49 protein-coding genes and 1 pseudogene (2 of these 50 only partly in view) are annotated in these 56,874 nt (G+C 72.6%); 26 read left to right on the forward strand and 24 right to left on the reverse strand.

Annotated elements, in window-relative coordinates; genetic code table 11:
- From ACH4PY_RS16845 to ACH4PY_RS16855, 3 genes are all read left to right on the forward strand, one after another.
- Nucleotides 1-924: the 3' portion of a hypothetical protein gene (locus ACH4PY_RS16845; protein WP_398182312.1), read on the forward strand. It extends 102 nt beyond the left edge of the window; only the last 924 of its 1,026 coding nucleotides appear in the window; its start codon lies beyond the left edge, outside the window; the stop codon is at nt 922-924.
- A 2-nt stretch (nt 925-926) separates the two neighbouring features.
- Nucleotides 927-2,600, forward strand: a complete 1,674-nt coding sequence (locus ACH4PY_RS16850) for a DUF262 domain-containing protein (protein WP_398182315.1) — start codon at nt 927-929, stop codon at nt 2,598-2,600.
- A 221-nt stretch (nt 2,601-2,821) separates the two neighbouring features.
- The gene (locus ACH4PY_RS16855; protein ID WP_398182318.1) at nt 2,822-4,852 is read left to right on the forward strand and encodes a thioredoxin domain-containing protein; all 2,031 of its coding nucleotides are present in this window, start codon (nt 2,822-2,824) and stop codon (nt 4,850-4,852) included.
- 22 nt (nt 4,853-4,874) lie between these two features.
- On the opposite strand, the gene ACH4PY_RS16860 is transcribed toward ACH4PY_RS16855, so the two are convergent.
- The 4 genes from ACH4PY_RS16860 to ACH4PY_RS16875 form a co-directional block, all read right to left on the reverse strand.
- On the reverse strand, nt 4,875-5,540 hold the full coding sequence (locus ACH4PY_RS16860; protein ID WP_398182321.1) for a zinc ribbon domain-containing protein: 666 nt from the start codon (nt 5,538-5,540) through the stop codon (nt 4,875-4,877).
- A gap of 185 nt (nt 5,541-5,725) precedes the next feature.
- Complete coding sequence (locus ACH4PY_RS16865; protein ID WP_398182324.1) at nt 5,726-6,370, reverse strand: TetR/AcrR family transcriptional regulator; 645 nt, start codon at nt 6,368-6,370, stop codon at nt 5,726-5,728.
- A 4-nt stretch (nt 6,371-6,374) separates the two neighbouring features.
- Nucleotides 6,375-8,120 (reverse strand): MFS transporter, encoded by a 1,746-nt coding sequence (locus ACH4PY_RS16870; RefSeq protein WP_398182327.1) that lies wholly within the window; start codon nt 8,118-8,120, stop codon nt 6,375-6,377.
- A gap of 164 nt (nt 8,121-8,284) precedes the next feature.
- Entirely contained in the window at nt 8,285-8,983 is a 699-nt protein-coding gene (locus ACH4PY_RS16875; RefSeq protein ID WP_398182330.1) for a hemolysin III family protein, read from the reverse strand.
- A 301-nt stretch (nt 8,984-9,284) separates the two neighbouring features.
- Between ACH4PY_RS16875 and ACH4PY_RS16880 the strand changes: the two genes are divergently transcribed.
- A complete protein-coding gene (locus ACH4PY_RS16880) occupies nt 9,285-11,141 on the forward strand; it encodes a phosphoenolpyruvate carboxykinase (GTP) (protein ID WP_398182333.1) in 1,857 nt (618 codons plus the stop codon).
- An 82-nt stretch (nt 11,142-11,223) separates the two neighbouring features.
- Here ACH4PY_RS16880 and ACH4PY_RS16885 read toward each other — a convergent pair whose 3' ends face one another.
- From ACH4PY_RS16885 to ACH4PY_RS16895, 3 genes are all read right to left on the reverse strand, one after another.
- Complete coding sequence (locus ACH4PY_RS16885; protein WP_398182336.1) at nt 11,224-12,435, reverse strand: pyridoxal phosphate-dependent aminotransferase; 1,212 nt, start codon at nt 12,433-12,435, stop codon at nt 11,224-11,226.
- Nucleotides 12,436-12,456: 21 nt separating this feature from the next.
- A complete protein-coding gene (locus ACH4PY_RS16890) occupies nt 12,457-14,070 on the reverse strand; it encodes an amidohydrolase family protein (protein ID WP_398182340.1) in 1,614 nt (537 codons plus the stop codon).
- A 419-nt stretch (nt 14,071-14,489) separates the two neighbouring features.
- Nucleotides 14,490-15,776 (reverse strand): alanine racemase, encoded by a 1,287-nt coding sequence (locus tag ACH4PY_RS16895; RefSeq protein WP_398182343.1) that lies wholly within the window; start codon nt 15,774-15,776, stop codon nt 14,490-14,492.
- A 31-nt stretch (nt 15,777-15,807) separates the two neighbouring features.
- Between ACH4PY_RS16895 and ACH4PY_RS16900 the strand changes: the two genes are divergently transcribed.
- Genes ACH4PY_RS16900 through ACH4PY_RS16910 form a run of 3 tightly spaced genes read left to right on the forward strand, consistent with a single transcriptional unit; the run spans nt 15,808 to nt 18,157 of the window.
- Complete coding sequence (locus tag ACH4PY_RS16900; protein ID WP_398182346.1) at nt 15,808-16,947, forward strand: sugar kinase; 1,140 nt, start codon at nt 15,808-15,810, stop codon at nt 16,945-16,947.
- The gene (locus tag ACH4PY_RS16905; RefSeq protein ID WP_398182349.1) at nt 16,944-17,735 is read left to right on the forward strand and encodes an IclR family transcriptional regulator; all 792 of its coding nucleotides are present in this window, start codon (nt 16,944-16,946) and stop codon (nt 17,733-17,735) included. Before ACH4PY_RS16900 ends, ACH4PY_RS16905 begins: the two co-directional genes overlap by 4 nt.
- A complete protein-coding gene (locus ACH4PY_RS16910; protein WP_398182352.1) occupies nt 17,735-18,157 on the forward strand; it encodes a RidA family protein in 423 nt (140 codons plus the stop codon). Before ACH4PY_RS16905 ends, ACH4PY_RS16910 begins: the two co-directional genes overlap by 1 nt.
- A 200-nt stretch (nt 18,158-18,357) precedes the next feature.
- Here ACH4PY_RS16910 and ACH4PY_RS16915 read toward each other — a convergent pair whose 3' ends face one another.
- Nucleotides 18,358-19,908: a chitinase gene (locus ACH4PY_RS16915; RefSeq protein WP_398182355.1), complete on the reverse strand. Its 1,551-nt coding sequence runs from the start codon at nt 19,906-19,908 to the stop codon at nt 18,358-18,360.
- A 247-nt stretch (nt 19,909-20,155) separates the two neighbouring features.
- Here ACH4PY_RS16915 and ACH4PY_RS16920 point away from each other — a divergent pair, with 247 nt between their 5' ends.
- From ACH4PY_RS16920 to ACH4PY_RS16970, 11 genes are all read left to right on the forward strand, one after another.
- A complete protein-coding gene (locus ACH4PY_RS16920) occupies nt 20,156-21,004 on the forward strand; it encodes a hypothetical protein (protein ID WP_398182358.1) in 849 nt (282 codons plus the stop codon).
- 12 nt (nt 21,005-21,016) lie between these two features.
- Nucleotides 21,017-21,748: a Flp pilus assembly protein CpaB gene (cpaB, locus tag ACH4PY_RS16925; RefSeq protein WP_398182361.1), complete on the forward strand. Its 732-nt coding sequence runs from the start codon at nt 21,017-21,019 to the stop codon at nt 21,746-21,748.
- Nucleotides 21,745-23,370, forward strand: coding sequence for a CpaE family protein (locus ACH4PY_RS16930; RefSeq protein ID WP_398182366.1), 1,626 nt, complete (start codon nt 21,745-21,747; stop codon nt 23,368-23,370). Before cpaB ends, ACH4PY_RS16930 begins: the two co-directional genes overlap by 4 nt.
- 83 nt (nt 23,371-23,453) lie before the next feature.
- Complete coding sequence (locus ACH4PY_RS16935; protein WP_398182369.1) at nt 23,454-23,846, forward strand: TadE/TadG family type IV pilus assembly protein; 393 nt, start codon at nt 23,454-23,456, stop codon at nt 23,844-23,846.
- Complete coding sequence (locus ACH4PY_RS16940) at nt 23,843-25,177, forward strand: CpaF family protein (protein ID WP_398182372.1); 1,335 nt, start codon at nt 23,843-23,845, stop codon at nt 25,175-25,177. The genes ACH4PY_RS16935 and ACH4PY_RS16940 overlap by 4 nt, the downstream gene beginning before the upstream one ends.
- 113 nt (nt 25,178-25,290) lie before the next feature.
- On the forward strand, nt 25,291-26,220 hold the full coding sequence (locus tag ACH4PY_RS16945; protein WP_398183392.1) for a type II secretion system F family protein: 930 nt from the start codon (nt 25,291-25,293) through the stop codon (nt 26,218-26,220).
- Nucleotides 26,217-27,137, forward strand: a complete 921-nt coding sequence (locus ACH4PY_RS16950; protein ID WP_398182375.1) for a DUF5936 domain-containing protein — start codon at nt 26,217-26,219, stop codon at nt 27,135-27,137. The genes ACH4PY_RS16945 and ACH4PY_RS16950 overlap by 4 nt, the downstream gene beginning before the upstream one ends.
- Nucleotides 27,138-27,455: 318 nt before the next feature.
- Nucleotides 27,456-27,707: a hypothetical protein gene (locus ACH4PY_RS16955; RefSeq protein ID WP_398182378.1), complete on the forward strand. Its 252-nt coding sequence runs from the start codon at nt 27,456-27,458 to the stop codon at nt 27,705-27,707.
- 26 nt (nt 27,708-27,733) lie between these two features.
- On the forward strand, nt 27,734-28,294 hold the full coding sequence (locus tag ACH4PY_RS16960; protein WP_398182380.1) for a pilus assembly protein TadG-related protein: 561 nt from the start codon (nt 27,734-27,736) through the stop codon (nt 28,292-28,294).
- 30 nt (nt 28,295-28,324) lie between these two features.
- Nucleotides 28,325-28,912 (forward strand): hypothetical protein, encoded by a 588-nt coding sequence (locus tag ACH4PY_RS16965; protein ID WP_398182384.1) that lies wholly within the window; start codon nt 28,325-28,327, stop codon nt 28,910-28,912.
- Nucleotides 28,913-28,917: 5 nt separating this feature from the next.
- Nucleotides 28,918-29,598 carry an OmpA family protein gene (locus tag ACH4PY_RS16970; RefSeq protein WP_398182387.1) on the forward strand — a complete coding sequence of 227 codons (681 nt, stop codon included), beginning with the start codon at nt 28,918-28,920 and terminating at the stop codon, nt 29,596-29,598.
- A 136-nt stretch (nt 29,599-29,734) separates the two neighbouring features.
- Here the strand turns inward: ACH4PY_RS16970 and ACH4PY_RS16975 are convergent, their stop codons facing one another.
- Both ACH4PY_RS16975 and ACH4PY_RS16980 read right to left on the reverse strand, forming a co-directional pair.
- The gene (locus tag ACH4PY_RS16975) at nt 29,735-30,493 is read right to left on the reverse strand and encodes a GNAT family N-acetyltransferase (protein WP_398182390.1); all 759 of its coding nucleotides are present in this window, start codon (nt 30,491-30,493) and stop codon (nt 29,735-29,737) included.
- Nucleotides 30,494-30,563: 70 nt separating this feature from the next.
- Nucleotides 30,564-30,929 (reverse strand): DUF192 domain-containing protein, encoded by a 366-nt coding sequence (locus tag ACH4PY_RS16980; RefSeq protein ID WP_398182393.1) that lies wholly within the window; start codon nt 30,927-30,929, stop codon nt 30,564-30,566.
- A gap of 88 nt (nt 30,930-31,017) precedes the next feature.
- Here ACH4PY_RS16980 and ACH4PY_RS16985 point away from each other — a divergent pair, with 88 nt between their 5' ends.
- Nucleotides 31,018-31,746, forward strand: coding sequence for a prepilin peptidase (locus tag ACH4PY_RS16985; RefSeq protein WP_398182396.1), 729 nt, complete (start codon nt 31,018-31,020; stop codon nt 31,744-31,746).
- Between the two features lie 129 nt (nt 31,747-31,875).
- Here the strand turns inward: ACH4PY_RS16985 and mgrA are convergent, their stop codons facing one another.
- On the reverse strand, nt 31,876-32,907 hold the full coding sequence (gene mgrA / locus ACH4PY_RS16990; protein WP_398182400.1) for an L-glyceraldehyde 3-phosphate reductase: 1,032 nt from the start codon (nt 32,905-32,907) through the stop codon (nt 31,876-31,878).
- A 163-nt stretch (nt 32,908-33,070) separates the two neighbouring features.
- Here mgrA and ACH4PY_RS16995 point away from each other — a divergent pair, with 163 nt between their 5' ends.
- The 4 genes from ACH4PY_RS16995 to ACH4PY_RS17010 all read left to right on the forward strand — a co-directional run bounded on the left by ACH4PY_RS16995 (nt 33,071) and on the right by ACH4PY_RS17010 (nt 38,249).
- Nucleotides 33,071-33,832: an isoprenyl transferase gene (locus ACH4PY_RS16995; RefSeq protein WP_398183395.1), complete on the forward strand. Its 762-nt coding sequence runs from the start codon at nt 33,071-33,073 to the stop codon at nt 33,830-33,832.
- 259 nt (nt 33,833-34,091) lie between these two features.
- A complete protein-coding gene (locus tag ACH4PY_RS17000; RefSeq protein WP_398182403.1) occupies nt 34,092-35,411 on the forward strand; it encodes a PhoH family protein in 1,320 nt (439 codons plus the stop codon).
- Between the two features lie 431 nt (nt 35,412-35,842).
- Nucleotides 35,843-36,538, forward strand: a complete 696-nt coding sequence (locus tag ACH4PY_RS17005; RefSeq protein ID WP_398182406.1) for a transglycosylase SLT domain-containing protein — start codon at nt 35,843-35,845, stop codon at nt 36,536-36,538.
- 232 nt (nt 36,539-36,770) lie between these two features.
- On the forward strand, nt 36,771-38,249 hold the full coding sequence (locus tag ACH4PY_RS17010; RefSeq protein ID WP_398182409.1) for an AI-2E family transporter: 1,479 nt from the start codon (nt 36,771-36,773) through the stop codon (nt 38,247-38,249).
- A 29-nt stretch (nt 38,250-38,278) separates the two neighbouring features.
- Here ACH4PY_RS17010 and ACH4PY_RS17015 read toward each other — a convergent pair whose 3' ends face one another.
- The 12 genes and pseudogenes from ACH4PY_RS17015 to ACH4PY_RS17070 all read right to left on the reverse strand — a co-directional run bounded on the left by ACH4PY_RS17015 (nt 38,279) and on the right by ACH4PY_RS17070 (nt 53,514).
- A complete protein-coding gene (locus ACH4PY_RS17015) occupies nt 38,279-40,738 on the reverse strand; it encodes an FtsX-like permease family protein (RefSeq protein ID WP_398182412.1) in 2,460 nt (819 codons plus the stop codon).
- Nucleotides 40,735-41,454 carry an ABC transporter ATP-binding protein gene (locus ACH4PY_RS17020; RefSeq protein WP_398182415.1) on the reverse strand — a complete coding sequence of 240 codons (720 nt, stop codon included), beginning with the start codon at nt 41,452-41,454 and terminating at the stop codon, nt 40,735-40,737. Before ACH4PY_RS17020 ends, ACH4PY_RS17015 begins: the two co-directional genes overlap by 4 nt.
- The gene (locus ACH4PY_RS17025; RefSeq protein ID WP_031520413.1) at nt 41,451-41,975 is read right to left on the reverse strand and encodes a PadR family transcriptional regulator; all 525 of its coding nucleotides are present in this window, start codon (nt 41,973-41,975) and stop codon (nt 41,451-41,453) included. The genes ACH4PY_RS17020 and ACH4PY_RS17025 overlap by 4 nt, the downstream gene beginning before the upstream one ends.
- Before the next feature lie 78 nt (nt 41,976-42,053).
- Complete coding sequence (locus ACH4PY_RS17030; protein WP_398182419.1) at nt 42,054-42,377, reverse strand: hypothetical protein; 324 nt, start codon at nt 42,375-42,377, stop codon at nt 42,054-42,056.
- Nucleotides 42,378-42,390: 13 nt separating this feature from the next.
- The gene (locus ACH4PY_RS17035) at nt 42,391-43,365 is read right to left on the reverse strand and encodes an SPFH domain-containing protein (protein ID WP_398182422.1); all 975 of its coding nucleotides are present in this window, start codon (nt 43,363-43,365) and stop codon (nt 42,391-42,393) included.
- A gap of 170 nt (nt 43,366-43,535) precedes the next feature.
- Complete coding sequence (locus ACH4PY_RS17040) at nt 43,536-44,987, reverse strand: catalase (RefSeq protein WP_398182425.1); 1,452 nt, start codon at nt 44,985-44,987, stop codon at nt 43,536-43,538.
- A gap of 117 nt (nt 44,988-45,104) precedes the next feature.
- Nucleotides 45,105-47,216, reverse strand: a complete 2,112-nt coding sequence (locus ACH4PY_RS17045; protein ID WP_398182428.1) for a SpoIIE family protein phosphatase — start codon at nt 47,214-47,216, stop codon at nt 45,105-45,107.
- A gap of 112 nt (nt 47,217-47,328) precedes the next feature.
- Nucleotides 47,329-47,994, reverse strand: coding sequence for a class I SAM-dependent DNA methyltransferase (locus ACH4PY_RS17050; RefSeq protein ID WP_398183397.1), 666 nt, complete (start codon nt 47,992-47,994; stop codon nt 47,329-47,331).
- Nucleotides 47,995-48,552: 558 nt separating this feature from the next.
- Nucleotides 48,553-49,239 (reverse strand): annotated as a pseudogene (locus ACH4PY_RS17055) (DUF402 domain-containing protein); the annotation flags it as partial.
- Nucleotides 49,240-49,262: 23 nt separating this feature from the next.
- On the reverse strand, nt 49,263-50,675 hold the full coding sequence (locus ACH4PY_RS17060; RefSeq protein WP_398182431.1) for a class II fumarate hydratase: 1,413 nt from the start codon (nt 50,673-50,675) through the stop codon (nt 49,263-49,265).
- Between the two features lie 150 nt (nt 50,676-50,825).
- Nucleotides 50,826-51,719 carry a YhjD/YihY/BrkB family envelope integrity protein gene (locus tag ACH4PY_RS17065; RefSeq protein ID WP_398182434.1) on the reverse strand — a complete coding sequence of 298 codons (894 nt, stop codon included), beginning with the start codon at nt 51,717-51,719 and terminating at the stop codon, nt 50,826-50,828.
- 139 nt (nt 51,720-51,858) lie between these two features.
- Nucleotides 51,859-53,514: a fumarate hydratase gene (locus ACH4PY_RS17070; RefSeq protein ID WP_398182437.1), complete on the reverse strand. Its 1,656-nt coding sequence runs from the start codon at nt 53,512-53,514 to the stop codon at nt 51,859-51,861.
- Nucleotides 53,515-53,715: 201 nt separating this feature from the next.
- Between ACH4PY_RS17070 and ACH4PY_RS17075 the strand changes: the two genes are divergently transcribed.
- Nucleotides 53,716-54,513 (forward strand): DUF1707 domain-containing protein, encoded by a 798-nt coding sequence (locus tag ACH4PY_RS17075; RefSeq protein WP_398182440.1) that lies wholly within the window; start codon nt 53,716-53,718, stop codon nt 54,511-54,513.
- 253 nt (nt 54,514-54,766) lie between these two features.
- Nucleotides 54,767-55,120 carry a WhiB family transcriptional regulator gene (locus tag ACH4PY_RS17080; RefSeq protein WP_398182443.1) on the forward strand — a complete coding sequence of 118 codons (354 nt, stop codon included), beginning with the start codon at nt 54,767-54,769 and terminating at the stop codon, nt 55,118-55,120.
- Nucleotides 55,121-55,238: 118 nt separating this feature from the next.
- Here ACH4PY_RS17080 and glpX read toward each other — a convergent pair whose 3' ends face one another.
- Nucleotides 55,239-56,279 carry a class II fructose-bisphosphatase gene (gene glpX / locus ACH4PY_RS17085; protein WP_398182446.1) on the reverse strand — a complete coding sequence of 347 codons (1,041 nt, stop codon included), beginning with the start codon at nt 56,277-56,279 and terminating at the stop codon, nt 55,239-55,241.
- A gap of 196 nt (nt 56,280-56,475) precedes the next feature.
- On the opposite strand from glpX, the gene ACH4PY_RS17090 reads away from it, so the two are divergent.
- On the forward strand, nt 56,476-56,874 hold the 5' portion of the coding sequence (locus tag ACH4PY_RS17090; protein WP_398182449.1) for a DUF4245 domain-containing protein. It continues 156 nt past the right edge of the window; 399 of the gene's 555 nt are visible here — the first part of the coding sequence; the start codon lies at nt 56,476-56,478; its stop codon lies off the right edge, out of view.

The following is a 56,874-nucleotide window of genomic DNA, read 5'->3' on the forward strand; positions in this document are numbered from 1 at the left end:
GAGTGGGTGATCTCCCCGCGTGATGTGGGCGCCGTCCATGCGTTCTTCCTGCGGCACGTCCCGACCTTGGCTCAGATCTACCTGCTGCTCGCACAGAAGGCGAGCATGACCCAGGCTTGGGCGCCGCATGGTGGTACTGCAGGCATGGTCAGAGTGGCTGGCGAGACGCTGGCGGATGACATCCGCGACCTGGAGCGGCCGGCCGTGCTGGTGTTGGAGAACGCGATCTACGACTGGCAAATGATCGAGGCACTTGCACGCCTGATGGGTTGTCAGGACGTCGTCGACGCCAAGGAGGGCAGTCGCCTCGGCGTTTTCAACGGAGGCGGCAAGGACGGCGCGACCTGGCACGCCGTCGACCAGGCTGCGAAGTTCTCCAGGACCAAGCGCGTGGTCCTGATCATCGACAGCGACAGCTTCCACCCGGCTGACCGGACCGGTAACCATGAGAAGGCCGATGCTGCGGCCCGCAAAGGCGTTCATTCTCACGTCCTCAGCTTCCGGGAGATGGAGAATTACATTCCCAACCGGGTTCTCGCACGACAGCCAAAGAAAGCTGTCGGGATGCCTTCTATGGCCAAGCGCCTGGAGTCCCTCAAAACACTCTCATCAGACCAGCGCGCCCACTTCGACATGAAGCACGGATTCAAGGGTAAGCCGCAGAAGAGCGCTGACCGAAAAGGGCGCCACTCCGGGCAGCCGGGGACGACTTACTTCGTCCCACTACGCCACGGTGGTCTGTATGACGGGGTGGCGGAGCAGGATCTCATCGCCCTCCAGGAGGGCTTCGGCACGGATTTGCCGGGCCTGTTTCTGCAAGAGGTGATGCGCGGCGGAATATCGGGTCGGGACCTGGATGCGCTGGGTTCCGGCGTGACACAGGAGCTGCGATCAATGTTTGAAAAGATTCGAGGCGTGATCTAAGCATGGGAGACATTGAGATGGTCAAGGATATCTCAGTGGTGCCGGAGGTCCACTTCTTGGAGGAGGTGCTGGAGCGGATTTCCCGGGGCGAGCTGCGGGTGCCGAAGTTCCAGCGCCCATTCCTGTGGCGCCCCGACCAGATGCTGCAGCTCTTCGACAGTATGGAGCGCGGCTATCCGATGGGAAGCCTGCTCATCTGGGAGACCACCATGCCGCTCGCGAGCCTCGACGTTATTGGTGGGCGCAGCATCCCGCCGGCGCCGGAGGGAGCGAAAGTCGCCTATGTGCTAGATGGCCATCAGCGGCTCTCGACGCTCTTCGGGGTCCTCCATCGCTCGGCCGACGCCCCGCAGTCAGCGCAGCAAGAGGACTGGATGTGGTGGGTCTACCGGCCGCTCGGCCGGTCGGACCACGATGGCGTGCGCTACCGCCACTGGAAGAGCGGCGAGACGACGCCCGGAAATTTCCTCCCCATGAGATCCGTGCTTGGGACCCTGGACTTTCTCGAATACGCGCGAAAGCTGTCCGATGTCTCAGACTCCCGGGAAGAGGCGGACAGCCTCACCAATGAGAGCGAGCGCATCGCGAAGCGGGTGAAGAACTACAAGGTCTCCGTGGTGAAAATGGAGGGTGGCACTCTCCGGCAGGCTATTGAGGTCTTCTCCAGGATCAACAGCAGCGGCCAGAAGATGCGCCCCGACCAGATGGTCTCCGCCCTGACCTACGAAGTCACCGGGCCGGAGACGCTCAGCGACAAAATGGAGGAAATTAGGGAGCGTGTCGCTGCCTCGGGATTCGGGGAGATCCCGATCATGACGATCTTCCAGACGGTCCTCGCGCTCTCCGGTGAGGAGGATGTGCAGCGGGACACCTCCTGGGAGACGATGGCCCGCAAGGTGCAGGGCCAGCTCACTACCGCAGTGGAGGACGCCGACCGGATCCTGCAGGAGGTAGTCGAGTTTCTTCGGGACGAGGTCCGGGTTCCGCTGGCCCGCCTGGTCCCCTATAACATTCAGATCATGCTACTCGCGGTCTTCTTCCACTTCTCCGGAAACGCGGACGCAGAGCAGCGGGACAAACTCCGGAACTGGTTCTGGACCACGTCGCTGGCGGGCACCTTCGCCGGGGCCACCACCACTCAGGTCCGTAATTCCATCCAGCAGATGAAGGCATTTGCTCAGGGAGAGAGCGGGCTCAGCTTCTCAGGCGAGCGGGCTCGCGCCTTTCCTGCGCGCTTCGACCTGCGCAGCGCACGGGTGCGTGCCTACCTCCTCTGGGACCTGCAGACATTCCCGGAGCGGAAGAACCTCGACGGCAGTATCGCCAACGTGCTGGAACAGTTGGCGACGGCACACACCGAGACCTACCGGCACATCATCACCCAGAGTGGGGTACCGGGGGCGTCCAGTCCCGCCAACCGGATCGTCATGACGACGCCGCCCGGTGTGTCGATCAGGCAGGCGCTTATCAGGCTCGCGGAGGAGGGGCGGACCGACATCCTCGACTCACACGGAGTCAGTCTCGCATCCATCGAGCATCTCAAGGCCGACGACTACACCGGCTTCATCATTACGCACCAGCGTGAGGTGGCTGCGCGGGAGAGGCAGTTTATCGAGAGCCTGGGAATCGAGTCGGCCGACAAGGAATTTGGGGAAGCTGACATCGACACCGAGTGACGAGCAGTGATTCCAGGTTTGTACAGCCTCGAAGGCGCAATGTGGCTTGCCGGTGTGGATTCGCCGCCCATGCAGGATTTCGTTGCACACCGTATCTCCGGTAGGGCTTTGGTGATCCGATCCTCATGCCGGGCAGCGGTGTAATGAGTGCACATCGGTTGAGCGAGTGGCGGCATGCGGGTTCAGCTGTCGGGGGTGGGTCTCTGTGAGAGGGTGTGCGCGTGAATCGACTCGGGGATGCCACGTCGCCCTATCTGTTGCAGCATGCCGACAACCCGGTGGACTGGTGGCCGTGGGGGGCGGAGGCGTTCGGGGAGGCGCGGCGGCGGGGGGTGCCGGTGCTGCTCAGTGTGGGGTATTCGGCGTGCCACTGGTGTCATGTGATGGCGCACGAGTCGTTCGAGGACGAGGCGACCGCGGCGTATCTCAACGAGCACTTCGTGTCCGTCAAGGTCGACCGGGAGGAGCGGCCGGACGTCGACGCGGTGTACATGGAGGCGGTGCAGGCGGCCACCGGGCAGGGTGGGTGGCCGATGACGGTGTTTCTGACGGCGGAGGGGGAGCCGTTCTACTTCGGGACGTACTTCCCGCCGAAGCCGCGGCAGGGGATGCCGTCGTTCATGGAGGTGCTGCGCGGGGTGGTGGCGGCGTGGCGGGACCGGCGGGAGGAGGTCGCGGACGTCGCCGGGCGGATCGTGCGGGACCTCGCGGACCGGGGGCCGGTGTACGACGCGCAGGCGCTGCCCGGTGAGGGGGAGATGGGGGCCGCGCTGCTGGGACTGACGCGGGAGTACGACGCGCGGCGGGGCGGGTTCGGCGGGGCACCGAAGTTCCCGCCGTCGATGGCGCTGGAGTTCCTGCTGCGGCACCACGCGCGCACCGGCGCGGAGGGCGCGCTGCAGATGGCCCGGGACACGTGCGAGGCGATGGCCCGCGGCGGTATCTACGACCAGCTCGGCGGCGGCTTCGCGCGCTACAGCGTGGACCGGGAGTGGGTTGTGCCCCATTTCGAGAAAATGTTGTACGATAACGCCCTTCTCGCGCGGGTTTACGCGCATTTGTGGCGGGCCACCGGTTCGGACCTGGCCCGGCGGATCGCGCTGGAGACCGCGGACTTCATCGTCGGCGAACTCGCCACGGACGAGGGCGGTTTCGCCTCCGCGCTGGACGCCGACAGCGACGACGGCAGCGGCCGGCACGCCGAAGGTGCCTACTACGTCTGGACGCCCGAGCAGCTCGCGGCCGAACTCGGCGAGGCGGACGGGAAGTTCGCCGCCGACTACTTCGGCGTCACCGAGGAGGGCACCTTCGAGGAGGGTGCCTCCGTGCTGCAGCTCCCGCAGGGCGGCGGGGTCGTGGACGCCGGCCGGGTGGCCTCCGTACGCGAGCGGCTGCTCGCGGCGCGGGCCCTGCGGCCGCGGCCGGGGCGGGACGACAAGGTCGTCGCCGCCTGGAACGGCCTGGCCATCGCCGCGCTCGCCGAGACCGGCGCGTACTTCGACCGCACCGACCTGGTGCAGGCGGCAGTGGACGCGGCCGACCTGCTGGTGCGCGTGCACATGGACGGCCGCGGGCGGCTCACCCGCACGTCGCGGGACGGCGTCGCGGGCGCCAACGACGGGGTGCTGGAGGACTACGCGGACGTCGCCGAGGGCTTCCTCGCGCTCGCCTCGGTGACCGGCGAGGGCGTCTGGCTGGACTTCGCCGGGCTGCTCCTGGACTCCGTGCTGCACCACTTCACCGGCGACGACGGCACCCTCTACGACACCGCCGACGACGCCGAGGCGCTCATCCGCCGCCCGCAGGACCCCACCGACAACGCGACGCCCTCCGGCTGGACCGCCGCGGCCGGGGCGCTGCTGTCGTACGCCGCGCACACCGGTGCGGAGCCGCACCGCGGTGCGGCCGAGCGGGCGCTCGGCGTGGTCGGCGCGCTCGCGGGGCGCGCGCCGCGCTTCATCGGCTGGGGGCTGGCCGTCGCGGAGGCCGCGCTCGACGGGCCGCGCGAGGTCGCCGTCGTGGGCGACACCGGCGACCCGCTCACCGCCGAACTGCACCGCACCGCGCTGCTCGCGGCGGCGCCGGGCGCGGTGGTGGCCGTCGGCGAGGAGGGCGCCGGGGAGTTCCCGCTGCTCTACCGCCGTGCCACCCGGGCGGGGCGCGCCGCCGCGTACGTCTGCCGCAACTTCGTGTGCGACGCGCCCACGTCCGACCCGCGCACCCTCCGCAGCCAGCTCCGCCCCGGAGGGTAGGGCCCGGGCGCCGGGCAGGGGTTCAGCGGCGGGTGCCGCAGTCGGGGCAGAAGGCGGATCCGGCGGGGAGCTGGGCGCTGCACGAGCGGCAGGCGTCCTGCTGGGCGAGCCGGTGGCCGCAGTGCGGGCAGAAGGCCGAGCCGTGCGTCTCGCCCTGGCACTGCGGGCACACCAGTTGCCGCGGGGTGGAGACGTCGAAGGCCCCGCCCGCGTTCTGGCCTTCGGCGTAGGCGCGTTCGGCGACCATGTCGTTGAGCCCGCGGCGGCGGGCGGCGACGGCCTCGGCGGCGGTGTCGGGGGCGCAGGTGAAGCAGATGCCCTGGTCGGCGTTCCAGCAGCGGTTGCACACGTAGTTGGTGCAGCGCGGGCAGCGGTTGAAGTGGCCCTGGGCGGTCTCGATGGCCTTCTTGAAGGCGGTGTCGCGCGAGCCGCCGTACCCCGCACCGGCCAGGCCGTCCGCCGCGCTGGACATGCCGCTGCCGGTGCGGCCCAGCACGCCCCAGGCGGCGTTGACACCCTTGCCGACCCAACTGGCCACCCTGCCCCCGGTGTACGCCTCGAACGGCGAACGCCAGGTGTCCTGGCAGCGGTTGCAGGAGAACTCGAACTGGAAACCCGCGCCCGTTCCGTGCTCGACGCACAGGTCACGGTAGTTGTTGCTGAAGTAGATCTCCGCGGTCAACGCCACGCCTCCCCAGAGCGCTCGTCGGCCGGTACCCCACCGGCCGCCCTTGTCCCCGGTGTCGGACCTCCCCGCGGTCCTTCCGGTCGGGCCCACCGAGCAAGGCCGGTGCGGGCCGGTAATACTGTCGCACACCGCGGTGTTCCGGAACGGGCAGGCCGTGCGAACGGGGCCGTATGGGGCGGCAGTTGTCAGTGGGTCCGCAGGTCCAGACCGTGCCGCAGCATCGCCAGGGTGCGGTCGAGGAGCAGGACGAAGTCCTCGTCGCGGTCGTGTTCCAGCCAGTACAGGGACGTCTCGTGCAGCGCCGCGAAGACGGCCGCGGCGAAGACCCGGACCTCCAGATCGTCCGCCCGCCGGCCGGTGCGCTCGGCGATGATGCCGCCGAGCAGCCGGCCGGTCGCGGACATGCTCTCGTGTGCGCGGGCCCGGATCGCGGGCACGTCCCGCACCAGTTCCTCGCGCCGGATCACCTCCTCGCGGCTGTCCGGGTCCCGCATCGCCCGGCCGAGGACGGTGTGCATGACGTGCCGCACGGACGCGAGGGGGCGCTCGTCGAGCGGGCGGGCGCGCAGGACCTCCGCCATCTCGTCGTCGTACTCGTCCGTCAGGACGATGTCCTCCTTGGTGGGGAAGTACCGGAAGACCGTGCTCGGTGAGACCTCCGCCGCCGCCGCGATCCGGTCGACGGGCGTGGCGTCGTAGCCGTGCTCCGCGAAGAGCCGGTAGGCCGCCCTGCGGATCGCCTGCCGGGTCGCCGCCTTCTTGCGTTCGCGCAGGCCGAGCGGCCGCGGCGGGGTGGTGGCGGGGGGCTCGTCGCAGGGGTAGGGCGGCATGTGCTCATTGTCGGGCATCCGCCCGCGGCTCGGCGAGCGCCCCCGCCACGCCTTCGCCCGCGCCGGGGGAGGCGGAGTCGGTGGCCGCCGGGCCGGAGGCGGCGGGAGCGGTGGCCGTCCCCGCCGGGCCGGACGTGCCGGAGCCGGTGCCCGCCGGGCCGGGGGATGCGGAGCCGGTGGCGGCGGGCGCGGTCGCGGCCGGCCGCGGGTCCGTCCGCCCCGGCCGCGGGTTCGGCAGGAAGACCGCCAGCAGCAGCCCCGCCGCCAGCGCGGCGGCACCGCAGACGGCGAGCGCGACGTCCATCCCGTGCAGGTACGCCGTGTCCGCCGACGTCACGAGCGCGTCGTGCCCGGTCCGCACCGCCACGGTGTGCGCGCCGACCAGCGACTCACGGGCCGCGTGCGCCGCGTCCGGCGACAGGCCGGCCGTGTCGAGGCGGCCGCGGTAGGCGGCGGCCAGCACGCTGCCGAGGATCGCGACGCCCACGGCCGCGCCGGTCTGCCGCAGCGTCTGGAGCAGCCCGGATCCGCTCCCGGCGCGTTCGCGGGGGAGCGCGCCGAGCGCGCCGTTCATCGACGGTACGACACTGAGCCCCAGCCCCACCCCGGCGACCGTCAGCCACAGCGCGATCCGCCCGTAGCCGTCACCAGCCGACGTGGTGGCGCCTAGGAAGCCGCCCGCGGCCAGCACCAGCAGGCCCGCGGCGATCACCGGGCGCGGGCCCGCCCTGCCGACCAGCCCCGGGGCGAGCCGGGCGGCGACCATGAGGCCGCCCATCATCGGCAGCAGCCGCACGCCCGTGCCGAGCGCGTCGTGGCCGAGGGCGCTCTGCAGGTAGGACGGCAGGACGAAGACCATGCCGGTGAGGATGAAGCTCACCAGCGTGGCGGCGACGGCGTTCCACAGGAAGCCGCGCTGCCGCAGCAGGCTCATGTCGAGCATCGGCCGCGTCACGCGCCGCTCGCGCAGGACGAGGACGGCCAGCAGCAGCGCGCCCGCGGCGAGCGAGACGACCACCACCGGGTTGCCCCAGCCGCGGCCGGGCGCCTCGATGATGCCGTAGACGAGCCCGCCGAGCCCCGCGGCGGCGCAGAAGGTGCTGGTGACGCGGACCCGCGGGGCCGCCGGGTCGCGGGTCTCGGGCAGCAGCCACACGCACGCGACGATCGCGAGCGCGACCAGCGGGATGTTGACCAGGAAGACCGAGCCCCACCAGAAGCTCTTCAGCAGCGCGCCGCCGATGATCGGCCCGAGCGGCATGCCGAAGGCCATCGCGCTGCTGGCGATCGCCACCGCCCGGGGCCGCTCGGCGGGGCCGAAGAGCCCGGGGATGACGGACAGCGCGAGCGGCATGACGAAGGCGCCGCCCAGGCCCATCACGGTGCGGGCGGCGATGACGGCGCCGGGACTGCCGACCAGCGAGCCCAGCACCGACCCGGCGAGGAAGACCGCGAGTCCGGCGATGAGCATCCGGCGCCGGCCGAAGCGGTCGCCGAGGAGCCCGGCGGGCAGCATCGCGGCCGCGAAGACGACGGTGTAGGAGTCGACGATCCACTGCATGTCGCCGGTGGTGGCGCCGATCCGGTCGGCCATGGTCGGCAGGGCGACGTTGAGGATCGTGGTGTCGAAGCTGAGCACGAGCATGCTCAGGCACAGCGCGACGAGCGCGAGCCAGCGCCGCGGGTCCGCCTGCGGCGGGGCGGAGGCCGACGGGGAAGCGGACGGGGGCGGGGGAGCGGAGGAGGACATGGCAAAGCTCCTGCGAGTGAGAATCAAATGACAGTGACTCTCAAAAAAGAGTAGCTCTCACCTCCACGGGTGCCAACCCGGTTCTGCCAGCCCGTGCCCGGACATGACGAAGGCCCGCACCCCGTGGGGGGGTGCGGGCCTTCGGCGGGTGAGCGCCGTCGCGGCTATCCGTGCTGGTAGGCGACGAGCGAGATACCGACGTAGTGGACGATGAACGCGGCCAGCGTGAAGGAGTGGAAGACCTCGTGGAAGCCGAACCAGCGCGGTGACGGGTTCGGCTTCTTGAAGCCGTAGACCGCCGCGCCCGTGCTGTAGAGGACGCCGCCGACGATCACGCACACCATCACGGCGACGCCGCCGGTGCGCAGGAAGTCCGGCAGGAAGAAGACCGCGACCCAGCCGAGCGCGATGTAGCACGGTGTGTACAGCCACCGCGGGGCGCCGACCCAGAAGACCCGGAAGGCGATGCCTGCGAGCGCTCCCGCCCACACCAGCCACAGCAGCAGATGCGACGTTCCGCCGGGCAGCAGCAGTATCGCCAGCGGTGTGTAGGTGCCGGCGATGATCAGGAAGATGTTCGCATGGTCAAGGCGGCGCAAAATTCCGGAGACGCGCGGCCCCCAGTTGCCCCGGTGGTAGAGCGCGCTCACGCCGAACAACGCACACGCCGACACCGTGAAGACGGCGCACGCGATGCGCCCTCTGGTGCTCTGGGCGAAGGCGGTCAGCGCGACGCCGGAGATGAGCACGGCCGGGAACATTCCGGCGTGCAACCACCCTCTGAGCTTGGGCTTCAGGGGCTTCGGCGAATCGAGTGCATCGACTTCGGCGGGCATTTCAGCAGTCTGATCGACGGCGCTCATGGCGTCAATCCTACCTACGCCACCGTAGGTTGCTCGCCGCGTCCCGCGTCGCATCCGCCGTCCGGGGCCGGAATCGGCCGTTCAGGGAACCGTCACCGCGTGGTGTGCCTCACCCCCGGCGCCCTGGACAGACTCGACTGAGCGGGATCACACTCATATGAGTGTGGACGGCACCGGATGAGCGCCCGCAACCCCGTGCAGGGGCGGGTACGCACGCGTCCGGGCCGCAGCCCCCAAGGGGCCGAACCCTCACCCTCACCTCTCACGCCGGTCTGTGCGGACCCGGCGGGACGGAGCGATCGTGGCGCGCGGCAACCAAGACAGTGCGGCTCCCACCCACCACCAGGAACTGATCCGCTGGGTCGGCGACATCGCCCAGCTCACCCAGCCCGACGAGGTCGTCTGGTGCGACGGCTCGCAGGCCGAGTACGACCTGCTCGCGGCGGAACTCGTCGCCAAGGGCACCTTCACCCGGCTCGACCCGACCCTGCGGCCGAACTCGTACCACGCGGCGTCCGACCCCTCGGACGTCGCCCGCGTCGAGGACCGGACGTTCATCTGCTCCAAGCGGGAGGAGGACGCCGGCCCCACCAACCACTGGAAGGACCCCGCCGAGATGCGCGAGGTCTTCACCGGGGAGGCTCGGGGCACCTCCCTGGCCGAAGGCTCCGGGGGACTCTTCCGCGGCGCGATGCGCGGCCGGACCATGTACGTCGTCCCCTTCTGCATGGGCCCGCTCGGCTCGCCGCTCTCGGCGATGGGCGTCGAGCTCACCGACTCCGCGTACGTCGCCGCCTCGATGCGCACCATGACCCGCATGGGCAGCGCCGTCCTGGAGCAGCTCGGCAGCGACGGCGCCTTCGTCAAGGCCGTCCACACCGTCGGCGCCCCGCTCGCCCCCGGCCAGGCCGACGTGCCATGGCCCTGCAACACCACCAAGTACATCTCGCACTTCCCCGAGGACCGCGAGATCTGGTCGTACGGCTCCGGCTACGGCGGCAACGCGCTGCTCGGCAAGAAGTGCTACGCGCTGCGCATCGCCTCCGTCATGGCCCGCGACGAGGGCTGGCTCGCCGAGCACATGCTCATCCTCAAGCTCACCCCGCCGCGCGGCGAAGCCCGCTACGTTGCCGCCGCCTTCCCGTCCGCGTGCGGCAAGACCAACCTGGCGATGCTGGAGCCCACCGTCTCCGGCTGGTCGGTCGAGACGATCGGCGACGACATCGCGTGGATGCGCTTCGGCGACGACGGCCGGCTCTACGCCATCAACCCCGAGGCCGGCTTCTTCGGCGTCGCCCCCGGCACCGGCGAGCACACCAACGCCAACGCCATGAAGACGATGTACGCCAACACCGTCTTCACCAACGTGGCCCGCACCGACGACGGCGACGTGTGGTGGGAGGGCATGACCGAGGAGCCCCCCGCCCACCTCACCGACTGGAAGGGCCAGGACTGGACGCCGGAGTCCGGCACGCCCGCCGCGCACCCGAACGCGCGCTTCACCGTCCCCGCGGACCAGTGCCCGATCATCGCGCCCGAATGGGAGGACCCGCGCGGCGTCCCCATCTCCGCGATCCTCTTCGGCGGCCGCCGCGCCAGCGCGGTCCCGCTCGTCACGGAGTCCTTCGACTGGCAGCACGGCGTCTTCCTCGGCGCGAACATCGCCAGCGAGAAGACCGCCGCCGCCGAGGGCAGGGTCGGTGAGCTGCGCCGCGACCCGTTCGCGATGCTGCCCTTCTGCGGCTACAACATGGGCGACTACTTCGCGCACTGGCTGGAGGTGGGCCGCGCCCACGACCCGGCGAAGCTGCCGAAGATCTACTACGTGAACTGGTTCCGCAAGGACGCGGACGGCCGCTTCGTGTGGCCCGGCTTCGGCGAGAACGCGCGCGTCCTGAAGTGGGTCGTCGAGCGGCTCGACGGCACGGCGGAGGGGGTCCGCACGCCCATCGGGGTCCTCCCCGCGCCCGGATCCCTCGACGTCGAGGGGCTCGGGCTGTCGCCCGCGGACCTGGAACTGCTCCTGTCGGTGGACCCCGCCACCTGGCGCGAGGAGGCCGCGCTGATCCCCGAACACCTGGAGACGTTCGGCTCCCGTACGCCGCCCGAGCTGTGGGCGGAGTACGACGCGCTGGTGGAGCGCCTCACTACTGCGTAGGGCCCGAGCAATCAGGGGCGCGTGGGAGTACCTGGGAGGTACCCCCACGCGCCCCCGACAACGCCCACCCCGCGCGGCAGCGCTAGGGCTGGGAGTAGCCGTCCAAGAACCGGCCGATACGGCCGATCGCCTCGGTCAGGTCCTCCGCGCGGGGGAGCGTGACGATGCGGAAGTGGTCGGGCTCCATCCAGTTGAAGCCCGTGCCGTGGACGATCATGATCTTCTCGGCCCGCAGCAGGTCGAGGACCATCTGCCGGTCGTCCTTGATCTTGTAGACCTGCGGGTCGAGCCGCGGGAACGCGTACAGCGCGCCCTTCGGCTTGACGCACGTCACGCCGGGGATCGCGGTCAGCGCGTCGTACGTCGCGTCGCGCTGCGCGAGCAGCCGGCCGCCGGGCAGGACGAGCGAGTTGATCGACTGGTGGCCGCCGAGCGCGGTCGCGATCGCGTGCTGCGCGGGCATGTTCGCGCACAGCCGCATGTTCGCCAGGATCGTCAGGCCCTCGATGTAGCTGGAGGCGTGCGACTTGGGCCCGCACACCGCGAGCCAGCCGCTGCGGTAGCCCGCCACCCGGTAGGCCTTCGACAGGCCGTTGAAGGTGAGGGTGAGCAGGTCGGGGGCGATGGCGGCGGTCGGGGTGTGGGTGGCGTCGTCGTAGAGGATCTTGTCGTAGATCTCGTCCGAGCAGACCACCAGCCGGTGCCGGCGGGCGATGTCGGTGAGCCCGCGCAGCAGCTCGTCGTCGTAGACCGCGCCGGTCGGGTTGTTCGGGTTGATGATGACGATCGCCTTGGTGCGGTCGGTCACCTTGCGCTCGATGTCGGCGAGGTCCGGCATCCAGTCGGCCTGCTCGTCGCAGCGGTAGTGCACGGCGGTGCCGCCCGCGAGCGAGACCGAGGCCGTCCACAGCGGGTAGTCGGGCGCCGGGACCAGCACCTCGTCGCCGTCGTCGAGCAGCGCCTGCATCGACATCTGGATCAGCTCGGACGCGCCGTTGCCGAGGTAGACGTCCTCGACGTCCAGCGGGATGCCCTTGGTCTGGTAGTGCTGCATCACCGCGCGGCGCGCGCTCAGCAGCCCCTTGGCGTCCCCGTAGCCGTGCGCGTCCTTCAGCGTCCGGAGCATGTCCTCCAGGATCTCGGGGGGACACTCGAAGCCGAAGGGGGCCGGGTTGCCCGTGTTGAGCTTGAGGATGCGGTGACCGGCAGCCTCAAGCCGCATCGCCTCCTCAAGAACCGGGCCCCGGATCTCGTAACAGACATTTGCGAGCTTCGTCGACTGGATCACCTGCATGCCGGTCACCTTACGGCGGTGTTACGCGGGCCGCGCGGTGTTTTTCGCCACCCGGGGGACGCCCCGGCGGCCCCTGCCGCGTACCGAACGGCCTGCGAGGACGTCCGTGCGGCGGCCGTCCTCGATCACGAAAAGCCCGTCGATCAGGACGTACGGGATCCCGGTCGGCGGGGTCCGCGGGCTGGCGTACGTGGCGCCCGCCGCGACCGTCTCCGGGTCGAAGAGCACCAGGTCGGCGCGGTAGCCCTCGCGGACCAGGCCGCGGTCGGCGAGCCCCAGCCGCGCCGCCGGGCGGCCGGTGATATGGGCCACACACTCCTCCAGGGTGAGCACGCCCAGCTCGCGCACGTAGTGGCCCAGGTAGTGCGGGAAGGTGCCGTACGCGCGCGGGTGCGGCTTCGCGCCGTGCAGGATGCCGTCCGAGCCGCCCGTGTGCGCGGGGTGCCGCATCACCGTGCGGACGTTCTGCTCGTCGCCGACGTGCTGGAGGATCGTCGTCCCCAGCCGGTCGGCCAGCAGCAGCGCACGGGCCGCGGGCCAGCCGTCCAGGCGCCTGCCGACGTGCCCGGCCAGGGCGGGGTCGCCGGTGCCGGAGATCTCGACCGTCGACCAGTCGACCGGCACGCCGTGGCAGCCGTCCGAACCCTCCACCTCCAGCGCGTGCCGGATCCGCTCCGCGGTGGGCGCGTCCCGCAGCCGGGCCAGCGTCGCCTCCGGGCCGCCGACCGCCGCCCAGCTCGGCAGCAGCGCGGCGAGCGTCGTGCAGCCCGCGGTGTAGGGGTAGCTGTCCAGCGTGACGTCGGCGCCGTCCGCGGCGGCCGCGTCCAGGAGCGCCAGCAGGTCGCCCGCGCGGCCGGCGTTCTCGCCGAAGTTCATCGTCGCGTGCGCCAGGTGGAGCGGGCAGCCGGCCGTCCTGGCGAGGGCCAGCATCTCCTCGTACGCGCGCAGGGCGCCCGCGCCGTACGAGCGGTGGTGCGGGCAGAAGTAGCCGCCGTGCGCGGCGACCACGCGGCACAGCTCCGCCAGCTCGGCGTCCGGCGCGTACATGCCCGGCGTGTACGTCAGGCCCGCCGACATGCCGACGGCGCCGTCCGCCATGCCCTCCGCGACCAGGCGCTTCATCTCCGCCAGCTCGCCGGGTGCGGCCGGGCGGTCCTCCCAGCCGACCGCCATCATCCGCACGGTGCCCTGCGGGACGAGGTAGGCCGCGTTGACGGCGACGCCCTGGTCGAGGCGGTCGAGGTACCCGCCGACCGTGCGCCAGTCGAACGTCACGTCCGAGCCGTCGCCGTTCCACCCCGCGATGAGCGTGCGCAGCGTGTCGAGGGTGCGGTCGTCGGCGGGCGCGTACGACAGGCCGTCCTGGCCGAGGACTTCGAGGGTGACGCCCTGCGCCGCCTTGGCCTCGTGGGCCGGGTCCGTGAGGAGGGCGAGGTCGCTGTGGGCGTGCATGTCGATGAAGCCGGGGGCGAGGGCGAGGCCGCTGGCGTCGAGGGTTCTCCTGCCCGTGAGCCGGCTGCGGCCGGGGGGCCGTATCTCGGCGATGCGGCCCTCGGCGATGCCGATGTCCGCGAGGCGGGCGGAGCGCGTGCCCGTGCCGTCGATGAGGCGCGCTCCGCGTACGACCAGGTCCATGGTCCAGACCATACGGTGCGCTCGCCGGGGGCTGGGCTGGGGGGCGCTCCGTTCTGCGTGGTGCGGTGCGGTGTGCGACCTTCTGCCGGTGGGGGCTGGTCGCTCCGTTCTCCCCCAGAGCTTCGCCTGGGAGGTGCCCCCACGCGCCCCTTACGCGGCGCCGCCGTTGCTGGGGCGGGGGACGGTGCGGGGCACCTCCTCGGAATGCGCCTTCGCCCTCGTACCGAGTTGGTGAGGGACTGGCAGCGCATTCCTGCGGGGGCACCCCGCACCGTCCCCCTCCGGGGTGTACGGCGGGCTCGCCGCCGACGGTGGGCAAGTCCCGCAAGGGGACCGTCAGACGACATCTGACCCGCACGGGTGGTGCGGGTGGGAAACACCCCGCGCCGCCAGGCGCGGGTACCGCGGGGGATGAGGTCCTAGAAGAACGTGCGGACGTACTCCGTGACCGTGCCGTCCGTCGTGGCGACGGGGATGAGGGGCCATTTGTCGAAGGTCGTGCAGGGGTGGGAGACGCCGAGGCTCACGAGGTCGCCGACCTGGAGGGGGTCGGTGGGGGGGACGTCGAGCCAGAGGTGCTGGTCGGAGATGCCGGTGACGCGGAGGTCGGCGGGGGCGGGGCGCGAACCGGTGGGGGTGCGGACGGTGAGGGGGGTGGGGAGGCCGAGGTCGTAGGGGGCGTCGCGCTTGCCCGCGTTGAGGAAGGCCTGCGTGGGGGAGGGGCGGGAGACGACCTGGGCCCAGAGGCGGAAGGCGGGTTCGAGGTGGCCGGGGACGCGGGTGAAGGGGGTGATGCGGGCGTAGTGCTGGTCGTCGTGGGTGACGTAGGCGCCGGAGCGGAGCAGCGGGAGGGCGGGGCGGGAGAGCGCGGGGAGGTCGGCGAAGACCTCGGCGACCGCGTCGAACCAGGCGGAGCCCCCCGCGCTGACGATGACGTGGTCGGTGTCGGAGAAGGCGCCGGTGGAGTCGAGGGTGGCGGCGAGGGCGGTGAGGCGGCGCAGCCACGCGCGGACGCGGTCGGGGTCGGCGGCGGGGACCTCGCCCTCGTAGCCTGCGACGCCGACGAGCCGCAGGTGGGCGGCGGCGGTCGTGGCCTCGGCGACGGCGAGGGCCTCCGCCTCGGTGCGGACGCCGGTGCGTGCGCCCTCGCCCGCGCCGAGTTCGACGACGACGTCGAGGGGGCGCCGGGCGCCCGCGGCGGCGAGGGCCGCGTCCATGAGGGCGACGCCGTGGACGGAGTCGACGTAGCAGACGAGGGTGAAGCCGGGGTCCGCGTCGAGTTCGGCGGCGACCTGGCGGAGGGCTGCGGGGTCGACGAGTTCGTTGGCGAGGAAGACCCGGGGGATCCCGAACGCCCGGGCCACGCGCAGCTGGTGGGGGACGGCGACGGTGATGCCCCAGGCGCCGTGGTCGAGCTGGCGGGCGAAGAGCCGCGGGGCCATGGACGTCTTGCCGTGCGGGGCGAAGGCGAGGCCGTGGTCGGTCGTCCAGCGTTCGAGTGCGGCGAGGTTGTGGTCGAGGGCTTCCGCGGAGAGGACGAGCAGCGGGGTGCTGAAGCCTCCGTTGGTCAACGAGCGGTGCTGCTCAGTGAGTTCGCCGACGGTGAGCCCGTCCGCGTCGGGCGGCAGGCCCTTGAAGCGGTGGTCGATCCGCTCGTCGCGGAGCGCGGCGACCCGTTCGGCGACTGTTGCGGCAACGGCGTCCATGCACCCTCCGTACCCCGCAAGGCGTTGCGTCATGTGCAACGGCCATTGCGTATCGTGTTTCGAGCTGTCTAACATCCGGTCCTGCGCCTGGTCAACGGCGGCAGACCCGTACCCGGACCCAGGGGAAGTGAACGTGAGCGTGACGCCGGACTTCGACGTCGTATGCCTGGGCGAGTCCATGGTCACTTTCGTGCCCACCACGGGCGGGCCGCTCGCGGACGTCCCCGCCTTCGAACGCGGTATCGGCGGCGCGGAGTCCAATGTCGCGTGCACACTGGCGCACGCCGGGCACACCGCGCGGTGGGTCAGCCGGGTCGGCGGCGACGGCTTCGGCGACCATCTCGTCGAGACGATCGCGGCCGCGGGCGTGGACGTCGGCGCGGTGCAGCGCGACCCGCACCGTCCCACCGGCATCTACTTCCGTACGGCGGGCGAGCGGGCCACGACGCTGGACGCCGCCCCCGGGCGCGCCGAGGTCGTCTACTACCGCAAGGGCTCGGCTGCCTCCGCCCTGTCGCCCGCGCTGGTGCAGCGGCGCGACGTGTGGGCGGGCCAGGTGCTGCACCTGACCGGCATCACCTGCGCCCTGTCGGCCACCTGCCGGGCGCTGATGCGGCGGCTCACCCACCGCGAACCGGGCCGCCCGCTGGTCTCCTTCGACGTCAACCACCGCCCCGCGCTGTGGCACGGTGCCGACCCGTGGCTGCTCGCCGAGCTGGCCAGAGGCTGCGACCTGGTGTTCGTCGGCGAGGACGAGGCGCAGGCCGCGTGGGGCCTGCCGGACGCCGACGCGGTACGGGCCGCGCTGCCGGAGCCCGCGACCGTCGTGGTCAAGCAGGGCGCGGGCGGCGCCACCGCCTTCAGCGGCGGGACGCGCGTGCACGTACCCGCCCCGGCCGTGGACGTCGTCGCGCACGTCGGCGCGGGCGACGCCTTCGCCGCCGGGTTCCTGTCCGCGACGCTGCGCGGGCTGCCGCTGCGCGACCGGCTGCGGCACGGCCACCTGCTCGCCGCCGCGGCCCTCACCGTGCCCGGCGACCTGGCCGTACCGCCCGCGCGCGGGCACGCCGACGCCCTCGCCGCCCTCGACGACACCGCATGGGGCAGACTGCGACTCGCGCCCGGCTGGACGGACCGGGCCGACGACCTGCTGGAGGAGGTGGCGCGGTGAGCCAGACCGTCGACCGGGCGCTGACCATCCTGCCGCTGCTCGCCGAGGGACCGGCGAGTCTGGAGCAGGTCGCCACCCGGCTCGACGTGCACAAGTCCACCGCGCTGCGGCTGCTGCGCACCCTGCACGAGCACGGCATGGTCTACCGCCAGCAGGACCAGCGCTACCGGCTGGGCGCGCGGCTCTTCGCGCTCGCCCAGCAGGCCGTCGAGTCCCTCGACATCCGCGGCGTCGCCCACCCGCACCTGGCCGCCCTCAACGCGCAGACCGGACACACCGTGCACCTCGCCGTCTACGAGCAGGGTGAGGTCGTCTACATCGACAAGGTCGAGAGCCGGTACCCGGTGCGGATGTACTCGCGCATCGGCCGTCCGGTCGCCATCACCGTCGCCGCCGTCGCCAAACTGCTGCTCGCCGACCTGCCCGAGCCCGAGCGCCGGGACGTCGCCGAGCACCTCGACTACCCGCGCTACACGCCGCGTTCGACCCCGGACGCCGCCTCCTTCCTCGCCGAGCTGGCCCGTGTGCGCGAGCAGGGCTGGGCGAGCGACCTGGGCGGTCACGAGGAGTCCATCAACTGCGTCGGGGCGCCCGTGCGGGGGCCGGACGGGCGGGTGTGCGCGGCCATGTCCGTCTCCGCGCCCAACGTCGTGGTCGGAGCGGAGGAGTTGCTGCGGCTGCGGCCGCTGATCCTGCGCACCGCCGAGGCGATCGGCGCCGAGCTGTCCGGCGTCACGCCGTCCCCTCCCGCGTCAACCGCCGCCCCCGTGATGAAAGGTGCCACCTGATGAGCGAAGTGCCCGAGGCCGCTGTGAAGACGGCGATCACTCCGCCGACGCACACCGTGCCGCCCGCGAAGTTCTCGCACGGTGTCCGCAAGGGCAACATCCTGCAGGTCGCGGGCCAGGTCGGCTTCCTGCCCGCGCAGGAGGGCAGGCCGCCCACCCCGGCGGGACCCGACCTGCGCGCCCAGGTCCTCCAGACCCTCGCCAACGTCCAGTCGGTGCTGGAGGCGGGCGGCGCGTCCTGGGAGGACGCGGTGATGGTCCGGGTCTACCTGACGGACACGGCCCACTTCGCCGAGTTCAACACCCTGTACGACGCGTACTTCGCCGCGCTGGCCCAGCCGCCCGCCGCCCGCACGACGGTGTACGTCGGCCTCCCGGCGGGCCTGCTGGTCGAGATCGACGCACTGGCCGTTCTGGGCTGACGCCCACCCGGCCGCGGGCCGCTCCGGGCTGCCCTCTGCGGAGGGCGGTGAGCGTTTTTCAGGGGCGCGGGGAACTGCGCGACCAGCCACCGACCGCCTGCACGTCGTCACCGGCCCGAAGGGGCAGTTCGGATCGTGCCGGACGACCGGCCGGTGGTGGGTTGCGCGCGCAGTTCCCCGCGCCCCTCAGGTTCTTCGGACTACGGCAGAGCGTGGACGTGCGGGCCCACCCCGTTGGACCAGGTGTTGCCGGCGGAGGCGTCCCAGTTCGTGGACCAGGTCATCGCCCCGCCGATACCCGGCCAGGTGGTGGACGGCTTGAACGTGCCGCAGCCGGTGCCCTTCGCGAGGCAGTCGATCGCGTTGTTGACGACGCTCGGGCTCACGTAGCCCGAGCCGGCCGCGCTGGTGGACGCCGGGGTGCCGATGCCGACCTGCGCGGGGGACAGGCCCGCCTGGATCGCGGTGCAGGCGAGGCTGGTGATGAAGTCCACCGAGCCCTGGCTGTACACGCCGCCGTCGCAGCCGTTCATCGAACCGCTGTTGTAGTACTGCGTGTTGACGATCGTCAGGATGTCCTTGATCTTGAGCGCGGTGGCCAGGTAGTCACTGCCGGCCGACAGCATGTCGATCGTCTGCGGGGCCATCGTGATGACGAGGCCCGAGCCCGCCTTGGCGCTCAGCGCGCGCAGCGCCTGCGGCATGTAGGTGGAGTCGATGCCGTTCTCCAGGTCGATGTCGACACCGTTGAAGCCGTACGTCTGCATGAGCGAGTAGACGCTGTTGGCGAAGTTGGTCGCCGAGGCCGAGTCCCGTACCGAGATCGTGCCGTTCTGGCCGCCGACCGAGATGATGACCTTCTTGCCCGCGGCCTGCTTCGCGGCGATGTCGGCCTTGAACTGCGCCTGGCTGTAGCCGAGCGACGGGTCGAGGGTGAAGGACACCGCGCCGGGCGTGCCGGTCGCGTCCGCGAAGGCGACGGCGATGATGTCGTACTGGCTCTGCACCTGCGCGATGGTCTGGACGGTCGCGCCGTTGTTGAAGTTCTGCCAGTAGCCGGTGACGACGTGCTTGGGCAGGTTCCCGGCCGGAGGTGTGGTGGGCGGGGTCGTCGGAGGCGTCGTCGGCGGGGTGGTGGGAGGCGTGGTCGGGGGAGTCGTGGGCGGGGTCGTCGGGGGTGTGGTCGGCGGGGTGGTGGCCCCGGCCGGGCCGGTGAGGCTGAAGTCGTCGGCGTAGTAGGCGGGCTGGCCGTACCAGCCGTGCACGTACACCGTCACGGACCTGGTGTTGGCGCCGGTGGTGAAGGTGGTGCTGAGCTGCTGGTAGGAGGACGCGCCCGGGGTCCAGGTGGACGGGTCGGTGCCGCCGGTGCCGGTGGCGCCGATGTAGACGTAGCTGCCCTGGACGTACGCGCTCAGCGTGTACTGGGAGTTGGGCTGGACGCTGACGGTCTGCGAGCACTGGGAGTTGTCGGAACCCGCCGGGGTGCCCTTGAGGGCGCCGGAGCCGGAGTGCACCGGGCTGGTGACGGCGGCGCCGCTGCCCGCGGTGCAGGTCCAGCCGGAAAGGCCGCTCTCGAAGCCGGAGTTGGCGACCAGGTTGGTGGTCGCGGCGCTGGCGCTGCCGGTGACGGCGAAGGCGGCGGCCGCGCCGACCACGGCCGTCGCGCTCAGCACGGCGACGGTGCGCTGCCTGGTGGACGTTCTGCGAGGGGCACGGCCCGCGTTATTCGCGTGCGATGCACGTTCCACGACTGCCTCCTGGGGGCAAGGAGTTGGGGGGTAGTGGGAGTGCGGAGAGGAAAGAACCCCGGGGTGGTCCCGGTAAGGGAGAAAGTTGGTCCAGACCAATTGGGTTGTCAAGACCTCTTGCCGACGGCCGGTGTTCACCTGTCCCGATCCGCAACTTTGCGCACCCAACTCGCTACCCATCGATAAGCTGACGACCGTAAAACGCCAGGCCGAGGGGGCCGTTCCGGCGGAAAGGGGGAGGTTCCGGATGCCGAGCGTCATCACGGTCACATCCGACGACCTCGCGCTGCCCCTGGAGCAGCACGTCGCCCAGGTCGCCGCCGCACTCGACGCCCACGGGCACGTCGTCGCGCTCGCGCCCGCCGAGGCCGACGACGCCGCCCGCCGCCGGCTGCACACCGTCCGCTCGGCCCTGGAGGCCGACCGGCTGGCCATCGTGCCGCTCGGCCTGCCGCCGCTGGCCCGCGTCCTGCTCGGCGAGCAGCTGCGCCAGCTCACCGGCACCGACCTCGGGCCCGGCGTACTCGCCGGGGCCGCCCGGCTGCTGTCGTACTACCTGCACTCCGGTGCGCTGCTCGGCTCCGTCAGCAAGCTCGACCGGGTGCCGGTCGGGGTCGGCAGCCACGTCAAGTCCCTCGTTCCCGGGCGGCACTTCGCCGTCCTCGCGCACCCCGAGCCGTACATCGGCGAGGCCGAACCGGCCGCCGTACCGCCCGGTCCGGGCTACATGACGCAGCTCGCGCTCGCGGGCAAGGGCCTCGACCCGGGGTGGATCACCGGGCCGCTGGCCGCGGCCTGGCGCTCCCAGCACGTCCGCGAGGTGCCGCTGCCGCCGGACTCCGCCCGCTGGTGGGGCACCGGCAAACTCGTCGAGTTCACCGCCTACATCGCCGACGTCGGCATGCTCTACCAGCTCGTCACCTCCGTCCGGCGCGACACCTGCACCTGGTGCGGGCTCGAAGTCATCGGCGACCAGTGCCTGTTCTGCGCCACCCGGCTGGGCGACCGCAACGCCCCCGCCAAGCACGCCGCGGACCCGCGAGGACGGTCCGTGGAAACCCCGCGCCGCCCCCAACTCGAACCCCACAAGCGATAGGTGCGACCGCACATGAACTCACGTCAGCGCCGTGGCGTCGTCCTGCTGGTGGTCTCCGCCGTGTGCGCGGTCGCCGCCTTCGCCGGAGTGCTCGCGGTCGTCAACGACGCGCGCTCCGAGGTCGGTTCGAAAGTCACCGCGTACGAGCTGACCAAGGACGTCCCCGCCTACCAGCAGCTCGACGCCTCCGACGTGCGCCAGGTGCAGGTGCCCTCGCGCTGGCTGCCGGACACCGCGGTCCGTGACCTCGCGGAGGTCCACGGCAAGATCGCCGCGGTCGCGCTGGCCAAGGGGTCGCTCCTGCAGACCGACATGGTCGCGCCACGTCCCGAACTCAAGCCCGGCCAGATGGAGATCGCCATCATGATCGACGCCGAGACGGGCGTCGCGGGCAAGATCACCCCGGGCGCACGGGTCAACATCTTCGCCACCTTCGCGGGCAAGACCGACACCGCGCCGGACGTCTCGCGCATCATCGTCGCGGGCGCGCAGGTCGTCGACGTCGGCGAGATCAAGGCCTTCGACAAGGACGCCGAATCCCAGCGGCAGTCCACCGAGGGCGTGCCCATCACCTTCGCGCTCGACGCCGAGGACGCCCAACGCGTCGCCTACGCGGAGTCGTTCGCCGAACACGTCCGGCTCGCCCTGGTCGCGCCCGGCGACACCGCCGCCCCGCCCGCCGACTCCCGCAACTACACGCTGTCCGGCGACACCGCGGGCGGCGGGGGAGGTGCCCGGCCGTGACCGTCCGCATCGTCGCCGCCACCTCCGACCAGGACGCCGCCCGCGCCCTGCTCGGCCTGCTCGCCCAGCTCCCGGGCGCCGAACCGGCCCCCGCGCTGCCCGACTCCGGCTCGCTGCTCGACCTGCTCGCGCGCGCCGCCGAAGCGGGCGTCGACGAACTGCCCGAGGTCGTCATCGTCCACGAGACGATCGGCCCGATGCCCGCCCTGGACCTGGTCCGCGACATCGCGCTGCGCTTCCCCGCGGTCGGCGTCGTCCTGCTCACCCCCGACACCGGCCCCGCCGCACTCGCCGCCGCGATGAACTCCGGCGCCCGCGGCGTCGTCGGACTCCCGCTCGCCTACGACGAGTTGGGCGCCCGGGTGGAAGCCGCCGCAACCTGGGCCGGGGGCGTACGACGGCACCTCGGGCCGCAGCGCGCCGCCGCGCTGCCCGCTGTGGCGGGCGGCACCGTGGTGGCCGTCGCGGGCGCCAAGGGCGGCGTCGGCACGACCGTCACCGCCGTCCACGTCGCCCTCGCCGCGCTCGCCTCCGGCCGCTCCACCGCACTGGTCGACCTCGACCTCCAGGGCGGCGACGTCGCCTCCTACCTCGACGTGCAGTTCCGCCGCTCCGTCGCCGACCTCGCCGACATCGCCGACGTCTCCTCCCGCGTCCTGCACGACGCCATGTACGTCCACGAGTCCGGCCTCGCCCTGCTCCTCGCCCCCGCCGACGGCGAACGCGGCGAGGAGGTCACCGACCGCGCCGCCCGCCTCGTCCTCACCGCGCTGCGGCAGCGCTACGAGGTCGTCGTCGTGGACTGCGGCACCCAGATCACCAGCGCGAACGCGGTCGCCGTCGAGGTCGCCGACACCGCGGTGCTCGTCACCACCCCCGACGTCGTCGCCGTACGCGCCGCCAAGCGCATGGTGCGCATGTGGGACCGGCTCCAGGTCCGCAAGCCCCAGGACACGGTGGCCGTCGTCAACCGCCACACCCGCACCACCGAGATCCAGCCCACCCTCGTCGGCCGCATCACCGGCACCCGCGTCGCCACGTCCGTGATCCCCGCCGCCTTCCGCGAACTCCAGCCCGTCATCGACGCGGGCCGCCTCCACGACCTCGACACCCGCTCCACCGTCAAAGCCGGCATCTGGGCGCTGGCCGGTGAGATCGGCGTCGTCACCGGCGCGACACTGCCCGCACCGCGCGGCAAGAAGTCCCGCCGCGAACGCCGCGACGCCGCGGGCGCGGGCAAGGGCGACCGGGGGGAGCGCGGCGACCGAGGCCAGGTGACCCTGGAGACCCTCGGCATGACGCCGATCATCCTCGTCACCCTCATCCTCGTGTGGCAGGCCGTCCTCGCCGGCTACACCTTCACCCTCGCGGGCAACGCGGCCGACGAGGCCGCCCGCGCCGCCGCCGTCGCCGCGGACCCGCAGGCCGCGGCGACGGCCGCCGCGAAGTCCGACCTCCCCGGCGCGTGGGCCGACCCCGCGGGCGTCGACACGGCGGTCTCCGACAGCACGGTGTCGGTGACCGTGACGCTCAAGGTCCCGGTGCTCTTCCCGGGCGCGATCGACTTCCCGGTCAAGGTCCACGGCCACGCCCGCATCCCCCGCGAACGGCCCGCGGGATGAGCCCCCCGCGGCCCGTGAGGGCACCCACGCGTCCGCGCCGGGGAGGTACCCCCACGCGCCCCCGAACGCTGGCCCCGCGCGGCATGCGCACCCTCGCCGGGCGCGTCCGGCGGGCGGGGGAGCGCGGCGTGGCCTCGCTCGAATACCTCGGGATGCTCCCGTTCCTGCTGCTCATCGCCCTCGCGGGGATCCAGCTCGGCCTCGTCGCCTACTGCGGCGAACAAGCCGGGACGGCCGCCCGCGCGGCAGCGCGCACCGCCGCGCTGCCGCCGCCGGACGGCGGGACGGGCGCCGGGACGCAGGCCGGGAACGACGCCGTCAGCAGCTGGCTGACGGCCAGGATCGGCTGGCGCTCGGACCCGGACTCGTACACCGCGACCGCGAAGGTCGACGTGCCCTCCGTGCTGCCCGGCGTGCACCTGTTCGGGCCCGTGTCGCGTTCCGCGACCATGCCGAGGGAGGACACCGCCCCATGAGCCTGCGCGCGCGCCTGGCCGCCGACGAGCCCACCCCGCAGACGCAGGAGAGCCACCTCGTCGCGGTCTACCGGGCCAAGCTGCTCCAGGAGATCGACCTCGCCGAGATGTCGACGCTCGCACCCGCCGAGCGCCGGGCGCGGCTGGAGCGGGTGCTCGGGCACATCATCAGCCGCGAGGGCCCGGTGCAGTCGACCGCGGAGCGGGCCGCGCTGATCCGCCGGGTCGTGGACGAGGCGCTGGGCCTGGGCATCCTGGAACCGCTGCTGGAGGACGCGTCGATCACCGAGATCATGGTGAACGGCCCGGACCGCATCTACGTCGAGCGCGGCGGCCGCATCGAGCAGGTCGCCGCCCGCTTCTCGTCCGCCGAGCAGCTGCTCCAGACCATCGAGCGCATCGTGTCGACCGTCAACCGCCGGGTGGACGAGTCGAATCCGATGGTCGACGCGCGCCTGCCGTCCGGTGAGCGCGTCAACGTCGTCATCCCGCCGCTCGCGCTGACCGGGCCGACGCTCACCATCCGCCGCTTCCCGCGCGCGTACACGCTCAAGGAGCTGATCGGGCTCGGCACGCTCGACGAGCACATGCTGCTGCTGCTGGCCTCGCTGGTGCGCGCGAAGCTCAACATCATCGTGAGCGGCGGCACGGGCTCGGGCAAGACGACGCTGCTGAACGCCCTGTCGGGGCTGATCCCGGACGGCGAGCGGATCATCACCGTCGAGGACGCCGCCGAACTCCAGCTCCAGCAGGAGCACGTGATCCGGCTGGAGTCGCGCCCGCCCAACGTCGAGGGCGAAGGCCGGGTCACCATCCGGGACCTGGTCCGCAACAGCCTGCGCATGCGCCCGGACCGGATCATCGTCGGCGAGGTCCGCGGCGGCGAGACGCTGGACATGCTCCAGGCCATGTCCACCGGCCACGACGGCTCGTTGGCCACCGTGCACGCCAACTCCGCCGAGGACGCGGTGCTGCGGCTCCAGACGCTGGCGTCCATGAGCGAGGTCAAGATCCCCTACGAGGCGCTGCGCGACCAGATCAACAGCGCCGTCGACGTCATCGTGCAGCTCAACCGGCACATCGACGGCACACGCCGGATCGCCGAGATCGCCGTGCTGTCCTCGCGCGGCCGCGACGTCTTCCGGCTCACCTCCGCCACCCGCTTCCGCGTCGAACCGCTGGGCGTCGACCGTATCGTCCGCGGCTGGTACGAACACCGGCCCCTGCCACGGGAGATCGGCGAACGGCTCTACCTGGCCGGCGAACACGTGCCCGCCGCCTTCGGGGTGGGCGAGAGCGAACTCGAACTCGACAGCCGGGAGGCCAAGTGAGCGCGTTCCAGGCCCTCGTGGCGTCCGCGGCAGGAGCTCCGCCCGCTCCGCCCGGGAGTGCTCCGTCCCACCTCGCCGCGAACGGGCGCAACTTCGCCGGAGGCCCCTACCCGCTGCTGGTCCTCGGCGTCACACTGCTCGCCCTGGTGCTCGCGGTGTGGGGCCTGCACGCATGGCGCGGGGGCCGCGCCGACCGCGCCGCACTCGTCGAACGGCTCGCCGCCGAACTGGGCGCCGCGGGCGAGGGGCGCGGTACGACGGTGCCCTTCGCCCGGCTCGACCGCCGGGTGCGCCGCTACGCGTGGGGCCGCAGGCTCGCCGGGCAGCTCGCCGCCACCGGCACCGACCTCACACCCGGGCAGTTCACGGCCGCGTCGGTCGGGGTCGTGATCGGGGCGTGGGTCGCCGCGTGGGTGGTCTTCGCGCCGTTCTTCGGGCCGATCGCCGCGCTCATCGCGGGCTGGACGGCGTACTCCTTCCTGGAGTGGCGCCGCCGGGTGCGCACCGAACGCTTCATCGCGCAACTCCCGGACCTCGCCCGTGTGCTGGCCAACGCCACACAGGCCGGGCTGGCGCTGCGCACCGCCGTGTCGATGGCCGCGGAGGAGCTGGACGCGCCCGCGGGCGAGGAGCTGCGGCAGGTCGCCGACGCGATGGCGCTCGGCCACTCCGTCGAGGACGCCCTCGGCGAGCTGCAGCAGCGACTGCCGAGCCGCGAACTGGTCGTGCTGGTCTCCACGCTGGTGCTGTCCAGCCGGGCGGGCGGCTCCGTCGTCGAGTCGCTGCGCAACCTCACCGTCACCCTGGAGGAGCGCAAGGAGACCCGGCGCGAGATCCGCACCCAGATGTCGCAGGTCACCGTCACCGCGTACGCGGTCCCGGTCATCGGCCTCGGCTCGCTCTTCCTGCTGGACCGCATCATGCCCGGCTCGCTGAGTGCCATGACCGGCTCGACCGTCGGCCGGATCTGCGTGCTGATCTCCCTCGGGCTGTACGTCGTCGGCTTTGCCCTGATCCGCCGGATGTCGAGGATCGACATATGAGCACCAGCACCATGACCCTCGCCGGCCTCGGGCTCGCCCTCGCCCTGGCCGCCTGCGCGGTCGGCGTCGTCCACGCGGTGGGCCTGCTGCGCTCCGAGGCCAGGCTCCCCGACGACCTCGCGCTCGCCCTGGAGGTCGGCAGCACCCGCACCACCCGCACCGGCAACGCCATCGACCGGCTCGGCATCCGCTGGGCCCCGCTGGTGATGCGGCTCATGGGCCCCGCCCGCGTCGCGAAGATGCGCGCCCGCATCGAACACGCGGGCCACCCGCACGGGTTGACCGTCGAGCGGTACGCCGCCCGGCGCGCGGTCTACGGCATCCTCGGCGGCCTCACCGCGCTGCTGCTCATCACCCGCGGCAACTGGTTCCTGGCCCTGCTGCTGCTCGCCTACGGCTGGTTCTGGGCGGACCTCGGCCTGTGGCTGGCCGTCCGCCGCCGCCGCGACGACATCGAACGCACCCTGCCCGACTTCCTCGACGTCCTCGCCGTCGTCGTCAGCGCGGGCCTCGGCTTCCGGCAGGCCCTGGAACGTGTCAACGCCGTCTACGACGGCCCGTGGTCCGACGAGATCCGCATCGCCCTGCGCCAGATGGACGTCGGCGTCAGCCGCCGCGACGCCTTCGACCAGCTCCGCAAGCGCAACCGCAGCGACCAGGTCGGCCAGTTCGTCACCGCCCTCCAGCAGGGCGAGGAACTCGGCGCGCCCATCGCCCGTACGCTGCTCCAGATCGCGACCGACATGCGCCGCACGGAGGCCCAGAACGCCCGCCGCCGCGCCGCCCGCATGGTCCCGCGCGCCACCGGCGTCATCACCGTGCTGCTCGTCCCGGCGACGATGATCCTGCTCATCACCGGCACCGTCATCGGCTCGCAGATCCACTTCGGCGACATCTTCGGCGGCGGCGGTGAGTGAGGCGGCCGCGGCGGCGGCCGAAACGGTGATCAAGCTGCGACGGACCGCGACCAAGCGGCATGCTGTAAGGGCCACTTGTCCGCCGGGTCACTTGGTGGGCGATTGGCGCACGACCGGCTGCGAATGCCCGAGGTTCGGGTGTACCTTTGCATTCGCAACCATATTTGCACCTGCAATCCGGATTGACCCGCTGCGGACGACAACCGACCACCAGCGAGAGGCGGTGCACCGTGACCACCATCCCCGACCCCGACGGGCACCCCACGGCCACCGCCGCACGTACCACCAGCCAGGTGACAAAGGATGGGGCGAACAATCATGACCAGGTGGGCACTCCAGCGCTACACCACCGCCGAGATCTGGCTCCGCACCCGCACGGACCGCGCGACCGAGCGCCTCTCGGCCCGCCTGACCGCCCGCTCGGACCGCGGCCAGACGTCGTTCGAGTACCTGGGGATCGCGGTGGTGATCGCGGTGATCATCGGGGTGCTGGCCGGGACCACGGACATCGGCGACAAGATCAAGAGCGGTATCACCAAGACGATCAACAAGATCACGAACGGCAAGTAGGGCTGCGTGACGACCGCGGGCAGACGGTGGGCATCTACATCGTCTCCATGGCGGCGCTGCTCTTCCTCGCCTTCGCCTACTTCGCCGTGGGCCAGGCGTCCGTGACGCGCGGCCAGGCGCAGACCGCGGCGGACGCGGCCGCCCTCGCGGCGGCCCGGGCCGACCGCGACGCGCTGCGGGACGACTTCCTGCAGGCGGTGACCGCCGGTGATCTCGGCACCCTGACCGGCCTGCTCGGGAACCTCGGGCAGCACGACGCGGTCGCCTGCGCGGCGGCGGCCGGCTACGCCGACCGCAACGGCGCGGAGATCCCGCCGGGCGGCTGCGTACCTGCTGCCGGAGGCTCCGGGTACACCGTCACCGTCCGCTCGCGCGACGCGGTCGGCAAGTCCGCCGTGGACGGCACGGAGGCGATCCACGCGAAGGCCACGGCCACCGCCGTGGTCGAACCGCGCTGCACGGTGGGCCCGAAGCAGGGCCAGGTGCTCGGCTTCACGTGCGACCACCAGGATGTGACGCTCGATCCGACGTCCGGCGACTTCCGGCTGGACCTTTCCACCTTCTACTCAGTCCACCTGAGCCAGTGACCTCCGGCCGAATGTGAGGATGCGCGAACGATGGGATACGGACGCAGGGCACTGATCGCGGCGGCCGTGGCCGGCACGCTCGCCGTCGGCCTGTCCGGGTGCGGAAGCGGCGGGAAGCAGGACGACGGAAAGCCGTCCGCCTCGGCCGGAGGCGCGAAGCACTCCGCTTCCGCCACCGGTTCGGACGCGGGCGCGGATGCGGACTCGCCCAGCGACGCGCCGGTCCTCGCCCAGATCAAGGGCGCGCAGGACATCGCGGTCACCATCAACTCGGCGGTCCGGGACCCGGGCGGCTTCGTCACCGTCCAGGGCACCCTGACCAACAACGGCAGCGACACGTTCGACGCGGACGCCTGGCGCGGCAACGAGGTGGCCCTGGCCCCCTCCGGCGCGTCGGCGGCGGGCGCCGTCCTCATCGACGAGGCAGGCAAGAAACGCTACTACGTGCTGCGCGACACGGACGGAAAATGTCTGTGCACCATGGGGCTCACCGGCGTCGAGCCGAAGGAGTCCCGCCCGTTCTTCGCGCAGTTCCCCGCCCCGCCCGCCGCCACGACCGAGGTCGAGTTCGAACTCCCCACCATGCCCCCCGCCAAAATCACCATCTCCGAGGGGTGATCCGGATGAAGCCCGCGGCGGCAGCCGCAAGTATCACGCTCAGTGTCGTCCTGCTGGCCGGCGGCACCGCCGTGGCCGTCGCGCCCGCGGCGGGGGCGGCCGGGGCGGACACCGGGACGCCCACCGCGCCGCCCGCGCCCGGGGACGGGAGCCAGGGACAGGGGTCGGCCGAGCACGTCGACGCGAGCTCGCCGAACCTGCGGCTGCCCGAGGGGTCGAAGCTCGCTCCGGCGAAGGTGCTGGACATCGTGTCGGTGTCGGACGAGTCGTCCGTCGCCGCGGACCAGCCGGAGCAGCGCGAGGAGACGTCGAACGCGACGGTCACCTACGCGCTCCAGTCGGAGGTCGCCTTCGCGAAGAACAGCGCGAAGCTGTCGGCCGCGGCGACGTCCCGAGTGCAGGCGATCGCGGCGGACATCAACGCCCGGCACGTCACGTCACCCATCCGTGTCTTCGGATTCACGGACGATCTGGGGAGCAGTGAGCACGGCGTGACGCTGTCGCGACAGCGCGCGCAGGCGGTCTACCAGGTGCTGGCCGCGGCCCTGGGAAGCGCCGGTGACGCATCCCACACCTTCCAGGTCCGCGGCTACGGCGAGGACTATCCGATTGCGGACAATTCCACCGAAAGCGGCCGCCAGCAGAACCGCCGCGTGGAAATCACCTTCACTCCTCCTGCCGCGTAACGTGCGGGATGGGGCCCGAGACGCGGTACGGTGTAACTCCCCCCCTCGGGCCGGTTCGCTCTCCCCCCCTGCGAACCGGCCCGTTTTCTTTGCCCGCGTCCCCGCGGGCCCCCGTGACCCGTGCCGGGCGCCCCGCTCAGTCGAAGGCGGCCGCCCGCAGCGGGCGGTAGGCGAGGCCCAGGGAGCGGTAGAGGCGCAGCGCCGCGGTGTTGTCGTCGTCGACGACGAGCGCGGCCGTGCCGTACTCCGCGAGCGCCTCGGCCAGGACGAACGCGCACACCCGGCGGCCGAGCCCGCGGCCGCGCGCGGCCGGGGCGGTGGCGACGCCCGCGAGCAGGCCCACCGTGGGGGCGCACCAGGCGAGGGCCGCGACGGCGAGCGGCGTGCCGGAGTCGTCGGCCAGGACGCCGGCCCAGCGGTCGGCGGCGCCGGGGCGGCCGGGGCAGGCGTAGGAGTCGGGGAAGGCCTGTTCGAGCAGCGAGGTGACGGCGGGCGCGGCGGCGGGCGGCAGCCAGCGCGCGGAGCCGTCCGGCGGGACGGCGGGGGAGCCCGTGCGGTGCATCCAGCCGAAGCCGGAGGTGGGGCGCAGGGCGGGCTCGGCGTGGACGAGGGCGTCGACGAGGCCGCGGTCGCCGAACACGCGGTAGCCGCGGCCGATCTCGCCGACGACGTCACGGGCGAGCGGTATCGCCTCCGCGGCCGGGCCGGTCACCACGAGGCGGTCGCGCATCGACAGTCCGGGGGCGGCGACCGCGACAGCCGCGCCGCGCCGGAAGATCCGCGCGGTCTCGCGGTCGCGCGCGGCCCAGCGGCACAGCTCGTCGTCGGAGGGAAGCGGGTCGTACGGGGCGATCTCGTCTGTGACGGCCGTTCCGGCGGCCGGTCCGATGTGCATTCTGCATGCCTATCAGCCGGGCGGGGGAGCGTGCACGGCGGTTTGCCGCAATGAGAGGGAGCGGTAACCGTCAGTGCCCCTGATCGTCAGCCGACACCTCAAGCGTCACCCCGCGCCGCACCCCCCACCGCGCGAACGCCCCGGCCTCCGCCTCCAGTACGTGGCGGGCCCGCAGCCGCGGACGGCCGACCCGGCCCGGCGGCATCGTGCGCACCGCGCGGACCCGCAGCCGCCGGTCCAGGTAGGCCACGTCGATCGCGAAGCGCATCCGCACCGTGTGCACACTCGACGCAGGGGTCAGCAGCAGCGCCCCCTCGATGCCCTCCGCGCCCAGCAGCCCCCGGGTGCGGGCGCGGTAGGAGGCGGCGACGCGCAGCGGCACCTCGCCCTCCGGGGTGCGCAGGGTGGCGGCGCCGTCGCGCCAGCGCCGGTGCATGGGCCCTCCTCGGCAGTCTGCGGCAGTCCTCGGCGATCCGCCCCGCCCCCGTCCCCCGCCCGGGACCGGGCGTGTACGGTCGGCGTTCGTGCATGTCTATCCGATAGTGGCCGCGGCCGTCTGGGGAATGGCGAGCGGGCTGCTGCTGCCGCGGGCCGCGCACCGGCTGGCGGTGCCGTCCGGCGAGCCGTGGGCCGCGGGCTGCCGCGCCGGGCATCCGCTGCCCGCGGGGCCGCGCGGCTGGGTGGGGCCCGCGCACTGCGCCGGGTGCGACGGCTCCGGACGGGTGTCCGTGGCGGGCCTGCTCCCGGCGGTGCTGTGCGCCGCGCTGTGCGCGGGGGTCGCCGCGGTGGCCGGGGCGCACCCGGAGCTGGTGGTGTGGCTGCTGCTGATACCCGTCGGGCTCGCGCTCGCGCTGGTGGACGTGCGCGTCTTCCGGCTCCCCGACGTCCTGACGCTGCCCGCGCTGGGCGGTACGGCGGCGCTGCTGGGCGGCGCGGCGCTGCTGCCGGGGCACGAGGGGTCGTGGCCGCGGGCACTGCTGGGCGCGGTCGCGCTCGGTGTCCTCTATATGGTGCTCTTCCTCGTCAACCCGGCGGGCATGGGCTTCGGCGACGTCAAGCTCGCCCCCACGCTGGGCCTGGTCCTCGGCTGGTACGGCTGGACGTCCGTCGTGCGGGGCACGCTCGCCGCGTTCCTGCTGGGCGCGGTGGTGGGCCTCGGCCTCCTCGCGACGGGCCGCGCGCACCGCAAGACGCCGATCCCCTTCGGCCCCTTCATGCTCGCCGGGTCCGCGCTGGCCCTGCTCCTGACCTGACCTCGCTCCTGACCTGACCTCGCTCCGGGGTGCCCCTCGCGACGGGCGCCCGGGACCGGCCCGGACGACACCGTGAGGTCCGGGACGGCCCGGCGGGGCACCCCCGTGGGGCACCCCGCGAACCGAAGATCAGCCCCAGAGGTTGACGCCCTCGGGCTCGACGGCGTGCCGATCGATCTCCGCCAGCTCCTCCGGGGTCAGCGGCGCCGAGCCGACCGCGGCGACGTTGGCCTCCAGCTGGGCCACCGACGACGCGCCGATCAGCGCGGACGTGACCCGCGGGTCGCGCAGCGCCCACGACAGCGCGAGCTGCGCGAGGGACTGGCCGCGCCCGGCCGCGACCTCGTTCAGGGCCCGCAGCCGCGCGACGGTCTCCTCGTTGACGAGCGAGGGGTCGAGCGACTTGCCCTGGGCCGCGCGCGAGCCCTCCGGGATGCCGCCGAGGTAGCGGTCGGTGAGCAGGCCCTGGGCGAGCGGCACGAAGCCGATGCAGCCCATGCCCTCGTCCTCCAGGACGTCGAGCAGGCCCTCGGTCTCGATCCACCGGTTGATCATCGAGTACGACGGCTGGTGGATGAGCGCGGGCACCCCCAGGCCGCGCAGGATCCGCGCGGCCTCGCGGGTCTGCTCGGGGCCGTACGAGGAGATGCCGACGTACAGCGCCTTGCCCTGCTGGACGGCGGACGCGAGCGCGCCCATCGTCTCCTCCAGCGGGGTCTCCGGGTCGTAGCGGTGCGAGTAGAAGATGTCGACGTAGTCCAGGCCCATGCGGCCCAGCGACTGGTCGAGCGAGGCGAGCAGGTACTTGCGGGAGCCCCATTCGCCGTACGGGCCGGGCCACATGTCGTAACCGGCCTTGGTGGAGATGACCAGCTCGTCGCGGTAGGGGCGGAAGTCCTGGGCGAAGAGCGTGCCGAAGTTGGCCTCGGCGGCGCCGTAGGGCGGGCCGTAGTTGTTGGCGAGGTCGAAGTGCGTGACGCCGAGGTCGAAGGCGCGGCGCAGGATCGCCCGCTGCGAGTCGATGGTGCGGTCGTCGCCGAAGTTGTGCCACAGGCCGAGCGAGATCGCGGGCAGCTTGAGTCCGCTGCGGCCGGTCCGGCGGTATTCCATGCCGGCGGAGTAGCGCTCTTCGGCGGCGCGGTAGAGGTTTCTGATGTTCACAGGTTCTCCTTATCACGGCCGGTTTAACCGCTTACTGTCAGGCGCCCCCAGGCCGTACATGCCGTGCGGGGCCGCCTGTCGCGCCACGACCCGGTTCGTCCGGACGGCCTTTCGGGCAGTACCCTGGCGCCCGTCGACGATGCGCAGGAGGGGCTGGTACGCGATGAAGCTGCGCGACCTGGTGTACGGGCTGTACTCCCGCAGGGTGGAGCGTCGGCTCGACGTGGCGCAGGCCCCCAAGCACATCGGTGTGATCCTCGACGGCAACCGGCGCTGGGCGAAGGCGGCCGGCGGCACCGCGGAGCAGGGCCACCAGGCGGGCGCGGACAAGATCTCCGAGATGCTGGGCTGGTGCGAGGAGACCGGTGTCGAGGTGGTCACCCTGTGGCTGCTGTCCACCGACAACTTCGACCGCCCGCCGGAGCAGCTCGTCCCGCTGCTGGGCATCATCGAGGACTGCGTCGCGGGTCTGGCGGCGACCGGCCGCTGGCGGGTGCACCACGTGGGCACGATGGACCTGCTGCCGGACCGTACGGCGGCGGTGCTCAAGGAGGCCGAGCAGGACACCCACGGCATCGACGGCCTGCTGGTGAACGTCGCCGTCGGCTACGGCGGCCGCCAGGAGATCGCCGACGCGGTGCGCTCGCTGCTGTACGAGCACGCGAGCCGCGGCACCACGATCGAGGACCTCGCCGAGATCCTGGACGTCGAGCACATCTCGGACCACCTCTACACCCGCGGCCAGCCGGACCCCGACCTGGTGATCCGCACCTCGGGCGAGCAGCGGCTGTCCGGATTCATGCTGTGGCAGAGCGCGCACTCCGAGTACTACTTCTGCGAGGTCTTCTGGCCCGCCTTCCGCAAGGTGGACTTCCTGCGGGCCCTGCGCGACTATGCCGCGCGGCATCGCCGCTACGGAGCGTAACGCTCTGGCGCTGATGCGCTGACCTGGACAAAAAGGGCTGTTGCGGGCGGGATGTGCGGAGTTACCGTGACATCTGTCGCGACCGCATCGGCGCCGCGGCGCCGATGCGCGGACCGTGACCGGATCATGACCGTCGGGTGACTGTCATATGCATCCGCATGGGTACCGGAATTCCAGGGCATACCACTGGCAGACCGGCATCCGGCCCACGGCTGCCGGATTTGCAGCCTCACCTCTCCCCGAGGGGGTTCGTCCACACGTGGTGACCAGCAAGAATCGCCGTGTTCACGACCGGCGCACGTACGTACTCGACACCAGCGTGCTGCTCGCCGACCCCAATGCCTTCACCCGCTTCGACGAGCACGAGGTCGTGCTCCCGGTCGTCGTGGTGACGGAGTTGGAGGCCAAGCGCCACCACCCCGAGCTGGGGTACTTCGCCCGCCAGGCCCTGAGGTTGCTCGACGAGCTCCGGATCCGCCACGGACGGCTGGACGCGCCGCTCCCGATCGGCGACTTCGGCGGCACGCTCCGCGTCGAGCTGAACCACTCCGACCCCGGGGTCCTCCCCGCCGGTTTCCGGCTCGGCGACAACGACTCGCGGATCCTCGCCGTCGCCCGCAACCTCCAGGCCGAGGGATACGACGTCACCGTCGTCTCCAAGGACCTGCCGCTGCGGGTCAAGGCGTCCTCCGTCGGCCTGCTGGCCGAGGAGTACCGCGCGGAGCTGGCGATCACCTCCGGCTGGACGGGCATGGCCGAGCTGCTGGTGGGCGCCGAGGACGTGGACGCGCTGTTCGCCCAGGAGTCGATCGTGCTCCCGGAGGCGGCCGAACTGCCGGTGCACACCGGCCTGGTGCTCCAGTCCGAGCGCGGCAAGGCGCTGGGCCGGGTCACCGCCGACGGGCGGGTCAAGCTCGTGCGCGGCGACCGGGAGGCGTTCGGCATCCACGGGCGCAGCGCCGAGCAGCGTGTCGCGCTGGATCTGCTGCTGGACCCGGAGATCGGCATCGTCTCGATGGGCGGCCGGGCCGGCACGGGCAAGTCCGCGCTCGCGCTGTGCGCCGGGCTGGAGGCGGTGCTGGAGCGCCGCCAGCACCGCAAGGTGATGGTCTTCCGGCCGCTGTACGCGGTGGGCGGCCAGGAGCTGGGCTACCTGCCCGGCACCGAGGCCGAGAAGATGAGCCCGTGGGCGCAGGCCGTCTTCGACACGCTGTCGGCGGTCAGCTCCAAGGAGGTCATCGAGGAGGTGGTGGCCCGCGGCATGCTGGAGGTGCTGCCGCTCACCCACATCCGCGGCCGCTCGCTGCACGACGCCTTCGTGATCGTCGACGAGGCGCAGTCGCTGGAGCGCAACGTGCTGCTGACGGTGCTCTCCCGTATCGGCTCCGGCTCCCGCGTCGTGCTGACCCACGACGTGGCGCAGCGCGACAACCTTCGGGTGGGGCGGTACGACGGTGTGGTGGCCGTGGTCGAGAAGCTGAAGGGCCACCCGCTGTTCGCCCATGTGACGCTCTCGCGTTCCGAACGGTCCCCCATCGCCGCCCTGGTGACGGAGATGCTGGAGGACGGCGTCGGCTGAGCCGCGGCCGCCCGCCGGACGCCGATACGGCCTTGGTCCGGTTTGGCCCGCATCCGGTACGAGTTGAGGCTGCTGCGCCCCGCGAAAGGGGCGCAGCAGCTTAGCGTTTCGGGGCCGCCACGTCCGGAATTCACCGCGCATTAGCCGATGTGAGCTTTGCCACTCAACCGGAAATTGCCGCGCGGCGTCTGCGTACGGCAGGGTGTGAGGCTGTCAGGCCCCGCTCATGGCACCTCCGTACCCCCCGGGGAACGGGACAGCACCACCGGACAAGTCAACATCGACCGCCATGAGCCGCCCGAGCACCACGCGAATCCGCAACGGACTTCGCACCGGGCCAGACCCCCGTGACCGACCCGGCCCGTACGGCGGACCGGAGCAGGGGGCCGTGCCAGGGGCACGATTTCGTCCGTGCGGTCACCAAGCGGGCGATGCCGGAAGGAAACCGTGTGAGCCGGATCTCGGTCCGGGGATTCGCGGTGGCGTCAGCCACTGCGGTCACCACTGTGGGCGCCGTTGTGGGCGTCGCGTCGGGCGCCGACCAGGGCGGGTCCAACGAACCCGTCGAGGCTGCCGGGACGACGACCCTCCTCGCTGACATCCCGGCTGGACAGCAGGTCCAGCAGGCGTCGTTGACTGAGCAGGTGCAAGCCCAGTCGGACGCTGCCGACGCACATGCGCGGCAGGGCGCGGAGCAGGCAGCCCGCGTGCAGGCGGCCAAGGACGCCGCGGCCAAGAAGAAGGCGGCGGACGCGGTCGCGGAGAAGGAGCGGCTGAAGAAGCTCGCCGCGGGCAAGGGCGACCCCAACGCCAGCTTCCCGACCCAGCCGTCGTACACCATCGCCGAGGTCCAGGCGATGGCCAAGCAGATCGTCGGCAGCGGCCAGTACGCCTGCTTCTCCAACATCGTCTCGCACGAGAGCGGCTGGCGGTACACCGCCCAGAACCCCTCGTCGAGCGCCTACGGTCTCGTGCAGGCACTGCCCGGCTCCAAGATGGCCTCCGCGGGCGCCGACTGGCGCACCAACCCGGCCACCCAGATCAAGTGGGGCCTGAACTACATGAACTCGCGCTACGGCAGCCCGTGCGAGGCCTGGTCCTTCTGGCAGGTCAACCACTACTACTAGGCCGCAGTAGCCGGAATTCCGCGGAGCCCCCGGGCCGTCACCGACCCGGGGGCTTCGCGCGTCCGCGGCCGTCCGCCGTCGCACGGGAGGCCGCGTCCACCCGTGTTCATCCGGGCTTGTCGGCGTGTTCCCCCATCCGGGTGCGGGTCCGTCGCAAAGGCAACCCCAAGGGCAGGTAACGTCGTCCTGCACAGCGGGTCCACAACGACGCGTCGAGGGGGGCGGGGGAGCGATGGCCGAGAAGCGCAACTGGAGCACGGCGCTCGCAGCCGGGCTGGCGGGACTCGCCGGCCGGCTGGAAGAGCGGCACGCCCGGGTGACCGCCCGCGAGGCCGAGCACGACGCCGCCCTCGCCGCCTCCGCCCCGCCGCGGGAGGCCGCCACGGTCCCCGATCCGGACGGGACTTCGGCCCCGCCCCCCGCGGCAGCCGCCGAAGGGCCGGAGGCCGGAGGCGCCGCCGGGCCCGCGGCGCAGCCCCGCACTGCCAGGCCCGCCGCCGGCCCCGCCCGGCGCGCCACCGTGCCCGCGCCAGGGGATCCGGCGACGGTGGTGCCGTGGAGCATGCGGGTCGCCGCCGAGATCGGCTGGCGGCTGCTGATCCTGGCTGGCACGGTGTGGGTGCTGATGCGGGTCATCGGCGCGGTGCGCCTGGTGGTCCTCGCCTTCGCCGCCGCGCTGCTCATCACCGCGCTGCTCCAGCCGTTCGTCGCCCGGCTCAAGCGGCTCGGCGTACCGCGCGGGCTGGCCACCGCGATGGTCTTCATCGGCGGCTTCGTCATCATCGGCCTGGTCGGCTGGTTCGTCGTCTGGCAGGTGATGGACAACGTCGACAACCTGTCCAGCAGCCTCCAGGACGGTATCGCCGAGGGCAAGAAGTGGCTGCTCAACAGCCCCTTCCATGTCACCGACGACCAGATCAACAACATAGCGAAGAACCTGAGCGACGCGATCGGCTCCAACTCCAAGGCGCTCACCGACGCCGGGCTCGAAGGCGTCACCGTCATCGTCGACCTGCTCACCGGCATGCTGCTGGCGATGTTCAGCACGCTCTTCCTGCTCTACGACGGCCCCAACATCTGGAACTGGGTGCTGCGCCTCTTCCCGGAGGCCGCGCGGGAGCCCCTCGCCGGTGCCGGTCCGCGCGCCTGGCGGACGCTGACGCTCTATGTGCGGGGCACGGTCATAGTCGCGCTGATCGACGCGATCTGCATCGGCATCGGCATCTTCTTCCTGGGCGTGCCGATGGCCGTGCCGCTCGCGGTGGTCATCTTCCTGTGCTCCTTCGTGCCGCTGGTCGGCGCGGTCGCCTCGGGCTTCATCGCGGTGGTCGTCGCCCTGGTGACGGAGGGTCCGTTCATAGCGCTGATGGTGCTTGCGGTCGTGCTGGCGGTCCAGCAGATCGAGGGCCACATCCTCCAGCCCTTCATCCTGGGCCGCGCCGTCCGCGTCCACCCGCTCGCGGTGGTCCTCTCCGTCGCGGCGGGCTCGCTCGTCGCCGGCATCGGCGGGGCGGTGGTCGCGGTCCCGCTGGTCGCCGTCACCAACACGGTGGTGGGCTACCTCCGCGCGTACGCCCGGGAGCGTGCGGTGGAGGCCACCGAAACCGCCGCGCCCGCCCCCGCCCCCGTCCCCGAGGCCGCGCTTCCCGCCCCGGCCGAGCCGGAGCCGGAGCCGGAGGCGGCCGCGGAGCCCGCCCCGGACCCCGCGTAGGGCCAGGAGCGGGCTCAGGGGAGAAGGCCCTACTCGACGCGGAGGCCGTCCGGCCTCATCAGCCTCCACAGCAGCGGCATGCTCAAGAGGGTCACCCCCAGCACCACCGCGCCGCCGATCGCCGACATCGAGGCCACGTCCGTCCAGTCCATCCGGACGGGCCGGGCGACCATCGCCAGCAGCGCCGCCCCCAGGCCGATGCCGCCCGCGACGGCCAGGGCGAGGCCGATGACGACCGGCACCGCGGTCTGCCACAGCACCGACCAGGCCAGCGCCGAGCGCTTCGTGCCGAAGGCGACCAGCACCGCCAGCAGCTTCTTGCGCTCCCGCAGCTGCTCCAGCATGCTCACCAGCAGGCTCGCCCCGATGAGCACCAGGGTGAGGGTCGCCCCGGCGAACAGCCCGCGGCGCAGCTGGGTGTAGGCGCTCTTCGCCGTGGAGCCGTGGATGTCGTTGGCGTAGGCGGTGAGGCCGAAGCCCGCGGTGGTGTTGCGGACGTACTCGACCGCGTCCGGCGTCCCGTCGTCGAGGTCGACGAACATCTCCGCGTACGACGTGGACAGCCGCGCGTCGTCGATGACGCCGGGGACGGTGAAGATGCCCCACAGCTCGCTGCCGAGCGGGTCGGTGCGGGCGTCGACGGTGCGGGCGTCGGCGGGGATCGTCCACAGCCGGGGGCTGCCGGTGTAGCGCTCGGAGTAGTCGGTGTTGAGGTCGACGCGCGCGCCCGCCTTGACGTAGTCGGCGGAGGTGCGGCTCTGCTCGGGGGGCGGCGGCACCAGGTAGACGCTGTGCGGCCCGCAGTCCTTGCCGACGGCGACGAGGCCGCGCAGGCTCGCGCAGTCGGCGACGGTCAGCGACACCGTGTCGGCGGCCAGCTCGTCGCCGGTGAGCTTGTACGCGTCCGGCCGGTTGACGCTGGCGCTGGTGTAGCCGGTGGCGCCGCGGACGCCCTTGGTCGCGGCGAGCCGCTGGATGTCCTGGGCGGTGGTGCGGACCCCGGCGCCCCAGTCGTCGACCTCGACCTGCGCCCGGGTGGTGTCGGCGCCGGTGTCGGAGACGAAGTCGCCGTCCACCGCGTGGAAGAGCATCTGGAGCGCGATGGCGCCGGCCACCGCGACCGTCACCCCGCTGACCATGCGTCCGGCCGAGCCGCTGCTCAGCTGGAGCCGCCGGGTGGCCAGCTGCCAGGCGACCGGGCCGCCGCGCAGCCGTCCCACCGCGGTCTCGACGAGCCACGGCAGCACCGCGGTCACCCCGACGAGCAGCAGCACCGCACCGGTCGCGACCTGGTACTCGTTGACCGACGCGTTGCCCTTGACCTTCCCGAACAGCGGGGCCAGCAGCGCCAGGCCGACCACCGGGATGGCGATCCGCCACCACACCCGGCGCGGCCGCCCGAGGCCGTTGCGGAAGACGCCGAGGGGTTCGATGGCCGTGCGCCGCAGGCTCAGCAGGGTGATGGCGACCGCGGCGGCCGGGACGGCGAGCACGATCAGCACCGTCAGCAGCGGGTTGGGGGCCAGGTCGGCGGGGAACGCCGAGATGTCCCGGATGGTGATGTACTGCGCGAACTGCCGGGCGCCCAGGAAGAATCCGACGCCCACCAGCACCCCGAGGAGGGTCCCGAGCAGCGCCTCGCCCGCCGCGATGCGCCGGGTGGCGTGGATGTCGGCGCCGACCAGCCGCAGCGCGGCCAGTCGCCGGTCGCGGCGTTCGCCGCCGAGCCGGGTCGCGGTGGCGACGAAGACCCCGACCGGGAGCAGCAGCACCACCACGACCATGATCAGCAGCAGGGTGAAGACCGGCCCCAGCACCTCGGAGTTGCTGTGCGCGCCGTACCGGGTCATCCGGTCGGCGTTGCCGTTGCGGCCGTCCGCGTCGTGGGCGACGAGCTTGTCGCTGCCCGCGTAGTAGTACAGCTCGGCGGGTCCCATGAGCCCGGCGTGGCCGATCGTGCCGGTGATCGTGTACGGGAGGCGCTCGCGCAGGATCGGCTCGTGCGCCAGCAGCTTCTTCAGCGCGGGGGAGGCGACCATCTCGCCGGGCCGCGGTATCGCCGTGACGCCCGGCGGGACCGGGGCGTGCGGGCCGTCCGGCCTGATCAGCACGCCGTTGATCTGCTCGCCCCGGAAGGTGGTGCCGGCGTCGACGAGCAGGAAGGTGGCGTCGGTCGGTGCGACCTGCTCGCCGAAGGAGATGGTGTCGCGGGCGACGCGGCGCTGGTCGCGGGTGTGCATCATCGCCGGTACGGCGGCGGCGAGCAGCAGCAGCGCCACGCCGAGCCCGACGCCGACGGCGGTCAGTACGGTGCGGGCCCAGCCCTCGCGCCCGCCGCCGGCGGCGAAGCGCGCGCCGAGCAGCAGGTCGTGCGCCCAGCCGCGCAGCCCGGCGCGCGGCCGGTCGGTGCCGGAGGAGCCCGCGGGTGCGGTGCGGGCGGTGGCGTCGAAGCCCGCGAAGGGCTCGCGCGGTCCTGGTGCGGTGCTCATGAGACGCGGTCCAGATCGCGGGACCGGCCGTCCCGTACGACGATCTCCCGGTCGGAGTACGCGGCCACCCGTGCCTCGTGGGTGACCAGGACGACGGCGGCGCCGGTGTCGTGCGCGGCCGCGGTCAGCAGCCGCATGACGCGCTCGCCGTTGAGGGAGTCCAGCGCGCCGGTCGGCTCGTCGGCGAAGACCACCCGGGGGCCGCCGACCAGCGCGCGGGCCACGGCGACCCGCTGGCCCTGGCCGCCGGAGATCTCGCCGGGGCGCTGGCCCGCGACGTCCTCGACCTCCAGCCGCTCCAGCCAGCCGGCCGCCTCGGCCTCGGCGTCCTTGCGGCGCCGCCCGCCGAGCCGCAGCGGGATGGCCACGTTCTCCAGGCAGGTCAGTTCGGGCACCAGCTGCCCGAACTGGAAGACGAAGCCGAAGTCGGTACGGCGCAGGGCGCTGCGGGCGCTGTCCGACAGCGACGACAGGGCTTGCCCGCGGTAGCGGACCTCGCCGGAGTCGGGCCGGACGATACCGGCCAGGCAGTGCAGCAGCGTCGACTTGCCCGAGCCGGACGGGCCCATGACGGCGACGACCTCGCCCGCCCGTACCGACATGTCGGCGCCGTCCAGCGCGGGTGTGCGGCCGTAGGCCTTGCGCAGGTCGCGGGCCAGCAGCAGCGGCTCGGCGGCGGGGTTGTCCGTGCCGTCCGCGGTGGGGGAGTACGTCACCGGGTCACCTCCGCGGCGAGTTCGTCGAGCCGCGCGGCGGTCAGTTCCAGCCAGCGCAGGTCGGCTTCCAGATGGAAGAGGGCGTGGTCGCAGATGAGCTGGTCGGCGAGGTCGCCGGTGCCTTTGCGCCGGGTCAGCTCGCGCATCAGGCGCAGGTGCTCGGCGCGCTGGGTGTCCAGCAGGTCGGCGGCCGGGCGGCCGGTGAGCAGGGCCAGTACGACCTTGGTGTAGAGGGTCGTCTGGAGGTACGGCTCGGGCTTCTCGGGCTGGGCGAGCCACGCGGCCACGTCGGTGATCCCGGCGTCGGTGATGGCGTACCGCTTGCGCTCGGGCCCGCCGCCGGGCTCTATGCCGTCGACCTCGACGAGGCCGTTGCGCAGCAGCCGGGCCATGGTCGAGTAGACCTGCCCGTACGCGAGGGGGCGGTCGTGTCCGAAGCGTTCGTCGAAGGCGCGCTTGAGGTCGTAACCGTGGCGCGGGCCGGACTCCAGGAGTCCCAGCAGGGCATGGCCGATTGACATGCGGAGCACACTACACGACGCGTATACATCGTGTGTATACGCAGGGGGGATAATCGCCCTGAGGGGAAGATCGGCTGGTCAGGCGGGTGCGGGAGGATCCTCTGCGGAAGCGGCCCGGGACGGGCGGCCGCGGCGCGGAATCGGCCGGGCGCCGGTCGGCAGCCGCCCGGCGTCGCCGAGCGCGCGCCGCAGCAGGAACTCGATCTGCGCGTTGGTGCTGCGCAGTTCGGTCGCCGCCCACGCCGCCACGGCGTCGTGGACGGCGGGGTCGAGCCGCAGCAGCACCTGCTTGCGGGCCCGGCGGGCGGCCGGTGTCCCGGCCGCCCCCGGGTCGGCCCCGGTGCCGGCTGCCCCCGTGGATCCGGCCCCGGTGGCCGCCTCCGTCTCGCCGGGTTCGGTCACCTTCGGTGCTCCGTCACTGGTAGAGGGTCCCCGTGTTGAGCACCGGCTGGGCCGCGCGGTCGCCGCACAGCACCACCAGCAGGTTGCTCACCATGCTCGCCTTGCGCTCCTCGTCGAGCTCGACGATGCCCTGCTCGGTGATCCGGGCGAGGGCCGACTCGACCATACCGACCGCGCCGTCCACGATGGTCTGCCGTGCGGCGACGATGGCCCCGGCCTGCTGGCGCTGGAGCATCGCCGAGGCGATCTCGGGCGCGTACGCGAGGTGGGTGAAGCGCGACTCGATGATCTTCACACCGGCCGACCCGACCCGTACCGCGATCTCCTGGGAGAGCTGCTCGGTGATCTGCTCGGCGTTGCCGCGCAGCGAGAGCGAGTCGCCGTCGTGGGCGTCGTAGGGGTAGTTGGTGGCGATGTGCCGCACGGCGGTGTCGGTCTGGATGCCGACGAACCGGACGAAGTTGTCGACGGCGAAGACCGCCTGGGCGGTGTCCTCGACCTGCCACACCACGACGGCCGCGAGCTCGATCGGGTTGCCGTAGGCGTCGTTGACCTTGAGCACGGCCGTCTCGTGGTTGCGCAGCCGGGTGGAGATCTTCCGGCGGCGGGTGAAGGGGTTCACCCAGCGCAGCCCGTCCTGCCGGATGGTGCCCTGGTAGCGCCCGAAGAGCTGGGTCACCCGGGCCTCGCCCGGCGCGACCTGGGTGAGGCCGAAGAGCGTGACGAGCGCGCACAGCACGATCAGCACACCGAGCAGGATGAGCGCGGTGGCCCCGGCGCTCGGCTCCTTGTTGGCGCTGGTGCCGCCGAGCGCGATGAGCGTGACGCCGCCGGCGATGACGACGAGCGCGATGAGCATGAACGGCAGCCCGGACATGCCGAGCGCCCGCCGCTCGCTGAAGCGCGGCGCGGGCAGCAGCGGCGGACCGTCCGGCGCGGGCGCGGTGGGTATGTCGGCGCCGGCGGCCGAGGGCTTGTGCTCTGACATCGGATTCCCCCTGAGGTCCCGAGGTGGTGCCCGGTCGCGTCCGCGACCGTTGGTCTAGCAAAGTGATATCACAATAGTCCGGCCGGGCCCAGCCCGGACGCGGTGCAGCCCCGAGGCACGGGGCGTCAGCACGTGTCCTCGGGGCTGCGGTCCCACGGGGGAGAGGGACGTCAGGCGGGCTTGACCGCCGCCGCGATCCGGTCGCCCACCTGCTGGTCGATACTGCGCCAGTACGCGAACGCGCGCTCCAGCACCGGCGCGCTCACCCCGTCGCTCAGGTGCCCGGCGACGTTGCCGACCAGCCGCTCGCGCGCCGCGTCGTCCATGACCTCGCGCACCAGCGTGCCCGGCTGCCCGAAGTCGTCGTCCTCGCGGTGCAGGGTGTACGCCTCGCGCACCATGTCGCCCGCCGCCCGCCAGCCGGCGATGTCGCCGTACGCCTCGGGGGAGGCGGCCGGGCCGCCGTACGAGTTCGGCGCGTACGGGGCGCCCACCCGGTTCGGCTCGAAGCGCATCGGGCCGTCCTTGGCGTAGGAGTGCACCGGCACGTGCGGGCGGTTCGGCGGCAGCTGCGCGTAGTTGGGGCCGATCCGGTAGCGGTGCGTGTCGGGGTACGAGAAGAGCCGCCCCAGCAGCATCTTGTCCGGCGACGGGCCCACCCCCGGCACCATGTTCGACGGCTCGAACGCGGCCTGCTCGATGTGGACGAAGAAATCCTCCGGGTTCTCGTCCAGCGTCATCCGGCCGACCTCGATGAGCGGGTAGTCGCCCTGCGGCCACACCTTCGTCAGGTCGAACGGGTTGAAGCGGTAGTCCGCCGCGTCCTCGAACGGCATGACCTGCACCTTCAGCGTCCACGACGGGTGGTCGCCGCGCGCGATGGCCTCCCACAGGTCCTGCCGGTGCGCGTCCGCGTTCTCCCCGGCGAGCGCGTCGGCGTCTGCCTGCGTGAGGAAGTCGATGCCCTGGTCGGTCTTGAAGTGGTACTTGATCCAGAACTTCTCGCCGCCCGCGTTGATCCACATGTACGTGTGCGAGCCGTAGCCGTTCATGTTGCGGTACGTCTTCGGGATGCCGCGGTCGCCCATCAGCCAGGTGACCTGGTGCGCGGACTCCGGCGACAGCGTCCAGAAGTCCCACTGCATGTCGTTGTCGCGCAGCCCGTTGTCGGGGCGGCGTTTCTGGCTGCGGATGAAGTCCTGGAACTTGATCGTGTCGCGGACGAAGAAGACCGGGGTGTTGTTGCCGACCAGGTCGTAGTTGCCGTGCTCGGTGTAGAACTTCAGCGCGAAGCCGCGCGGGTCGCGCCAGCTGTCCGGGCTGCCCTGCTCACCGGCGACCGTCGAGAACCGCGCGAGCATGCGCGTCTCGCGGCCCGGCTGGAAGAGGTCCGCCTTGGTGTACTGGCTGACGTCGTTGGTCACCCGGAAGCGGCCGTACGCGCCGCTGCCCTTCGCGTGCACGACCCTTTCGGGCACCCGCTCGCGGTTGAACTGCGCCATCTTCTCGATGTTGTAGTGGTCCTGGAGCAGGATCGGCCCGTCGGGCCCGAGCGTGAGGGAGTGCTCGTCGCTCTCGACGGGGATGCCGGCGTTGTTCGTGGTGGGGGGTACGTTCGTCATACTTCCTCGCCGCGGATGAGGGTGGGGTCGCCCCCACCGTCGCACCCTCCCGCCGCCCCGGCACGCCGAGCGCGCCCGTCCGCGCGGCCGTCCGCGCGGCCGTTCGCCGGACATGGCTCAGAGCGGCAGCTCGAACCACACCACCTTGCCCGCGCCCAGGCGGGTCGCGCCCCAGCGCTGGGCCATCCGGTTGACGAGGTAGAGACCGCGGCCGCCCTCCTCCTCCGGGGCGGCGTGCCGCATCCGGGGCAGCAGCGGGGCGTCGTCGCCGACCTCGCAGCGCAGCACGTCGGTGCGCAGCAGCCGCAGCGTGATGGGGCGTTCGGCGTACCGCACCGCGTTGGTGACGATCTCGCTCACGAGCAGCTCGGCCGCCTCCAGCTGGTCCTCCAGGTCCCAGCGGCGCAGCGCCTGGCGGACCAGGCGGCGGGCCCGGCCGGGGGTCTGCGGCTGCGGCTCCAGGAACCAGTAGGCGACGTCGCTCGGCGCGATCCCGTCGAAGCGGGCGGCGAGCAGCGCGATGTCGTCGTCCCGGTCGCCGGGCCCGAGGATCTCCAGCACCTCGTCGCACAGCGGCTCCAGCGGCGGCGGCGAGACGACGGACGCGGCGTCGTGCAGCCGCTCGCGCAGGATCTCGATGCCGCCCCACACGTCGCGGGAGCGCGACTCGACGAGCCCGTCGGTGTAGAGCAGCAGCGTGGCGCCCGCGGGCGCGGGCAGCTCGACGGCCTCGAAGGGCACCCCGCCGACGCCGATGGGCGCGCCCGGCGGCACCCGCAGCACCTCCGCGAGCCCGTCGGCGTGCAGCAGCACCGGCGGCGGGTGGCCCGCGTTGGCGACGACCAGGCGGTGCGCGATCGGGTCGTAGACGGCGTAGACGCAGGTGGCCATGCGGTCCTGGCCGAGCCGCTGGGCCTGCTCGTCGAGGTGGTAGAGCACCTCCTGCGGCGCCAGGTCCAGGCCCGCCAGCGTCTGCACGGTGGTCCGCAGCTGGCCCATGATCGCCGCCGAGGTCATGGAGTGGCCCATGACGTCGCCGACGACGAGCGCGACCCGGCTGCCGGGCAGCGGGATCGCGTCGTACCAGTCGCCGCCGACCCGGGCGGACTCGGCCGCGGGCAGGTAGCGGCTGGCCAGCTGCACCCCGGTGGGCTGCGGCAGCGAGTCGGGCAGCATCTCGCGCTGCAGGGCGTCGGCGATGTACGCCTCGCGCCCGTACAGCACGGCCTTGTCGACGCCGAGCGCGGTGTGCGTGGCGAGCTGCGCGGCCACCAGCAGGTCGTCGGTCTCGAACGGGGTGCGCTCGGCGCGCCGCAGCAGCACCGCCGCGCCGATCACCCGGCGGCGGCCGCGCAGCGGCGCGAGCAGCGCGCGGCGGCCGGTGGGCAGCGCGGACGGGTCGTCCTGGGGGACGCCGAGCAGTTCGGCGAGCGCGTCGGCGGCGCGCAGCGAGTCGGCGAAGACCGGCCGCACCCCGCGCAGCACCTCGGCGAGCGGCCCGTCGAGCAGCACGCCGATGGAGTCCCCGCCGCCGTAGGAGGGCTCCATGGTGGGCACGAGCGACGGCAGCAGCGGCGCGGCGCCGACCGGCTGGTCGTCGTCCGGCTCGGCGGGGCCTTCGAGGCCGCCGTCCGAGCGGCGCAGCCGCAGCCGCAGCGGGCCGGAGGGGCGTTCGTCGCCGACCGGCAGCGGCTCGCGCAGATAGACCAGGATCGCGTCGGCGAAGGCCGGCACCGCCGAGCGGCACAGGCCCAGCAGGATCTCGTCGAGATCGACACCGCGGGCGATCCGCCGGGTGGCTGCGCCGACATAGCGCAGCCGGTCGGCCTCGGGCCCGGTCTGCGCGGGCATCGGGATGCGCATGGCGCCCGACTCCTCGTCCACGGGGTGGCCGGCCGCTTCGACGGGGGTGCCGCGCGGCGGGGTGCTCACGAAGGCGTTCAGCGACTCCTCACCGGCCGACGGTGGGCCGGGCGGCCCGTCGCCCGGGTCGGCCGCCTCCGCGCCCCTGCCGGGCCGTCCGTGGCCGGGGTGCCGCGCGCCGTCCGGCGGCACCGGGCGCGGGCGGCCGGGGGGCTCGTCCGCCGGGCCGCCGCAGGAGCCGGTACGGGGTCCGGTGCGCGGCTCCGGCCCCTCGTCCGCCTGCTTCTCGGGCAGGCTGTAGCCGCCGCGCGGGTCCGGCGCTGGCGCGGCGGGGTGCCGGGGTGGGCGGGGCGGGTCCGTGGTCACGCGAGTCTTTCCATCCGTCTGGGCGCCACGCGAGGGCCGCGGCGGGCTCGGGCCTGATCGGTACTGGCGTTCCTACCTGCGTGTGTGGGACGTCCGGGGCGCGGGCGCGGTTTCACACCCGTCGGCAGCAGAGGTAGATCTGCCGCTCGGGCGGTACGTCCGTGCTGGCCGGCGCGTACGCGTACGCATCCTCCTTGATCACCTCGAAGCCCGCATCCGTGACGATCTCCCGCAGGTCGTCCTGCAGGTAGCCGGACACCCGGATGGTGTGGCCGAGGAACGGGATGGGCACGTCGTCGACGTCCGCCTCGACCATGGACAGCGCCAGCAGGCCGTCCGGCGCGAGCAGTCCGTGGACGGCCCGCAGTGTCTCCGGGATCTCCGAGCGGCGCAGCATCAGCAGCGAGAAGAAGGCGGCGACGCCGTCGAAGCTGCCGGGCTCCAGCGGCGGCCCGTCCGGCAGCTGGGCGATGTCGGCCTGGAGGTACTCGCCCTCCGGCACGTTCTCGCGGGCCAGCGCCAGCATCCCGGCGGACAGGTCCACCCCGGTGACGCGGTGGCCCGCGTCGACGAGCTGGCGCGCGGTGGGCACGCCCGTGCCGCAGCCCAGGTCCAGCACCCGGGAGCCGGGCGGCAGCGCGCCGGCCAGCCAGTCGCCGGCCGTCAGCTGGCTCTGCTTGGTCGGGAAGGCCTCGTCGTAGCGGTCGCCGATCGCGTCGAAGGCCCCGGCCTGCTCGGCGCGGCCCCACGGGCGGTCGTCGGCCGGTACGCCGTCCAGCTCGTCGTCGTCGAAGCCGCTGAGCCCTTCGAGGGCGTCGAGCCCGTCGCTGCCGCTCGGGCCGCCGGTGCCCTGCGGGCCCGCGGAGCCGGAGCCGGAGCCGGTGCCGTCCGGGCCGGCCGGGTCCGCCGGGGTGCTGTGCGTGCCGCGCCCGTGCCCGTTCGGCACGGGGCGCTCCTCGCCGCCGCTTCCCACTGCTCAGGGCCTCCCTGACTGCTCTTCCGATGGTGCCGGGCCGCCCGGGGAGGGGGCCCCGGAAGGTATACGGAGCCCGGCGTCCACCGGGCGTACTGGTGACGCGGCGTCAAACTCTAGGCTGAGATCGGCGTTTCTGCGATGCTCCGGAGAACGATCCTACGGTTGCCGCTCGGGGGCGCAACAAGGGGTTCACGCCGATCGTCTCGCCCGCCGGACGGGAAGTCCCCGACCGGCGGGAACGCCGGGCCCACCGGTCCCGTCCGCCGTGCCGGAGCCCCCGGGCGCGTCCGGCGTACCGGGCGCGGCGGGCGTACCGGACACCGCCCCGCCGTCCGTCCCGGCCTCCGCGGCGGCGGGCCCGGACGGCTCGCGGGCCCAGTCGGCGGGCAGCGCCGGGACGGGCCAGGATGGGTCGGGTCGCCAGTCGGGCCAGGGGTCGCGGAAGGGCGGGCCCCACGCCCGGATCGCCTCGACCGCGCGCCGCCCGTCCTGCCGGACCTGGGCGGCGAGCGCGGGCGGCATCAGCCCGTCGGTCTGTGCCTGCGCGAACTCGTCCTCGTCCAGCCAGCGCCAGCCGCGGTCCTGGCGCACCGCGATGTCCAGGAAGTGGTCGACCGAATCCACCCCGCCGGGCCAGCGGTGCAGCGGCCGTTCGAGGTTCACGTACCAGTTGCGGAAGCGCCAGTTCTCGTCCCAGAACAGCCACACCGACCACGGCTCACCCGGACGGGCGAGTTTCAGCACACCGCTGCCCCACCACTTCTCCACCCGGGTGGTGCGCGGCTTGACGTAGCGGGTCGCGAGCGGCTCGCGGTGCACGGGAGTGCCGTCGGCGAGCACCGGGCGCACCACCGGGGTGCCGGGCGCCATCCACACCGCGAGCAGCTCCGGGTCGTCGCGCACCACCGTGACCGGGCGCGCGATGTGGAAGCCGTCGTCCGTGCCGTTGCCCCGGTAGCGCCACAGCACCTGGTCGCCGGGCGCCCAGCGGCCGCCGTTCGGGTCTCCTGGCGGGGACGTCGCCCCGCTCTCGGTTCGGGCTGTCATGAACAGATCTTACGAATCACGCGTTACGGGCGTGTCATACGCAACACGTCCAGCGCGGTGTCGAGCTGCTCCTCCGTCAGCAGCCCGCGCTCGACGTAGCCGCCGTCCAGGACCGCCTGGCGGATCGTGATGCGCTCGGCGAGCGCGCGCTTGGCCACCTTCGCCGCCTCCTCGTAGCCGATGTACCTGTTCAGCGGGGTGACGACGGAGGGCGAGGACTCGGCGTACTCACGGGCCCGCTCGGCGTCCGCCGTGATGCCGTCGATCGTCCGGTCGGCCAGCAGCCGGCTGACGTTCGCCAGCAGCCGCACCGACTCCAGCACGTTGCGGGCGATGACCGGCAGCATCACGTTCAGCTCGAAGTTGCCCGCCGCGCCCGCGACCGTGACCGTCGTGTCGTTGCCGATCACCTGCGCGGCCACCATCAGCACCGCCTCCGGCACCACCGGGTTGACCTTGCCCGGCATGATCGACGAGCCCGGCTGGAGGTCGGGCAGCGCGATCTCGGCCAGGCCCGTCCGCGGCCCCGAGGCCATCCAGCGCAGGTCGTTCGCGATCTTCGTCAGGCCCACCGCGATCGTCCGCAGCTGGCCCGAGGTCTCCACGACGCCGTCCCGGGCTCCTTGCGCCTCGAAGTGGTCGCGGGCCTCGGTCAGCGGCAGCCCGGTGGCCCGCGCGACCTCGGCGATGACCGCGGCCGCGAAGCCGGGCGGGGTGTTGATGCCGGTACCGACCGCGGTGCCGCCGAGCGGCAGCTCCGCGAGCCGCGGCAGCGACGCCTCCAGCCGCTCGATCCCGTACCGCACCTGGGCGGCGTATCCGCCGAACTCCTGGCCCAGCGTCACGGGCGTGGCGTCCATCAGATGGGTGCGGCCGGACTTCACCACGTCCGCGAACTGCGCGGCCTTGCGCTCCAGCGACTCGGCCAGACGGGTGAGCGCGGGGATCAGGTCGCCGGTCACGGCGGCGGTCGCGGCGATGTGCAGCGAGGACGGGAAGACGTCGTTGGACGACTGGCTGGCGTTGACGTGGTCGTTGGGGTGCACCGGGCGGCCCAGCCGCTCGGTCGCCAGCGTCGCGATCACCTCGTTGGCGTTCATGTTCGACGAGGTGCCCGAGCCGGTCTGGAAGACGTCCACCGGGAAGTGCGCGTCCCAGCGGCCCTCGGCGACCTCCTCGGCCGCCGCGCTGATCGCCTCGGCCATGTCCTCGTCCAGCACCCCGAGCGCCGCGTTGGCCTGCGCGGCCGCCGCCTTGATCCGGGCCAGCGCCGCGATGTGCGCACGCTCCAGGGGGCGGCCGGAGACGGGGAAGTTCTCCACCGCCCGCTGCGTCTGGGCCCGCCACTTCGCGGCCGCGGGCACCCGCACCTCGCCCATCGAGTCGTGCTCGACCCGGTAGTCCTCCGAGCCGTCGTCCGTCCCGTGTACGTCCATGCCTACTACAGTGCCCCGCCCGGGGCCTTTGTTCCCGCCGGGCCCGCCGCCGCGGGCGGGCGGCCGATGCGTACCGCGCGCGGCGCGCCGGGGACGTACGCCCGGGGGCGCGGGCCCGGCCGGGCGCGCCGCCGGACGCCCGGGGGCGGGTCAGTCGATCGCGCCGCCCGCGCCGTCCGAGCGCCAGCGCATACCGGGGGCGGCCTCCTCGGGCTCCTCCAGCCAGCCCTCCTGCCGCGGGCGGGGGATCTCGGCGCCGCGCCGCAGGATCCGCACGTCCCGCAGATGGCGGCCCAGCAGGGCGCCGCCGAAGACCACGAAGCCGACTCCGACGAGCCAGGTCACGACCGTCAGCACGGTGCCGACCGGGCCGTACGCGTCACCGTTGCTGACCATCAGCTGCGCGAAGAACAGGTGCGAGAAGATCCGCAGGCCCGCCAGCCCCAGCATGGTGAAGACCGCCCCGGGCAGCGCGGTGCGCACCCGCACCGACCCGTAGAGCAGGAAGCTCTGGCCCCAGGCGAAGAAGAGGACCCCGAGCAGGAAGGTCGCGGCGATCCGGGCGCCGCGCTCGGCGAGGCTGCTGCCCATCGCCGCGGCGCTCTGCGACTCGCCGAAGAGGTAGGCGGTCAGCACCACGAGCCACACCGTGCGCCGGTAGTCGCGGTGCCAGGGCCCGGACGGCTGGTCCCAGATCTTGCGGTAGCCGGTCTCCACGCTCGCCACGAAGGACAGCCCGAAGTACGCGAGCGAGGCCAGGCTCCACGCGCTCGTCGCGCTCAGCACCGTGTTCGGCGCGGCGAAGAGGGTGCGCAGCCGGTGCGAACCGTCGGGGGTGAGCCCCATGCCGTCCACGACCCACTGCGCGAAACCCGGGCGGTTCTCCCACGGCGTCGCGGCGGCGACCACCACCAGCAGCGGCATGAGCGTCACGAAGCCCAGTGCGGCGAAAGCCATCGAACGGTGCATCAGCTCGATGTGCATCGCCTGCTTCGTCAGCCGCCCGGCCGCGGACCGCCTCCACGCGTTCATCACACCGGCCATGGCACGTCATCCTCCCAGCATCCTGAGCTGTGGATACCGGCCCGCCTCCCCCGAACGCAACTCGGCCGTCACCGCTACCCCTTACGCCCCGTTTCGGGGGGCGCGCCGGGCACCGGTGACGGCCGAACGGCAGCCGGGCTCACGCCCCCTGACGTACCGGAATGCTGGTGAAGGTCGGCGCGGGCGCCGGGTCGGTGAAGAAGTCGTTGCCCTTGTCGTCGACGACGACGAAGGCGGGGAAGTCCTCGACCTCGATCTTCCACACCGCTTCCATGCCCAGCTCGGCGTATTCGAGGACGTCGACCTTCTTGATGCAGTCCTGCGCGAGGCGCGCCGCGGGGCCGCCGATCGAGCCGAGGTAGAAGCCGCCGTGCGCGGCGCACGCGTCGGTGACCTGCTGGGAGCGGTTGCCCTTGGCCAGCATCACGAAGGAGCCGCCCGCCGCCTGGAACTGCTGCACGTAGGCGTCCATGCGGCCGGCCGTGGTCGGGCCGAAGGAGCCGGAGGCGTAGCCCTCGGGGGTCTTGGCGGGACCGGCGTAGTAGACGGCGTGGTCGCGCAGGTACTGCGGCATCTCCTCGCCCGCGTCGAGCCGCTCCTTGATCTTGGCGTGCGCGATGTCGCGCGCGACGACGAGCGGGCCGGACAGCGACAGCCGGGTCTTGACCGGGTACTTGGTCAGCTCCGCGCGGATCTCGTCCATCGGCCGGTTGAGGTCGATGCGGACGACGTCCTCGTCGAGGTGCTCGTCGGTGGTCTCCGGCAGGAAGCGCGCAGGGTCGGTCTCCAGCTGCTCCAGGAAGACGCCCTCGGCGGTGATCTTGGCGAGCGCCTGCCGGTCGGCCGAGCAGGACACCGCGATCGCGACCGGGCAGGACGCGCCGTGCCGCGGCAGCCGCACCACACGCACGTCGTGGCAGAAGTACTTGCCGCCGAACTGCGCCCCGATGCCGATCTTCTGCGTCAGCTCGAAGACCTTCTGCTCCAGCTCCTTGTCGCGGAAGCCGTGCCCGGCCGGCGAGCCCTCGGCGGGCAGCTCGTCCAGGTAGTGCGCGGAGGCGTACTTGGCGGTCTTGAGCGCGAACTCCGCGCTGGTGCCGCCCACCACGATCGCCAGGTGGTACGGCGGGCAGGCCGCGGTGCCCAGCGAGCGGATCTTCTGCTCCAGGAAGCGCATCATCGACGCCTCGTTGAGGACGGCCTTGGTCTCCTGGTAGAGGAACGACTTGTTGGCGCTGCCGCCGCCCTTGGCCATGAAGAGGAACTTGTACGCACCGCCGTCGGTCGCGTACAGCTCGACCTGGGCGGGGAGGTTGGAGCCGGTGTTCTTCTCCTCCCACATCGTCAGCGGCGCCATCTGCGAGTAGCGCAGGTTGAGCTTGGTGTAGGCGTCGTAGATGCCGCGCGAGAGGGCCTCCTCGTCGCCGCCCTCGGTGAGCACGTTCTGGCCGCGCTTGCCCATGACGATCGCGGTGCCGGTGTCCTGGCACATCGGGAGCACGCCGGCCGCCGCGATGTTGGCGTTCTTGAGGAGGTCGAGCGCCACGAAGCGGTCGTTGGGGCTGGCGTCGGGGTCGTCGAGGATGCGGCGCAGCTGGGCGAGGTGGGTGGGGCGCAGGTAGTGCGAGATGTCGTGCATCGCCTCGGCCGCGAGCCGGCGCAGCGCCTCGGGCTCGACCTGGAGGAAGGTGCGCCCGCCCGCCTCGACGGTGCTCACGCCCTCGCTGGTGATGAGGCGGTAAGGAGTGGTGTCCTCGCCGAGAGGGAGCAGATCCGTGTATTCGAAGTCGGGCATATCGGGCATTCCTCACTCGGCTGCGTCGTCGCTGAAGCGCTTCCAGCATACGAGCGTCCCCGCGGCCCTCCGGCTGTGAGGTCCGGCTCACCCCGAGAGCCGAAGGGCCTTGCGGGGCCCGACCCCTAGGGGTCGGATGGGGGGCGGCTCCGGCTGTTCCCGGGGTGGTCGCGATCTATCGCGTCCTTGTACCGTGGACGCGTGGACGAATCGCAGCTCCAGAAGCCCGGACAGCAGCCGGCGGACGCCGCCGAGACCGCCGTGGCCCCGGCCGCCGCAGCACCCGCCGCGCCCGCGCCCGCGCCCGCGGCCCCTGCCGCTCCGGCTCCGGCCGCCCCCGCTCCCGCCGCCCCCGCCCCGGTCGCGACCGCGGCCCCCGGCGCCGGCGGCCTGCGGGCGTCCGACGCCGACCGGGACCGTGTCGCCGACATCCTGCGCGAGGCGCTCGCCGAGGGCCGGCTCGACTCGTCCGAGCACTCCGAGCGGCTGGACCACGTCTACGCCGCCAAGACCATGGGCGAACTGGAGCCGCTCGTCGCCGACCTGCCCGCGGGCGCCGCGTCCCACCCCGCCGCGGCCCCGGCGGCCGCCCCGCGCGGCTACGCCGACGGCGGCGGCGAGAACCCCAACCTGGTCGGCATCCTCGGCGGCGCCGAGCGCAAGGGCCGCTGGCGCGTCGGCAGCAAGATCACCGCGGTCGCCATCCTCGGCGGTGTCGAGATCGACCTGTCCGAGGCGACGTTCACCTCGCCCGAACTCGTCATCCACTGCACCGCCGTGATGGGCGGCGTCACCATCAAGCTGCCGGAGAACGTGACGCTGCGCGGCGGCGGCGTGATCGGCATCATGGGCGGCTCCGACATCAAGGCGTACGAGTCCCCCGATCCCGGCGCGCCCGTCGTGCGGGTGGACGGGGTGGCCTTCTGGGGCGGCGTCGAGGCGAAGGCCAAGCGCGGCAAGAAGGTCAAGGACTGGACGAAGAAGCAGCTCGCCGACTGACGCCCGCCGAATCGCCCGGACAGCGCGGGCGGTTGGTGCGTAAGTACGCCAGCGGTGCTGCGTGTTCACGCCAACTCCAGGTCAGCGTGGGTGTCGTGGCCTGCGCACGGGCGAACACGGTGCGCATGAAGTTGCGTACAGCGGGTAGGGGAACGGGACACGCAGCCGCGCTGCCGCTGTCGTACGCCGCGCACGGGGAGCAGTCGGCGGGCGGCAGGCGTGGCACACCACGAGCCGTCGTCAGGAGTATCCCGTGCTTCAACCGATCGAGCCCGTCACGGAACCGACCACTCCACCAGGTCACCCGCGTGACCTTGGCGGGCCCTGGCACTCCGACGCGGCCTGCCGCAGCGACGAGGCCGGCCTGTTCTTCGCGCCCTCCAAGGAGCCGACCGCCGCCCGGCTGGCCAGGGAAGAGGCCGCGAAACGGGTCTGCGCCCGCTGCCCGGTCATGCTGGAGTGCCGCGAGCACGCCCTCGTCCAGCCCGAGCCGTACGGGGTGTGGGGCGGCATGACCGCGGCCGAGCGCCGGGTCGTCCTCGCCCGCAGACGCCGCCGCGAGGTCGAACTCCAGCGCCCGGCACCGCAGATAGCCGTGGCGGGCTGAACGCCGCGGCGCACGTCCTGCCCGGACGGCCGCGGGGCCGAAGCGACCGGGTCCGGGCAGGAGGTGCGTGCGGCGGGCGTACGGCGCACGGACGCGCACGCGGGCCTGCGGGACGGGCTCAGCGCGCCCGGTCGAAGTCGATCGTGCTGTACGCGCGCAGCTTGGACAGCTGGTGCACGGAGTCGATCTGCCGGATCGTGCCGGACTTCGACCGCATCACCAGCGAGGACGTCGTCGCCGTCTCGCGCCGGTAGCGGACCCCGTTCAGCAGCTCGCCGTCCGTCACGCCGGTCGCCACGAAGAAGACGTTCTCGCCGCTCACCAGGTCCGTCGTCGTGAGCACCCGGTCCAGGTCGTGTCCGGCGTCCAGCGCCCGGCGCCGCTCCGCGTCGTCCTTGGGCCACAGCCTTCCCTGGATCGTGCCGCCCAGACACTTCACGGCGCAGGCCGCGATGATGCCCTCGGGGGTGCCGCCGATGCCCAGCAGTATGTCGACGCCGGTCCCTTCCCGGACGGCCATGATCGCGCCCGCCACGTCGCCGTCGGCGATGAACTTGATGCGGGCGCCGGTCTCGCGGATCTCCTTGACCAGGTCGTCGTGCCGCGGCCGGTCCAGCACCACCACCGTGACGTTCTCCACCGCGCTGCCCTTGGCCTTCGCCACCCGGCGGATGTTCACCGACGGCGGCGCGGTGATGTCGACGAACTCCGCCGCCTCCGGTCCGACGACCAGCTTGTCCATGTAGAAGACCGCCGACGGGTCGAACATGGTGCCGCGGTCGGCCACCGCGAGCACCGCCACCGCGTTCGGCATGCCCTTGGCCGTCAGCGTCGTGCCGTCGACCGGGTCCACGGCGACGTCGCACTCCGCGCCGGTGCCGTCACCGACCCGCTCGCCGTTGTAGAGCATCGGCGCCTCGTCCTTCTCGCCTTCGCCGATCACCACCACGCCGTTCATCGACACGGTGTGCACCAGGGTCCGCATGGCTCTGACGGCCGCGCCGTCCGCGCCGTTCTTGTCGCCGCGCCCGACCCACCGCCCGGCGGCCATCGCGGCGGCCTCGGTGACCCGGACGAGCTCCAGGGCCAGGTTGCGGTCGGGTGCCTCGGGTGCCACTTCCAAGGCGGGGGGCAGATTCTGTCCGTTGTGCTCGGTCATCGCAGCGCACCTTCCTGTACGAGGACGGCCGGTAGTTGAGGGTGCCGCCAACCTACCTGCTGCCCGCGAATCTGAGCAGGGCACCCGTCACATGAGCGGGTACGTGCCGTGGCCGTCCGGACGCCCTGCGCGCAGTGTGCGCCGCGCGGCCCACCCGGCGGTCCGGACGCGCCGGGGCATGGGGGACGATAGGGGCGTGGCAGCAGACAAGCGTGGCAACAAGACGGTGAAGGACCTCCTCCTGTCCCTGGCGGTCCTCGCCGTCGTCGTCGCCGTGATCTACCTCTTCATCCCGCACGACTCCAAGGCGTCGCCGGCCAAGTCGCTCAAGGTCGACTACACCGCCTCGCTGGAGCAGGCCCGGCGCTGGGCCCCCTACCCGGTGGCGGCCCCGGAGGGCCTCGGCAAGGAGTGGACGCCCACCGCGGACACCTTCGACGCCACCGACCCGCACAAGGTGACCTGGCACCTCGGGTTCGTCAGCACCGACAAGGAGTACGTCGGCGTCGACCAGAGCAACGCCGCGCCCGCCGCCTTCGTCGCCGAGGTCACGCTCGACGGCAAGCGGCAGGGCAGCGGCACCGTCAGCGCCGGC

Origin of the sequence: Streptomyces sp. NPDC021224 (genome assembly GCF_044332905.1) — a bacterium.
In the GTDB taxonomy this organism is placed as follows: Bacteria; Actinomycetota; Actinomycetes; order Streptomycetales; family Streptomycetaceae; genus Actinacidiphila.

Excerpts from the sequence above, each read along its gene's own strand:
- ACH4PY_RS16850 (WP_398182315.1), top strand. The coding sequence starts at position 927 with ATGGGAGACATTGAGATGGTCAAGGATATCTCAGTGGTGCCGGAGGTC.
- ACH4PY_RS16865 (WP_398182324.1), bottom strand. The coding sequence starts at position 6,370 with ATGCCGCCCTACCCCTGCGACGAGCCCCCCGCCACCACCCCGCCGCGG.
- ACH4PY_RS16870 (WP_398182327.1), bottom strand. The coding sequence starts at position 8,120 with ATGTCCTCCTCCGCTCCCCCGCCCCCGTCCGCTTCCCCGTCGGCCTCC.
- ACH4PY_RS16875 (WP_398182330.1), bottom strand. The coding sequence starts at position 8,983 with ATGAGCGCCGTCGATCAGACTGCTGAAATGCCCGCCGAAGTCGATGCA.
- ACH4PY_RS16885 (WP_398182336.1), bottom strand. The coding sequence starts at position 12,435 with ATGCAGGTGATCCAGTCGACGAAGCTCGCAAATGTCTGTTACGAGATC.
- ACH4PY_RS16890 (WP_398182340.1), bottom strand. The coding sequence starts at position 14,070 with ATGGACCTGGTCGTACGCGGAGCGCGCCTCATCGACGGCACGGGCACG.
- ACH4PY_RS16895 (WP_398182343.1), bottom strand. The coding sequence starts at position 15,776 with ATGGACGCCGTTGCCGCAACAGTCGCCGAACGGGTCGCCGCGCTCCGC.
- ACH4PY_RS16900 (WP_398182346.1), top strand. The coding sequence starts at position 15,808 with ATGTGCAACGGCCATTGCGTATCGTGTTTCGAGCTGTCTAACATCCGG.
- ACH4PY_RS16910 (WP_398182352.1), top strand. The coding sequence starts at position 17,735 with ATGAGCGAAGTGCCCGAGGCCGCTGTGAAGACGGCGATCACTCCGCCG.
- ACH4PY_RS16920 (WP_398182358.1), top strand. The coding sequence starts at position 20,156 with ATGCCGAGCGTCATCACGGTCACATCCGACGACCTCGCGCTGCCCCTG.
- cpaB (WP_398182361.1), top strand. The coding sequence starts at position 21,017 with ATGAACTCACGTCAGCGCCGTGGCGTCGTCCTGCTGGTGGTCTCCGCC.
- ACH4PY_RS16935 (WP_398182369.1), top strand. The coding sequence starts at position 23,454 with ATGCGCACCCTCGCCGGGCGCGTCCGGCGGGCGGGGGAGCGCGGCGTG.
- ACH4PY_RS16940 (WP_398182372.1), top strand. The coding sequence starts at position 23,843 with ATGAGCCTGCGCGCGCGCCTGGCCGCCGACGAGCCCACCCCGCAGACG.
- ACH4PY_RS16950 (WP_398182375.1), top strand. The coding sequence starts at position 26,217 with ATGAGCACCAGCACCATGACCCTCGCCGGCCTCGGGCTCGCCCTCGCC.
- ACH4PY_RS16955 (WP_398182378.1), top strand. The coding sequence starts at position 27,456 with ATGACCAGGTGGGCACTCCAGCGCTACACCACCGCCGAGATCTGGCTC.
- ACH4PY_RS16965 (WP_398182384.1), top strand. The coding sequence starts at position 28,325 with ATGGGATACGGACGCAGGGCACTGATCGCGGCGGCCGTGGCCGGCACG.
- ACH4PY_RS16970 (WP_398182387.1), top strand. The coding sequence starts at position 28,918 with ATGAAGCCCGCGGCGGCAGCCGCAAGTATCACGCTCAGTGTCGTCCTG.
- ACH4PY_RS16975 (WP_398182390.1), bottom strand. The coding sequence starts at position 30,493 with ATGCACATCGGACCGGCCGCCGGAACGGCCGTCACAGACGAGATCGCC.
- ACH4PY_RS16980 (WP_398182393.1), bottom strand. The coding sequence starts at position 30,929 with ATGCACCGGCGCTGGCGCGACGGCGCCGCCACCCTGCGCACCCCGGAG.
- ACH4PY_RS16995 (WP_398183395.1), top strand. The coding sequence starts at position 33,071 with ATGAAGCTGCGCGACCTGGTGTACGGGCTGTACTCCCGCAGGGTGGAG.
- ACH4PY_RS17005 (WP_398182406.1), top strand. The coding sequence starts at position 35,843 with ATGCCGGAAGGAAACCGTGTGAGCCGGATCTCGGTCCGGGGATTCGCG.
- ACH4PY_RS17010 (WP_398182409.1), top strand. The coding sequence starts at position 36,771 with ATGGCCGAGAAGCGCAACTGGAGCACGGCGCTCGCAGCCGGGCTGGCG.
- ACH4PY_RS17015 (WP_398182412.1), bottom strand. The coding sequence starts at position 40,738 with ATGAGCACCGCACCAGGACCGCGCGAGCCCTTCGCGGGCTTCGACGCC.
- ACH4PY_RS17025 (WP_031520413.1), bottom strand. The coding sequence starts at position 41,975 with ATGTCAATCGGCCATGCCCTGCTGGGACTCCTGGAGTCCGGCCCGCGC.
- ACH4PY_RS17035 (WP_398182422.1), bottom strand. The coding sequence starts at position 43,365 with ATGTCAGAGCACAAGCCCTCGGCCGCCGGCGCCGACATACCCACCGCG.
- ACH4PY_RS17040 (WP_398182425.1), bottom strand. The coding sequence starts at position 44,987 with ATGACGAACGTACCCCCCACCACGAACAACGCCGGCATCCCCGTCGAG.
- ACH4PY_RS17060 (WP_398182431.1), bottom strand. The coding sequence starts at position 50,675 with ATGGACGTACACGGGACGGACGACGGCTCGGAGGACTACCGGGTCGAG.
- ACH4PY_RS17065 (WP_398182434.1), bottom strand. The coding sequence starts at position 51,719 with ATGGCCGGTGTGATGAACGCGTGGAGGCGGTCCGCGGCCGGGCGGCTG.
- ACH4PY_RS17070 (WP_398182437.1), bottom strand. The coding sequence starts at position 53,514 with ATGCCCGACTTCGAATACACGGATCTGCTCCCTCTCGGCGAGGACACC.
- glpX (WP_398182446.1), bottom strand. The coding sequence starts at position 56,279 with ATGACCGAGCACAACGGACAGAATCTGCCCCCCGCCTTGGAAGTGGCA.